General features: G+C 57.3%; 64 protein-coding genes, 1 tRNA gene and 3 pseudogenes (2 of these 68 running past the window's edge). 19 read left to right on the top strand and 49 right to left on the bottom strand.

Features of this window, described 5'->3' with window-relative positions; all coding sequences use genetic code 11:
• Window positions 1–2256: pseudogene (locus AB4O25_RS24480) on the bottom strand (TipJ family phage tail tip protein); it reaches 1393 nt to the left of the window's first position.
• A gap of 119 nt (window positions 2257–2375) precedes the next feature.
• Between AB4O25_RS24480 and AB4O25_RS24475 the strand changes: the two are divergent.
• Window positions 2376–2789: a hypothetical protein gene (locus AB4O25_RS24475; protein ID WP_460150080.1), complete on the top strand. Its 414-nt coding sequence runs from the start codon at window positions 2376–2378 to the stop codon at window positions 2787–2789.
• 18 nt (window positions 2790–2807) lie between these two features.
• Here AB4O25_RS24475 and AB4O25_RS24470 read toward each other — a convergent pair whose 3' ends face one another.
• The 21 genes from AB4O25_RS24470 to AB4O25_RS24370 all read right to left on the bottom strand — a co-directional run bounded on the left by AB4O25_RS24470 (window position 2808) and on the right by AB4O25_RS24370 (window position 18686).
• The gene (locus tag AB4O25_RS24470; RefSeq protein WP_460150079.1) at window positions 2808–3395 is read right to left on the bottom strand and encodes a tail assembly protein; all 588 of its coding nucleotides are present in this window, start codon (window positions 3393–3395) and stop codon (window positions 2808–2810) included.
• Complete coding sequence (locus AB4O25_RS24465) at window positions 3392–4174, bottom strand: C40 family peptidase (protein ID WP_460150078.1); 783 nt, start codon at window positions 4172–4174, stop codon at window positions 3392–3394. The genes AB4O25_RS24470 and AB4O25_RS24465 overlap by 4 nt, the downstream gene beginning before the upstream one ends.
• Window positions 4175–4176: 2 nt before the next feature.
• Window positions 4177–4881: a phage minor tail protein L gene (locus AB4O25_RS24460; RefSeq protein ID WP_278934075.1), complete on the bottom strand. Its 705-nt coding sequence runs from the start codon at window positions 4879–4881 to the stop codon at window positions 4177–4179.
• 54 nt (window positions 4882–4935) lie between these two features.
• Complete coding sequence (locus AB4O25_RS24455; protein ID WP_169872261.1) at window positions 4936–5280, bottom strand: phage tail protein; 345 nt, start codon at window positions 5278–5280, stop codon at window positions 4936–4938.
• Window positions 5280–8927, bottom strand: a complete 3648-nt coding sequence (locus AB4O25_RS24450) for a phage tail tape measure protein (RefSeq protein ID WP_460150077.1) — start codon at window positions 8925–8927, stop codon at window positions 5280–5282. Before AB4O25_RS24450 ends, AB4O25_RS24455 begins: the two co-directional genes overlap by 1 nt.
• A gap of 199 nt (window positions 8928–9126) precedes the next feature.
• Window positions 9127–9309, bottom strand: coding sequence for a hypothetical protein (locus tag AB4O25_RS24445; protein ID WP_460150076.1), 183 nt, complete (start codon window positions 9307–9309; stop codon window positions 9127–9129).
• A gap of 51 nt (window positions 9310–9360) precedes the next feature.
• Window positions 9361–9627, bottom strand: coding sequence for a phage tail assembly protein T (locus tag AB4O25_RS24440; protein WP_460150075.1), 267 nt, complete (start codon window positions 9625–9627; stop codon window positions 9361–9363).
• Between the two features lie 17 nt (window positions 9628–9644).
• Window positions 9645–9980 (bottom strand): phage tail assembly chaperone family protein, TAC, encoded by a 336-nt coding sequence (locus AB4O25_RS24435; RefSeq protein ID WP_460150074.1) that lies wholly within the window; start codon window positions 9978–9980, stop codon window positions 9645–9647.
• Between the two features lie 9 nt (window positions 9981–9989).
• Window positions 9990–10484, bottom strand: coding sequence for a phage tail tube protein (locus AB4O25_RS24430; RefSeq protein ID WP_460150073.1), 495 nt, complete (start codon window positions 10482–10484; stop codon window positions 9990–9992).
• A 62-nt stretch (window positions 10485–10546) separates the two neighbouring features.
• Entirely contained in the window at window positions 10547–10915 is a 369-nt protein-coding gene (locus tag AB4O25_RS24425; RefSeq protein ID WP_460150072.1) for a DUF3168 domain-containing protein, read from the bottom strand.
• Window positions 10915–11388, bottom strand: a complete 474-nt coding sequence (locus AB4O25_RS24420) for an HK97-gp10 family putative phage morphogenesis protein (RefSeq protein WP_460150071.1) — start codon at window positions 11386–11388, stop codon at window positions 10915–10917. The genes AB4O25_RS24425 and AB4O25_RS24420 overlap by 1 nt, the downstream gene beginning before the upstream one ends.
• Window positions 11381–11719 carry a phage head closure protein gene (locus AB4O25_RS24415; protein WP_460150070.1) on the bottom strand — a complete coding sequence of 113 codons (339 nt, stop codon included), beginning with the start codon at window positions 11717–11719 and terminating at the stop codon, window positions 11381–11383. The genes AB4O25_RS24420 and AB4O25_RS24415 overlap by 8 nt, the downstream gene beginning before the upstream one ends.
• Window positions 11719–12060 carry a head-tail connector protein gene (locus AB4O25_RS24410; protein WP_460150069.1) on the bottom strand — a complete coding sequence of 114 codons (342 nt, stop codon included), beginning with the start codon at window positions 12058–12060 and terminating at the stop codon, window positions 11719–11721. Before AB4O25_RS24410 ends, AB4O25_RS24415 begins: the two co-directional genes overlap by 1 nt.
• A 1-nt stretch (window position 12061) precedes the next feature.
• Window positions 12062–12295: a hypothetical protein gene (locus tag AB4O25_RS24405; protein WP_460150068.1), complete on the bottom strand. Its 234-nt coding sequence runs from the start codon at window positions 12293–12295 to the stop codon at window positions 12062–12064.
• Window positions 12296–12335: 40 nt separating this feature from the next.
• Window positions 12336–13547, bottom strand: coding sequence for a phage major capsid protein (locus AB4O25_RS24400; RefSeq protein ID WP_460150067.1), 1212 nt, complete (start codon window positions 13545–13547; stop codon window positions 12336–12338).
• Window positions 13544–14431, bottom strand: coding sequence for a head maturation protease, ClpP-related (locus tag AB4O25_RS24395; RefSeq protein WP_460150066.1), 888 nt, complete (start codon window positions 14429–14431; stop codon window positions 13544–13546). The genes AB4O25_RS24400 and AB4O25_RS24395 overlap by 4 nt, the downstream gene beginning before the upstream one ends.
• Before the next feature lie 14 nt (window positions 14432–14445).
• Window positions 14446–15846, bottom strand: a complete 1401-nt coding sequence (locus AB4O25_RS24390; protein ID WP_460150065.1) for a phage portal protein — start codon at window positions 15844–15846, stop codon at window positions 14446–14448.
• Entirely contained in the window at window positions 15846–17537 is a 1692-nt protein-coding gene (locus AB4O25_RS24385) for a terminase large subunit (protein WP_460150064.1), read from the bottom strand. The genes AB4O25_RS24390 and AB4O25_RS24385 overlap by 1 nt, the downstream gene beginning before the upstream one ends.
• 2 nt (window positions 17538–17539) lie before the next feature.
• A complete protein-coding gene (locus AB4O25_RS24380) occupies window positions 17540–18037 on the bottom strand; it encodes a terminase small subunit (protein ID WP_460150063.1) in 498 nt (165 codons plus the stop codon).
• Window positions 18038–18186: 149 nt separating this feature from the next.
• Window positions 18187–18504 carry an HNH endonuclease gene (locus AB4O25_RS24375; protein ID WP_460150062.1) on the bottom strand — a complete coding sequence of 106 codons (318 nt, stop codon included), beginning with the start codon at window positions 18502–18504 and terminating at the stop codon, window positions 18187–18189.
• On the bottom strand, window positions 18504–18686 hold the full coding sequence (locus AB4O25_RS24370; RefSeq protein WP_278934148.1) for a hypothetical protein: 183 nt from the start codon (window positions 18684–18686) through the stop codon (window positions 18504–18506). The genes AB4O25_RS24375 and AB4O25_RS24370 overlap by 1 nt, the downstream gene beginning before the upstream one ends.
• Before the next feature lie 100 nt (window positions 18687–18786).
• On the opposite strand from AB4O25_RS24370, the gene AB4O25_RS24365 reads away from it, so the two are divergent.
• Entirely contained in the window at window positions 18787–19224 is a 438-nt protein-coding gene (locus tag AB4O25_RS24365) for a hypothetical protein (RefSeq protein ID WP_460150061.1), read from the top strand.
• 34 nt (window positions 19225–19258) lie between these two features.
• Here the strand turns inward: AB4O25_RS24365 and AB4O25_RS24360 are convergent, their stop codons facing one another.
• The 17 genes from AB4O25_RS24360 to AB4O25_RS24280 all read right to left on the bottom strand — a co-directional run bounded on the left by AB4O25_RS24360 (window position 19259) and on the right by AB4O25_RS24280 (window position 28129).
• A complete protein-coding gene (locus AB4O25_RS24360; RefSeq protein ID WP_460150060.1) occupies window positions 19259–19591 on the bottom strand; it encodes a phage holin, lambda family in 333 nt (110 codons plus the stop codon).
• Window positions 19592–19708: 117 nt separating this feature from the next.
• A complete protein-coding gene (locus AB4O25_RS24355) occupies window positions 19709–20551 on the bottom strand; it encodes a phage tail tip fiber protein (protein ID WP_460150059.1) in 843 nt (280 codons plus the stop codon).
• Window positions 20552–20604: 53 nt separating this feature from the next.
• Window positions 20605–20674 (bottom strand) — tRNA-OTHER (locus tag AB4O25_RS24350).
• Between the two features lie 208 nt (window positions 20675–20882).
• Window positions 20883–21140 (bottom strand): hypothetical protein, encoded by a 258-nt coding sequence (locus AB4O25_RS24345; RefSeq protein ID WP_460150058.1) that lies wholly within the window; start codon window positions 21138–21140, stop codon window positions 20883–20885.
• Window positions 21141–21315: 175 nt separating this feature from the next.
• Window positions 21316–21705: an antiterminator Q family protein gene (locus AB4O25_RS24340; RefSeq protein ID WP_460150057.1), complete on the bottom strand. Its 390-nt coding sequence runs from the start codon at window positions 21703–21705 to the stop codon at window positions 21316–21318.
• Entirely contained in the window at window positions 21702–21989 is a 288-nt protein-coding gene (locus AB4O25_RS24335; RefSeq protein ID WP_460150056.1) for a hypothetical protein, read from the bottom strand. Before AB4O25_RS24335 ends, AB4O25_RS24340 begins: the two co-directional genes overlap by 4 nt.
• Window positions 21982–23358 carry a replicative DNA helicase gene (locus tag AB4O25_RS24330; protein ID WP_460150055.1) on the bottom strand — a complete coding sequence of 459 codons (1377 nt, stop codon included), beginning with the start codon at window positions 23356–23358 and terminating at the stop codon, window positions 21982–21984. The genes AB4O25_RS24335 and AB4O25_RS24330 overlap by 8 nt, the downstream gene beginning before the upstream one ends.
• Window positions 23355–24140 carry an ATP-binding protein gene (locus AB4O25_RS24325; protein ID WP_460150054.1) on the bottom strand — a complete coding sequence of 262 codons (786 nt, stop codon included), beginning with the start codon at window positions 24138–24140 and terminating at the stop codon, window positions 23355–23357. The genes AB4O25_RS24330 and AB4O25_RS24325 overlap by 4 nt, the downstream gene beginning before the upstream one ends.
• Window positions 24137–24892 carry a helix-turn-helix domain-containing protein gene (locus AB4O25_RS24320; RefSeq protein WP_460150053.1) on the bottom strand — a complete coding sequence of 252 codons (756 nt, stop codon included), beginning with the start codon at window positions 24890–24892 and terminating at the stop codon, window positions 24137–24139. Before AB4O25_RS24320 ends, AB4O25_RS24325 begins: the two co-directional genes overlap by 4 nt.
• Window positions 24889–25113, bottom strand: a complete 225-nt coding sequence (locus AB4O25_RS24315) for a hypothetical protein (protein ID WP_460150052.1) — start codon at window positions 25111–25113, stop codon at window positions 24889–24891. Before AB4O25_RS24315 ends, AB4O25_RS24320 begins: the two co-directional genes overlap by 4 nt.
• 8 nt (window positions 25114–25121) lie before the next feature.
• The gene (locus tag AB4O25_RS24310) at window positions 25122–25412 is read right to left on the bottom strand and encodes a hypothetical protein (protein ID WP_460150051.1); all 291 of its coding nucleotides are present in this window, start codon (window positions 25410–25412) and stop codon (window positions 25122–25124) included.
• On the bottom strand, window positions 25409–25741 hold the full coding sequence (locus AB4O25_RS24305; RefSeq protein WP_460150050.1) for a hypothetical protein: 333 nt from the start codon (window positions 25739–25741) through the stop codon (window positions 25409–25411). The genes AB4O25_RS24310 and AB4O25_RS24305 overlap by 4 nt, the downstream gene beginning before the upstream one ends.
• Window positions 25738–26481: a Rha family transcriptional regulator gene (locus AB4O25_RS24300; RefSeq protein ID WP_460150049.1), complete on the bottom strand. Its 744-nt coding sequence runs from the start codon at window positions 26479–26481 to the stop codon at window positions 25738–25740. Before AB4O25_RS24300 ends, AB4O25_RS24305 begins: the two co-directional genes overlap by 4 nt.
• Window positions 26478–26702, bottom strand: coding sequence for a hypothetical protein (locus AB4O25_RS24295; protein ID WP_278934212.1), 225 nt, complete (start codon window positions 26700–26702; stop codon window positions 26478–26480). The genes AB4O25_RS24300 and AB4O25_RS24295 overlap by 4 nt, the downstream gene beginning before the upstream one ends.
• On the bottom strand, window positions 26692–27000 hold the full coding sequence (locus AB4O25_RS24290) for a hypothetical protein (protein ID WP_460150048.1): 309 nt from the start codon (window positions 26998–27000) through the stop codon (window positions 26692–26694). The genes AB4O25_RS24295 and AB4O25_RS24290 overlap by 11 nt, the downstream gene beginning before the upstream one ends.
• Window positions 26997–27353 carry a hypothetical protein gene (locus tag AB4O25_RS24285; protein WP_460150047.1) on the bottom strand — a complete coding sequence of 119 codons (357 nt, stop codon included), beginning with the start codon at window positions 27351–27353 and terminating at the stop codon, window positions 26997–26999. The genes AB4O25_RS24290 and AB4O25_RS24285 overlap by 4 nt, the downstream gene beginning before the upstream one ends.
• 449 nt (window positions 27354–27802) lie before the next feature.
• Complete coding sequence (locus AB4O25_RS24280; protein ID WP_460150046.1) at window positions 27803–28129, bottom strand: Cro/CI family transcriptional regulator; 327 nt, start codon at window positions 28127–28129, stop codon at window positions 27803–27805.
• 86 nt (window positions 28130–28215) lie between these two features.
• Here AB4O25_RS24280 and AB4O25_RS24275 point away from each other — a divergent pair, with 86 nt between their 5' ends.
• The 6 genes from AB4O25_RS24275 (at window position 28216) to AB4O25_RS24250 (ending at window position 31292) form a co-directional block, all read left to right on the top strand.
• Entirely contained in the window at window positions 28216–28995 is a 780-nt protein-coding gene (locus AB4O25_RS24275) for an XRE family transcriptional regulator (protein ID WP_460150045.1), read from the top strand.
• Window positions 28996–29159: 164 nt separating this feature from the next.
• Window positions 29160–29477: a response regulator transcription factor gene (locus AB4O25_RS24270; RefSeq protein ID WP_460150044.1), complete on the top strand. Its 318-nt coding sequence runs from the start codon at window positions 29160–29162 to the stop codon at window positions 29475–29477.
• Between the two features lie 130 nt (window positions 29478–29607).
• Window positions 29608–29904, top strand: a complete 297-nt coding sequence (locus AB4O25_RS24265; protein WP_460150043.1) for a hypothetical protein — start codon at window positions 29608–29610, stop codon at window positions 29902–29904.
• Entirely contained in the window at window positions 29901–30068 is a 168-nt protein-coding gene (locus tag AB4O25_RS24260) for a hypothetical protein (protein ID WP_460150042.1), read from the top strand. The genes AB4O25_RS24265 and AB4O25_RS24260 overlap by 4 nt, the downstream gene beginning before the upstream one ends.
• A gap of 31 nt (window positions 30069–30099) precedes the next feature.
• Window positions 30100–30294 carry a DUF4224 domain-containing protein gene (locus AB4O25_RS24255; RefSeq protein WP_179606526.1) on the top strand — a complete coding sequence of 65 codons (195 nt, stop codon included), beginning with the start codon at window positions 30100–30102 and terminating at the stop codon, window positions 30292–30294.
• 11 nt (window positions 30295–30305) lie between these two features.
• On the top strand, window positions 30306–31292 hold the full coding sequence (locus AB4O25_RS24250) for a tyrosine-type recombinase/integrase (protein ID WP_217855851.1): 987 nt from the start codon (window positions 30306–30308) through the stop codon (window positions 31290–31292).
• Window positions 31293–31297: 5 nt separating this feature from the next.
• On the opposite strand, the gene AB4O25_RS24245 is transcribed toward AB4O25_RS24250, so the two are convergent.
• From AB4O25_RS24245 to AB4O25_RS24235, 3 genes are read right to left on the bottom strand one after another with little or no spacing between them, the layout of a single operon-like run.
• Window positions 31298–31963: a hypothetical protein gene (locus tag AB4O25_RS24245; RefSeq protein WP_217855849.1), complete on the bottom strand. Its 666-nt coding sequence runs from the start codon at window positions 31961–31963 to the stop codon at window positions 31298–31300.
• 30 nt (window positions 31964–31993) lie between these two features.
• A complete protein-coding gene (locus AB4O25_RS24240; RefSeq protein WP_217855848.1) occupies window positions 31994–32551 on the bottom strand; it encodes a hypothetical protein in 558 nt (185 codons plus the stop codon).
• Between the two features lie 2 nt (window positions 32552–32553).
• Complete coding sequence (locus AB4O25_RS24235) at window positions 32554–33282, bottom strand: hypothetical protein (RefSeq protein ID WP_460150041.1); 729 nt, start codon at window positions 33280–33282, stop codon at window positions 32554–32556.
• Window positions 33283–33497: 215 nt separating this feature from the next.
• Here AB4O25_RS24235 and mutS point away from each other — a divergent pair, with 215 nt between their 5' ends.
• The gene (gene mutS, locus AB4O25_RS24230; protein WP_217855829.1) at window positions 33498–36077 is read left to right on the top strand and encodes a DNA mismatch repair protein MutS; all 2580 of its coding nucleotides are present in this window, start codon (window positions 33498–33500) and stop codon (window positions 36075–36077) included.
• A gap of 142 nt (window positions 36078–36219) precedes the next feature.
• Complete coding sequence (fdxA, locus tag AB4O25_RS24225) at window positions 36220–36543, top strand: ferredoxin FdxA (RefSeq protein WP_003172109.1); 324 nt, start codon at window positions 36220–36222, stop codon at window positions 36541–36543.
• Window positions 36544–37039: 496 nt separating this feature from the next.
• Here the strand turns inward: fdxA and apbC are convergent.
• Window positions 37040–38133: pseudogene (gene apbC, locus AB4O25_RS24220) on the bottom strand (iron-sulfur cluster carrier protein ApbC).
• Window positions 38134–38304: 171 nt separating this feature from the next.
• Between apbC and metG the strand changes: the two are divergent.
• The 4 genes from metG to AB4O25_RS24200 all read left to right on the top strand — a co-directional run bounded on the left by metG (window position 38305) and on the right by AB4O25_RS24200 (window position 42448).
• Window positions 38305–40356 (top strand): methionine--tRNA ligase, encoded by a 2052-nt coding sequence (gene metG, locus AB4O25_RS24215; protein ID WP_017526362.1) that lies wholly within the window; start codon window positions 38305–38307, stop codon window positions 40354–40356.
• A 158-nt stretch (window positions 40357–40514) separates the two neighbouring features.
• Window positions 40515–41474 (top strand): electron transport complex subunit RsxB, encoded by a 960-nt coding sequence (gene rsxB / locus AB4O25_RS24210; RefSeq protein ID WP_116078356.1) that lies wholly within the window; start codon window positions 40515–40517, stop codon window positions 41472–41474.
• Window positions 41475–41522: 48 nt separating this feature from the next.
• Window positions 41523–42161, top strand: coding sequence for an endonuclease III (nth, locus tag AB4O25_RS24205; protein WP_460150040.1), 639 nt, complete (start codon window positions 41523–41525; stop codon window positions 42159–42161).
• A gap of 107 nt (window positions 42162–42268) precedes the next feature.
• Window positions 42269–42448, top strand: a complete 180-nt coding sequence (locus AB4O25_RS24200) for a PA3496 family putative envelope integrity protein (RefSeq protein ID WP_017526359.1) — start codon at window positions 42269–42271, stop codon at window positions 42446–42448.
• Between the two features lie 82 nt (window positions 42449–42530).
• Here the strand turns inward: AB4O25_RS24200 and AB4O25_RS24195 are convergent, their stop codons facing one another.
• The 3 genes from AB4O25_RS24195 to AB4O25_RS24185 all read right to left on the bottom strand — a co-directional run bounded on the left by AB4O25_RS24195 (window position 42531) and on the right by AB4O25_RS24185 (window position 46048).
• On the bottom strand, window positions 42531–43163 hold the full coding sequence (locus AB4O25_RS24195; protein ID WP_017526358.1) for a response regulator transcription factor: 633 nt from the start codon (window positions 43161–43163) through the stop codon (window positions 42531–42533).
• Between the two features lie 605 nt (window positions 43164–43768).
• Entirely contained in the window at window positions 43769–44986 is a 1218-nt protein-coding gene (locus AB4O25_RS24190; protein WP_460150039.1) for an argininosuccinate synthase, read from the bottom strand.
• A gap of 153 nt (window positions 44987–45139) precedes the next feature.
• The gene (locus AB4O25_RS24185) at window positions 45140–46048 is read right to left on the bottom strand and encodes a flagellar protein MotY (RefSeq protein WP_017526357.1); all 909 of its coding nucleotides are present in this window, start codon (window positions 46046–46048) and stop codon (window positions 45140–45142) included.
• 156 nt (window positions 46049–46204) lie between these two features.
• On the opposite strand from AB4O25_RS24185, the gene pyrC reads away from it, so the two are divergent.
• Both pyrC and rnt read left to right on the top strand, forming a co-directional pair.
• Window positions 46205–47251 (top strand): dihydroorotase, encoded by a 1047-nt coding sequence (pyrC, locus tag AB4O25_RS24180; RefSeq protein WP_017526356.1) that lies wholly within the window; start codon window positions 46205–46207, stop codon window positions 47249–47251.
• Window positions 47248–47922, top strand: a complete 675-nt coding sequence (rnt, locus tag AB4O25_RS24175; protein WP_017526355.1) for a ribonuclease T — start codon at window positions 47248–47250, stop codon at window positions 47920–47922. Before pyrC ends, rnt begins: the two co-directional genes overlap by 4 nt.
• Window positions 47923–48083: 161 nt before the next feature.
• Here the strand turns inward: rnt and AB4O25_RS24170 are convergent, their stop codons facing one another.
• The gene (locus AB4O25_RS24170; protein WP_003172097.1) at window positions 48084–48686 is read right to left on the bottom strand and encodes a peroxiredoxin; all 603 of its coding nucleotides are present in this window, start codon (window positions 48684–48686) and stop codon (window positions 48084–48086) included.
• Window positions 48687–48930: 244 nt separating this feature from the next.
• Here AB4O25_RS24170 and AB4O25_RS24165 point away from each other — a divergent pair, with 244 nt between their 5' ends.
• Window positions 48931–49149, top strand: a complete 219-nt coding sequence (locus tag AB4O25_RS24165; protein ID WP_017526354.1) for a bacterioferritin-associated ferredoxin — start codon at window positions 48931–48933, stop codon at window positions 49147–49149.
• Window positions 49150–49350: 201 nt separating this feature from the next.
• Window positions 49351–49821: a bacterioferritin gene (gene bfr / locus AB4O25_RS24160; protein WP_017526353.1), complete on the top strand. Its 471-nt coding sequence runs from the start codon at window positions 49351–49353 to the stop codon at window positions 49819–49821.
• Window positions 49822–49902: 81 nt separating this feature from the next.
• Here the strand turns inward: bfr and grxD are convergent, their stop codons facing one another.
• A complete protein-coding gene (gene grxD, locus AB4O25_RS24155; RefSeq protein WP_065877199.1) occupies window positions 49903–50241 on the bottom strand; it encodes a Grx4 family monothiol glutaredoxin in 339 nt (112 codons plus the stop codon).
• Window positions 50242–50327: 86 nt separating this feature from the next.
• Window positions 50328–52435, bottom strand: a pseudogene (locus tag AB4O25_RS24150) (molybdopterin oxidoreductase family protein).
• A gap of 433 nt (window positions 52436–52868) precedes the next feature.
• On the opposite strand from AB4O25_RS24150, the gene argF reads away from it, so the two are divergent.
• Window positions 52869–53681, top strand: partial view of an ornithine carbamoyltransferase gene (argF, locus tag AB4O25_RS24145; RefSeq protein ID WP_017526350.1) — the 5' portion only. Its footprint extends 108 nt past the window's final position; only the first 813 of its 921 coding nucleotides appear in the window; its start codon is at window positions 52869–52871; its stop codon lies off the right edge, out of view.

The raw sequence follows: 53681 nt of genomic DNA, 5'->3' as shown, positions 1-53681 counted from the left end.
GCTGGTGGTGGACAGGAATGCTACGGCCGGCGGCAAGCCGACCTTCCCTTCCAGGTTGATCAGTGCCGACGTGGTTGGAATCGAGGAAACGTTGAGCGCACTTACCGCCCGCACCCGGGCCATGTACTGGCCGGAGTAAATCCCGCGCACGTCGACCATCAGTTCAGCGGTCCGAGGGACAGTGATCCACTCGCGCGCGCCCCACTTCCATTCCACGTCATAAGCCACGGCGTTGGGAGCAGCGTCCCATGCGATAGACATGACCGTCACAGCAATGCCCTGCTCGATAACAACATTTTGGCTGAGCATTACTCGGGCCGGTGCATCCTGACTGCCTACCGGGATACCGGTGATCGGGCGAGGATCGACCACGGCCCCACTGTCAACAGCGTCAAACTTGCTGGGATCGTGCTGAATTACTTCGAGCTGAAACTGGTGCCACTCCGGACGCGTGACGTTGCGGACGTAGAACTGCATGAGCTTCAGGTCTTCGTAGTCGAGAATCCAGCCGCACTCGGCCTGTGGCTGTTCGCTAAAATCTGCCATGACAGTAACGTTACGGCCCGCAACTGACTTCACGACGCGGCCTTCGGACTTCCCACTGGGCAGGTTGACCATCAATCGAGCGCCAACAGGCACGGTCGTATCGCGATCAAGCGTGACAACGCGACCGGCAGCCTCAGCTATACGACCGCCGTTGTTCCGGCCAACCAGCATAGGGTCAGCCACGGCGATGACCTGGCCAGGCTTTGGAATATCACCGTCGAGCCCGACCCGAAACACACCACCTTGGGTCTGTAGCTTTTCTGTCAGCGCCGCCCACTGCCCGGCGCGCTGCGCCTGGCCAAGAGAGGTGCAACCAATCGCGCCAATGGTGGTATCGCGGACAATACCGCCCAGTTCGACCATGGCCTCATCATCGAATACCGGCTCCTTGTCGGTTTCGAAGCCCTGATCTGGATTATCCCAGGACACCATGTAGAGCGTGTGCCGATCGCGCGCGCGGGTGCCTTCGTACTTGATGGCGCCGTTGTTCAGTATCTGTGTTTGGTTGTACGTGTACACCGGGTCGCCGGGCATATCAGCATTGACCACGATCTGGCTGCCGTCCCAGTAGGCCAGGCCGTGAAAGATAGAGGCCAGGTCCTGAAGCACGGCATATGCCTCGGCCTGCTTCTGGAAATACAGATTGCAGGTGAATCGCGGCTCCATGCCCCCTTTCCCGTCCGGCACCATCTGATCGCAGTACTGCGCGATGCGATAGAGCGACCAGCGATCAACCATTGTCGCGTCGATCCGGTCGCCAAGTCCGTAATACGGGTGCAGCACTAGGTCGTAGAAGATCCACGCCGGGTTGTTGGTGTAGGCCTCCTTGAAAGTGCCGTCCCAAATACCGTTGCTTGTACCAGTTCCCGACGTTGCGTAGGTGCGCGTCGACGGGTCGTAGTTGGTAGGCACGCGGATGATTCGTCCACGCATCAGCACAGCGATCTTGGCGATATCACCGCCGAACGTTTGGGCGTCATACTCCAGGCAGCTAACAGCTGTGAGCGGGTATTCCTGATCGCTGTCGACAACTTCGGCGATAGCCTTGACGATCATCTGATCAACGACCAGATCAGAGTTAGCGTTTGGGGTCAGGCGGCGCACACGCATAGTCCAGCGGTTGCCGGTCGGTAATTCCAGTCGGTGAGCGCGCTCGTACTCCGTGATGTTCTTACGATCTACAGCCGACACCAGTACCTCAAGGTACGGGCCGTTGTCGGTGGAAATATCTACGGCGTAATCAATCCGCACGCCGTTGATGTTGCCGGAGGCGTCCTGGCTGCGAAGGGTTGGCCAGCTCAGACGAATGCGTACGGCATCAATCATCGAGTTGGTGATGGTGTGCAGCCAAGGCGTGCCGAATATCAGTTCTTTCTTGACATCGATCTCGTTACTAGATTCTTGTATCCCCTCCAAACGCTCTTGATTCAACTCTCCGGAACGGAACTGCCACTTCACGCTTGGGTAGTTGATCGAGCCATCAGGCGCCATGACTTGGGTACCATTCAGATCGACTGAACGCAAACCATCGACCGGCCCGATGATAGGACCCCAACTCCACAAATAAGTGACTCGTGCTGTAGAGATCGAGGGCACACTGTTGGAGGCGATGCTGGGCTGCTTCTGCTTGCCTTGGCCGCCCTTGCTGCCAGCAACGGTACGTCGCATGCGCAACGTTAAACCGCGTATTTTCTTTTCTGATGCGCTCATGCACCCTCCAAAATACAAAAACCCGGAAGATCAGGGCAAATTAGAACCAGGCTCGATATTTGGTTATAGTGTTCAGTCATACGTACATTTAATTTCTAAAAAGATAGGGAAGCCTCAGCATGAAAAATTTCCGAGTCACCCCAACAGACAGCAACGGACAAGCTTCAAGGGCCGAAATTGTTAAAGTTTGGTACGTAATAGATGACTACCTAGTTCACTTTTCCGTAAACTCTCCAGAGGAGGCAGAAAGTTTAAAAGCAGGCCTCGAACTCGCAAAAATCAATCTTGACATAGAAAAAGAACAACAACCCCTCAAAAGGTACGAGCTAGGTAAGTATGTCGCTTTCACATCAAGCAAGGCGGCCGAGATTGTAATTGGAACAATGTCTAACTGGATACTCAAAGCTGAAGATCTAAAAAACGAACAAGAGTCAGAACCGGATGACAGCAGGCCTGAACTAAAACCTCAAGTACCAGACAACTTAACCAATAACAAAACCAAAAAAAATACTAAAGGCAACGACAAAATTTAGCTCAACTCCCTTATAAATCTAAATATTATCTTGAGTGTATATTCCTCCTGACTCGACAGCACCGCCGATCTTTCTTTCCCCATAGAGCAGAGGATATGGATTGCCCTGCGCGATGGTCGTAACCGCCCCGCCGAAGCCGTAGCTCGGGTTGTTGCCATCATTGTTCTTTCCCTCGGCGCTGGCCTTGGTGGTCGGTGACAGCATTTGCACCACACCGCCCAGGCCAACGGCTGCACCTGCAGCGAGCAGCCCCATACCCAGGGTTGAAGTGGTGCCACCGGTGAACAAGCCAGCCACGATCAGAACCACGCCGAGAAGCGTCTGGAACATGCCGGCCTGCTTGCTACCCTGAATTACCGGCTGAATGCGAATATCGCCTTCAGTCCGGCCCACCAATTCAAGCTCCTGCTCACCGACGTTACGCTCGTCAACAAACACCGCGAAGACCATGCCGCGCTCGTGAGCCGTACGCATGAATTTCTCGAATCCCGGCTTCATCGCGCACAGGGCGGCCGTGGCGTCGTGAATGCCATTCAGATCGAGGCGGTATTCTTTGCCGAACTTCTTGCCCAGCACACCGCCGAGCTTGATGGTGCGCATAGTCATGGGCGGTAGTCCTTGTGCCTGAGGATCAGCTTGACCCGGTTGGCCATCGACCAGCCGTAGATTTCACGGACAGCCAGGCGGCCGGGCATGTGGTGGTAAATGAATGGGCCGGAGCCGCCGAGTTTTGGCGCGGGCTCGCTGATCAACGCGGGTTCGTTGCCCAGGTAGATAACTGCGTGGTTAGGGAAATAGCACTCCCGCCCGGGCGTCGGAATCTGCAGCACCACCATATCGCCGCGCTGCGCCTCGTTTACCTGATAGAAACCGGCCGCCGCGAAGTTGTCCTCGTACAGACTTGGGCCGCCCTTTTGCTCCCACCAAAGATCGGAGCGCTCAAAGTTCGGCAGCTGCAAGCCAGCCTCACGTGCGTACCAGTCGCGGCAGGCTGCCCAGCAGTCCAGTAGGCCATGAGAAAAGTCGCGACCTAACAGAGGCGCCTGGAATCCCGTCGGCTTGAACCATTCGAAGTCACCACCGGGCCAGCCGACAATCCCCCATGGCAATTCATGCAGTTCGCAGCTAACGCGATCCGCCATGCTTGGCGCCGGCGCCTTGTCCGGATGGCTATGGATGATCGCCAGCACCTCGCCGCGATCCTCCGCCTTGGCCAAGTCCTTGTGATCAATCTGGAAGTGATCGCGGGGCATGGTGGCCAGGTTCCCGCAGGGCACGTACTCGCGCCCTGCGGCCGACCTGATAACCACCCCACAGGCTTCCGCCGGATAGGCTCGCTCAGCGTGAGCGCGGATCTTGTCCTGCAGTTTTTGATTGATGCGCATCGCTACCTCGAACTTGCGATAAGGCTCGCGCCCATGGATCCACCGAACCGGCGGGTGTTACCCCGAAGCTTGCAGCTGCTCCACCAGCCCCCGCAGCGATCCAGTGCAGGGTTGTCGGTGGGCTGGTTCTTTTTGTCGAACATCGCGGTTCCGGTGTAGGCGCAGGCCTCCTGCCGGTACCCGCCACGGCACGCCCACCGGCAGAGCTTGGTGATCTGCTGGGAAGGCAACATCTGCCCTTCCATATCAGTGGGGCTAGACAGCGAGAACGTGACCGAGATGCTCGGCAGTGCCTCGGTCTTCTGTTCGATAAACCAGAGGTTCGTTTTCGACTGGTCGCTGGCTTCCGGGTTGCCGTCGGGGAAGTTCGCGGCATCCAGGAAGTGGCGGAACGTTTCGATCACCTTCACCCGGGCGCCAGCCAAGTCGCGAAACTGGAAGCACAGCGCGGTGATCGCCCCGCGCACGCCACCGAGTTCGTCGTCCACCTGCAACGTTGGAGTGGCGGGCCGGCCGTCTCCGCGGATGTCGAAGCCCTTGGCATCAATCTGAAGCGGCGAATAAAGCTGTCCCTGCCAGATGATGTCGCCTTCCTGGGCGTGGCCGTGGAAGCGCCAGATCGTGGCGCCAAGGCGCGTAGCGTCCAGCTCGTAGAGCCTGATTTGGTTACCCGGCTCGAGCTTTTGAATGTCTGTGTTGTAATTCATACGACCTCAGAAACAATAAACCCCGCACTTGGCGGGGTTTGGTTAGGGTTTCGATTAAGGTGTGTAGGTCTGCTTGAACGTGAACGAGAGCGTCCAAAGGCCTGCGCCGAGAGGCTTCGGCTTGTAGCCCTTACATCGGTACCGGCCTTGGATACCCGCTGGCGGAGTCCAAAGGAATGACTTATAGCCCTCATGCCTGTCGATAAAATCACGAACTTGGTACAGCTCTTCACCAGGAACCAAAAGTCCAGAGTGCGTCAGGTTCCAAACCTCGCTCTTGGTATTAATGCCAATGCCACCGGCTTGTGTGTAGCCATCACCGAAGTCGTTTTCCCAGGTGCGCTGGTCGACATCCCCATCGCTGCCCAATTGAACGCAATAGCTGAATACTTCCACCATCAGACTCGCCTCCAGAGCAAACCGCCCTGCCCCATTTCACCCTGAAGCACACGGCGAATCTCAGCCACCAGCCCCTGGCCTGCAGCCTCCCCTTGTTTCCGAGCATCATCGCCACTCATTCCTGGCTGAGCCTGGACCGTGACGGGAGCGCTGATGTGAATCCCGCCCCCACCACCAGCACGTTCGCTGCCGACGCTTTCAGTTGCCGCGGTTTGCCGGGCCAGGAAGTTGGTAAGGTCCTTGTTCTGAGCCGGCGCCACGACCCGCTCACCGCCGTCGAGAAGCCAAGTGCCTTCCTTCGGAATGTTACCCATACCGTCATGCGCCATACCGGCCAACGCAGCACTTGCTACCCCGGCAACCATCGGCGCTGTGGCAGCAGCAGCGGCCGCGGCGGCAGCCGGCGCAGCAGCTGGCCCCACGATAGGGATTGCAGCTGTAGAGGCGAACGCTGCTAGGCTGGCCTGGAATGCTGTTGCCTGGGCATTGGCCACCAGCGTCGGCACCGCACTTGCCTGGGTGGTCTTGCCCACCAGCATCTGCACCGCCTGGTAGACCAGCCACTGCGCAGCCATATCGGAAAGAGCCTGCAAGGTTGACTTGGCGAAGTTAGCTACCAAGTCACCCAGAGCATCACCAGCGTCTTCTGCTCCACTTGCAACATCAGAGAGGAAAGTGCTGAGGCTGCTCTTTGCTCCACCCAGGACGGAAGAAGTCGCATCGGCCGCCATCGCTGAATAGTCCGTTGCCGCGTCGACGTAGTTCTGCCATGCGCTGCTGACACCATCCATCCAGTTCGATTGAGCTTCGTCGAGTTGGTTGTAGTAGTCCTGTTGAATGACGATTCTCTCGGCCAGGGCCTCTTCCAAGAGAGCGGTTTCCTTGTCGTAGTTCTCCTGTGCATCAGGATCGCCAGCCAGCGTTGCGTCCTTGTACTCCTTGTACATTTCCCGGCGCTGTTTGTTGAAGTCCTGGTCAATCGACAGAAACTCTTTCAGACGTGCCTTGTACTTGTCACCCTCCCCAGCACCAGCCAGCTCCTGGTCGAAACCATCCTTGGCCGACTGATTGCTTTCTTTGAGGTTGTAGCCCAGAGCGGCGAGCTTCGCGGCGTCCTGATTGGCCTTTACGAGCGCTTTCTTCGCATCGAGATCAGCGGCCAGCCCTTGCAGTTCTTTCTGCCTGGCCTCACTGAGCTTGGCGTAGTTGCCGCTGGCGATTTCAAACGCCAGCTTCTCAACCTCGGTCGCTTTCTGCTTTTTCCCGGATGTTTCGTCGATCAGGGCTATCTGGCGCTTGTAGTTTTCCTCGGCGTCCTCAAAGGTTTTGAGGTTCGCCTTGAGCGCGGAGGTATGGCTCTGGGTTTCTTTCGTCGCAGCTTTATTCGCGTCGGCCTGGGCCTTGGACGCGTAGGCGGCGGACATGATTGCAGTCTTGTCGGCCTCGGAGAGCTCTTTGTGCTCAGCGATATAACGGTTTGCCTCCTTTACGTCATCGTTATTGTCTTGGAGTTTTCCAAGTTGAGTTTGCAGGGTTTTGAGGTATTTCTCCCCGGCGGCGGTCATTCCTGTTGTTGCCTGGGTGGACGCGGCCGTAGGGGACGCCCCCTTGTTCATCTCCCCATTGAGTGCATTGAGGCGCTCTCGCGCCTCGGTGGCGCTGGACTTCACAACAGATAAAGCACCAGCTTGCTTGACCAGAGAATCAACTACCTTGGGGTCCACCAGGCTGTTCGATCTCAGCTCATCAAGGATCGGTGAAAGGTCTTTGCCGGCGGCTGAAGCCTCCGAGATCCTCTTCGAGTACTCCTGAAAAATAGCAGTACCACTTGCGCTTGAACGGGGGCCAACCAAACCCGTCTTGAGAATTTTCTGGAGCTTGTCATATTCCTCGCTCGCGGCCTTAATCCCTTCAGCCTCAGCTTCTCCCCAGCGGATGAGGGCTGCAGCTTTTTGGTCGCGGGTCAGCTGCTGGAATTTCGCAATAACATCGTCGAGTGGCCCCTTCAGCCCTTCCAGGCCTTGTGCCGCCTTCTCGGTGCTGGAGCGGAAGTCGGCGAACGAGAGTGCTACGGCGCCAGCAACGAAAAGCAGGCCAACCGGGCCGCCCATCAAGGCCAGTAATCCACGGCCTGCTGTGGCCATCACACCAAATGCACGACCGGCGATACTGGCGGCAGCGGCAGCTCTGTCGGATGCAACCGCAGCAGCATTAACGACCGCAGTGGTTTCTCCGTACGCTAATGCAGCCGCTGTTCTTTTCGCATATGCCGCCTGTATCTCCACCGAGGTGGCCACGGTAGTAGAGGCAAGAGAGCGCTCTGCCTGCTCAACTTTCTTTGTGACTGCAGCTTCAGCGAGTCGAAGTTCCGCAATTCGCGAGATCGACGCGGCCCGGCCGGTATCATTTATTTGTGCCGCCAGCCGCTGCTGCTCCAGCAAGCGCTCTGCTGCCAGGGACGCCTGAACCGTAGTGATGTTTGCGAGTTCAGATCCCTGCCTGACACGGTCTGAAGCTACCTTTCCTTGTGCGGAGGTGATTTCAAGATTGGCACGTTGGAGCAAAGCCTTCGCATCAATTTGCTTGGCCTGGGCAGCGTACAAGTCGCCCTTTGCTGTAGCGGCAGTGGCGGTCAACAGCGTTTGATTTGAGGCAGCAGCGTAGAGAGCTTGAGCCCCTTGCTGAGCGAATCCACCGGCGACTCGACCAAGCGCCACGTATAGACCAGTTGCCATAGCTTGCGCGAGCGCGTCGGAATTGTTTCGCAACGAGGTCAGCGCACCCGGCAAACTTCCGTCGATCGCTTTTGACAATCCGACGAACTCAGCGGCTACCTTCGCACTTGCACCGGTTGCCTGATCCAACTCACCAATGAACCGCGTCATTGAGTTGCTGATGGCGGTAAAGCTGTTGCCGATTGTCGTGGCAGTCTTGGAGAACAGGGTGTCCACCGCGCCCGCTTGGCTTTGTAGCGCCTTGACCACTGCCTGCGCAGTAAGCTCCCCGGCAGCTCCCATCGTGCGCAGTTGCCCAACGGTTTTGCCCATCCCTGCCGCAATTGCCTGGGACAAAGCCGGGGCCTGCTCCATCACGGAGTTCAGTTCTTCACCGCGCAGCACGCCGGACGCAAAAGCCTGCCCCAGCTGGATAAGCGCCGCGTTAGCACTCTCCGCTGAAGCGCCCGAGATTGCCAGGGTCTTGCTGATCGTCCCAACGACCCCGGCAACACCCTCTCCAGACAACTTGAGAGCAGTCTGATTTGTGGCAATTCGCTGATAAAGCTCAGCAGTTGCTGACAATGGCTGCCGAGAGTTTTGGGCGATATCGAAGACCGCTTTCTGAGCGGCAACCAGTTCGTCCGACCCGTTCGTTACTAGCTTGAGACGATTGGTTAAGGAGCTGTAGGCCTCAGTGGCCTGATAGACGCTGTTCAGGCTGAATGCCGCAGCCAAAGGGCCAGCAATCTTTGATGCAACGCTTGATAGCGATAGGAATTGACCCTGTAGTGCGTTGATTCGCACTGATGCGGCATCAGCCGCCGCCCCAGTGCTGGCAACAGACCGTGAGGCCCGATCCATACCCTGCTGGAAACCGCCAATTCGCGCGATCAGGTCCAGGGTGAGCGTACCAAGCGAGCGCGATGCCATTTACTTTTCTCCAGGCATAAAAAAACTCACCGGAGTGAGTTTGGTTTTTGCATTACAACAATAAGGATTTACCGATACGGGTTGGCCGTCTCAGTGATCGTGAAGCTGACCACTTTTCCAGAAGAATCCAGAACCACACTAAGCGCTTGATTGCTGTAGCTAGATCCAACAAAGCCAACTTTCGCGTACCCCCAGGACATTACTTGCGTTCCGTCTGAGTTCCGGGATTTTGCCAGCGGTCTACCGAACTGTTGGCCAAGTCATTTTCGGTAGTAACGCTTTGTTTTATTTGATCAAGTTGGCCATGAGTTACCGGTTTTCCATATTGCGTTGCGCACGCCGCCAGAGAGAACGCTGCCACCAGGGTGATAATCTTCCGCATCACGTATCTCCTTTTTAATTTGGAACAAACTACCACCATCCCTAGCGGCGATTACACCCACTCAGCCATTGCTTTCTCAAGCGCCAAGGCTTGGGCGTCAGCATGCGGCATAAAATCAACTAGCTCAGCCTTGCCCCCAGCCCCTCGGTTCACCTGCAGAGCAATGATCGCCGTCGACAACTCCATGCGTCGGCCTACGTTCAACGTCCCGTATTTATCCCGATAAGCAGACCAGGCCAAAACCTCCGCATATGAGAGGTTGGCCTTTGCCTCAGCGATGGTGCACCCGCCGACTCCGTTGAGCACCAGTTCGTGCAACAACTCATCGGCGGGGGTCAGTTTTTTACCGGGTTATTGACCTCGTTCACCGCCTGCAGAAGCACCACGCCGAGGCCCGAATCGAGGTTTACCGCATCCTCGAACGGCAACTCCTCATTACCGGTGTCGCCCAGCATGACGCTCGCCGAGAGGTATCTGGCGTTTTTAAAACGCTCGGCCTCGCCACCGGCGAACATGGCCTCCATCACGCCGAAAGCATGGCGACGGATGTGAATCTTGAACTTGTCGGTCACCTCCTTGCCTTTAGCGTCGAAGTGCTTCCATTCCACTTCGCGCTGCACCAGGGCGTCAGCAATGACGCCCCCTTTCTTTTTCAACTGAGCCAGGTTCATGCGATCCCCTTACGCTGTTTTGCGAATCCAGGCGGAACCGCCCGAGCGCTGAATGGTGGCGGCGGTGCTTACCACGGCGTTGGCTGCGAAGTCGAACGGGAAGTCCGAGACGTAGCCGTCGAAGACGAACCAGGTCCGCGAAGGCGGAAGCACAAAGTCATCGCCGCCGGCGTTGAGTGTTGGCGGAATATCGGTACCGTCTGACCAGCCCACAGCCCACGCTACGCTCTCGATGCTGTCATCTTCCGAAAGCTGATGAAGGCGGACGTGGGACGCGTTACGCGGGTCTGCGTTGAGCGTCAAAGACGCTTGCCCTGGAGTGCGCAGTCCGCGCAGATAACGACGAACCTTGTCGCTCAGGCAAGTGACCTCGATCTGATCAGCTGGGTTACCGCCTGGACTGAAAGCGGTTGCGCACTCAATCTCAAGCACCACAAAAACTGCGGGGTCAGCCGCACTCGGCACCAACGCGTAAACCTGGGTGCCTTGGGTAAGAATCGACATGGCTTTCTCCAAATGTCGGGCATAAAAAAACCCGCACTCGGCGGGTTGATTGGGGTGATGCTCTATCGAAGGGTGATCCAGTCGATATCAAAACTGCGGTGATAGTCCTTTGTTGTCGGGTCTCGTCCCGAGCCGCCCCAGCGGGTGATGTTGGCGTTCAGCTCCAGTGCATCCCGCAACGCCTCGGTGACCCGTGTCGCTGCGCCAGTACTGGCCGCGTACACGTCGACCTGCAACGTGTAGCCGTCGGCGTCCGGTCGGCCCGCGAGGTAGTTTTCTGGATTCCCGTCAATCAGGTTCCATACCACGTAGGGCTTCGCCACACCCTCTGGCGCTTCGCCAAACGAATAAAGGCGGCAGTCGATGCCAGAACCGATAAGCGCGGTTACCGTCGGCTCGGTTGAGCAGATTCGAAAAATAGGCGGATCCATCAATTGCCCCTGAGCGCAGCGTCAATCTCACGGCCAAGGCTCGTGACAAACTGTTCTGTGACCGCATTGACGTTTTGAGAGAAAGCCGGACGCATGAAAGGTGCCGGCGGCGTGAACTGGGTACCGAACTCGATATAGCGCCAGTGCCTAGTGTCGCCGCCCGGGTTTCCGGCCGCATCCTTGCTGTGCTGGTTTGACCCGGCGCCGCCTCTTATGCCGACGCGCATTACCACGCCGCCCTCGCGCCTGGATTGCTTGGTGGCCTCCTGGGTAATGACGTTGCGCCAGATTTTTTCCTTGGTGTCGGGATCATCCAGCGCCTTGGCCCGGGCTTTAACGTCATCGCGAATGATGTTCATGGCTTCGCGCGCCGCGCGGCGCAGGCCTTTTTTCTGGAGGCGCGGAGCAAGGTTTCGCATCCTTTCGATGGTGGCCGCGACACCCTGAAGCTGCGCGGAAATAGAACTAGCCATCCTTCATCCCCTTCGACACAAGAAGCGTCAGGTACTCAAGCCCTGATTTTCTGTCGGCGAGCGGCGGCCCTTGGATGCTGTATATCTCGCCTCGGTGGACAATACGCATCGTCGGGAGAACGCCCGCGCGGTAACGAATCAGCATCCTGCCAGTTACTTGGGACTGACCAGCCTTGGCCGCGACCATGTCCCGCGCCGACAAATCTTCAACAGCCGCCCAGGCCTTGGCAAACTCCACCCAGGACGGGTCAAGAAAGTCACCAGTTACAGGATCACGCGGCGTGATTTTGTGCTGAATTTCGACGCGGTGACGCAGTTTCCCGGCTTGCATCAAACACCCCACTCGACGCGATACGGCGTCAAAAGAGACTTGGAGCCGGATGGCATTTCGCTGAAGGACCCGCCAGCAACTGCGTCTTCACGATTTTCGTAGAGGTTGCCAGCAATCAACAGGCAAGCAGCACGGATCGAGGGGTTGACCAGGATCGGATCAGTCCCCGCGTCTCCAGCCAGCACGGCAGAAGCAAGTGCGTCAGCATCGGCATAGAAGCGACGATTGAGGTACTGCGCCGCACTATCCTCCGCAGCCTCCAGCACCAGCGCGACATAGGCCTGATCCTCGACCTCGGCCCGCAAGTGCTGCATTGCTACTTCAATCGGGATGACTGTCATATCAGGCGCCTTTCTTCTTGCCGCCCGGTTTGCCTGCTGCCTTTTCGCTGTTCAGCGGATCGGGTGAGTCATTCTGCTCAGTCAGGTCCACCAGTGGCTCGCCGTCGTCATCGCACTCGACTGCGTAGTTTTTTTGCAGAAGCTGGCGGCCGTGCTGCTCATCTGTGATGAACAGCGATCCCTCCGTCAACGTCTTGCCACCCAAGTAAAGCGGTTTGAGGGTCTTCAGTTTCATTTGGACCTCCGGGGGCCGCCTATTTGGCGGCCCCGCTATATCAAGGGGTTGGAGTGGCGAAGGTGCCGTAGATGAACGCTTCCGGACGCTTAACAGCCAGCGCCAGACGCTCTTCGCAACGGATCGAGATCATGTTCTTCTCGAAGTCGTCGGCGTTCTCGGTGGAGATCACCACGTTGGCGTCCTCGCGATCGAAGATCTGAGCGCCAGTCTGGAATGCACCGGTCAGGAACTTGCCCAGGAACGCCGCCAGTTCGGTTGCAACAACTGGCAGGCCCCACAGAGTGGGACCAGCGAGGCTCAGCGGGTTGCCGATGATGTAGCGACCCAGGGTGTCCTTGGTGAGCTCGATCTTCGCCCAATCGGTGAAGTGGAGCACGTGACCGCTGGCCGGCAAGCGCGCCAGTTGCGACTGGAGCATGGCCAGGCGCAGCTGGTCGATCTGGGTCATAGCGTCAGGCTCGAACGCTGCCGAATAAGCTTCTGCTTGCGGCACGATGCCGTGCAGGTGCACACCAGTGCCGTCGCCGAACAAGATCTCCGACTCTTCGGCGTATTTCAGGCCGTAGCGCATTTCTGCGTCGATGGTCGATTGCAGTTGGGCGAAGTCGTCCAAGATCTGCTTCGAGGCCTTGAACATATGCGCGATGGTGGTAACCGGCGTGATCTTAGTGTTGAACTGGATGTCGCTGTACGGTTTCTGGGTGTTTTCAGCGACAACGCGTGCGGCGTTGGTGAAGCCGGTCTGTTGCACCCAGAAGATTGCCGTGGAAGTGGTGCGGCCCGGCGCGATCAGATCACGGATGAACAGTCGCTGCTTCGGCATCACATCGATACCTGGCAGGCGCTGTGGCTCCAATACGCCTTCGGCAACGCCGGTGCTAAGCAACGCGGCGTGAACTGGCACGCTTACGCGGCGGTTGCCTTGAATGCTCTTTGCGAACTCGGCCAGAGCTTCGCTTTTGATGACAGTGCCGCCGAGGGTTTCGCTCTGAGCGGCGGCGGCCTGGGTAGGAATTCGGGCGAACTCCTGTTCCAGTTCGCCGAGCTGGGCCTTCAGCTGCTTCTCGGCTTCGGTCAGGCTGTTGAACTTCAGGGCCATCTCATCGACAGCGGCCTTGGTTTCGGTAGAAAGCGAGCCAGCTTTCTTGGCTTCCGACAGCGCGTTTTCAGCCTGCTTGCTGAATTCGTCAGTGGCCTTCTTAAGCTCGTTGGAGACGTTCTTCAACAGCTCGGCAGTAGTGTCGCTCATGGTTTTTCTCCGGTTTGAATAGCTGCTGCCGAGAACCGCGAAAGCGCGGCCTGTAGTTCGGCAATGGGATTGGCCAGGTTGGCCGGGGTTGCGGCAGCGTTCTGCTTGCCGGAGGTGGTAGCGCCAGGCGTACCAGCCTTGAGTTCTTGAATAAGGGCGCGGCGCTCGGAGCGCGGCATGCCCTGTTTGGCAAGGATCAGATCCATGCGGCGGGCAGCGACCTGGTGAGGCGCCGATGCACTGGCATCTTCGACTGCTGCGTCAGATGCCAGAAGGCTGTCTGCAAACCCCGCATCGATTGCAGCAGCGCCGCCCATCCAGGTCTCGACGTCCATGAGCTTGCGCATGGCCTCAATGGGGTCACCGGTGCGTACGGCGTAGATATCAGCGAGTGTTCCGTCAATCTGCTCGAGGAAGTCGGCGACCTCTCGAATGTCGTTGCGGTCACCGGCGGCCATGGTCCAGCTGTTGTGAATCATCAGGAAGCCGGCGCGCGCGATCTGGATTTCATCAGCCGCCATAGCGATGAATGACGCGGCCGAGGCGGCGAGGCCGAGGATTTGCACCGTCACCTTGCCCTTGTGCTCGCGCAGCAGGTTGTAGATGGCCAGCCCTTCAAACACGTCGCCACCTGGGCTGTTGATCTTCACGGTCACATCGCTGTCACCGATAGAGCGAAGCGCGGCGCTGATCCGCTTTGCAGTTACGCCCTCGCCCGTCCACCAATCAAACCCAATCGGGTCGTAAATCGTGATGGAGTTGTCATCCGTGCTTGCCGCCTTGATCGATGGATTCCACCGCTCCAAGGCCTTCGGCGTCAGGTCGCAGTGAACCTGCGCGCGCGGCCGAGCCTCCGGCGCCGCCGGAATGGTCTTTAGGGTCATTGGTTACTCCAGGATCAAGCGGCGAGAAGCCGCGGCAGAGATATCAGTGCGTGGGCCATCATTGGCCCATCGGGGTTTCCGGCATCAAGCGCCTTGGTCGCCAGATCGAAGGCTTCCTTGATTGCCTCCTTGTCCCCGCTCTGATTTGCGGCCGTGATGCGCAACATGAAGGCTGTTGCCGCCGGCGACATGCCTGCAGACTGTTTGCCGAGCTGATCAAGCGGCACGAGCGCCGACTGAACAGTGAACGTATCGCCACCCGGGATTGGAGCCATATTTTCCAGGCGACGTACCTCGTTACGGCACATCCAGCCGTTTTGCAGAGCTGTGTTGTACCAGGCGCCACGACCGGCGCTGTCGGCGCGCAGAAGGCCCTCAACAGCGAACTCAGCGAAGAACTCGTCAGCGTCAGCTTCACCGATCAGGCATCGGGTGATTTCCTGCTCAATGTTCACCAGTAGCGGGCGCAAACTGTTGGTCAGGAAATGCAGGTTCTGCGCTTCCACCGAACTGGCCCAGCTGGACTGCTTATCCATGTGACCGACCATGAAGGGCGGCACCCGGAACCACCGGCACATCTCTTCAATGCTAAACGAGCGTGACTCCAGCATTTGCGAGGCTTCGGGGTTCATGGTGATCCCCTGGTACTTGAGGCCCGCCTCAGCAACCATGATCTTGCCGGCGTTCTTGGAGCCCATGAACGAACCGAGGCTGCTCCGGAGCTGCTCGCGCTGCGCCGGGGTGAGCGTCTTGTCGCTGGAGAGTATCCCGGAGGCCTGCATGCCCTGGGCAAAGACCTTGGCGGCTGCCTCTTCTACCGCCATGGCTGATCCGAAGATCTCCTTACCGGTCGTTACAGGGAGCATCCCGCACACCCCGTCCAGGCCAAAGCCACGGATATGCATAAGTGTCTTTTCAGGGACGTCGCGCTCCACGCCGTTCTCGGTGTAGGTGTACTTGAGCCGGCCATTGTCCTGGCGCTTAACTCGCATGCACTGCGGCAGAAGCGGTACCAGCGCGATGATCCGGCCCGCCAGCATCCTCTTCTCGACGAAGGCGTTGCCGCGAAGGCAGATGCTGGCCACCACCAGAAGCATGAAACGCTGCGGGGTCATTTCCGAGTTCGGCACCCGACACAGCAGCCGGTAAAGTGGGTGGTCAGTTGCCGGAGCCCTTGAGCCATCAGGCAGGCGCCGGTACAGCTTCAGCGGCAACGTCGATACCGACTCCGAAAGCAAGCGAACGCAGGCCCATACCGTGGACAGCTGCATGGCTTTATCAACCGATACGTGCTGGCCACTGACCGAGCTGCCGAACCACTCCTGCCAGAACGAACCATCCTTTAAGCCGATGGGCACACCAAGCCAATTTTGAAGAGTGGCCTTGATTCGCCCGGGTTTCTTTTCGCGCGCCATCAAAGCCCCACCATAATTGGATTGTCGAAAAAGCCCTGTAGATCACCGCAACCCACCGGGTTCAGCGCTATGAGCGTAGTTGCGTCGAAGGTAGCCATGAGCGGGTCAATCTTTGCCGACCCGCTCACTTGCTTGTTGATTGCAATCGCGTTGCCTACCGCCACCGTCCTGGCATTACCGACAGACCAGGCCATCAGCCGTGTACCACCGTGAACGAACTCACCGCCGGCAACCTTTCGCTCAGTGGTCTTGATTGCACCATTGAGCCGCCAGCCCTGGGAGATCGAAACGATTTGCTCCATCGTGATACCGCGATCTTCCGTGGTCAGCTCATCAACGATATCGCCGATACCGGCCGCATCGACGCCTATTGCCTGCTTGTCCGGCAGTAGGCCCGCATCCCTAACTTCGCAGATGATGTCTGCGACCTGCAGGACATCATCACCAGGCCGCTCAACAATCGTTAGATCGCCATCAGCCTCGAAGTCGCGCAGGTTTGAAACGATATCCTTGCGCCGGTCGAGTGCGATCTGGTGGGCCCAAGCGTGCGCCCAGTGCAACCAGCGCCGAGTTTCACGCTCGCGGCCGATCAAACTCAGGCCCAACAAGTCATCAAGGCCGCCGCCGTCGATGCCTACCACAATCACCTCGGAGCGCCGCAGCAGCTCATCAAAGGTGAGCGACTTGTCGCCGGCGGCTTCCCAGTGATCAGCCCCCGCCCAGCGGTCGGTCCTTAAGTTCAGACCAATTTCGATATTCAGATGCTTGGCCAGGAACTTCTGCAGGGATCCATCTGAAGTACCCAGCCTCTTCTTGAGCTGGTCTTCTAGCCACTCCGCACTTACAGAGCGCCCGATGTTCGGGTTGGTGATGTAGAAGTTTTCCGGGTTTAGATAACCCTTGCTCACCACCATTTGAGCCGGGAACTCATAGAGAACGCCCAGCGTTTTTCGGTCGATAACCTTCCCGTCGCGCACATCGCGCCAGTACTTCAGGCGCTCCTTGAATACGCCCGCCGGCGGCTCGTCGCTCTGGGTCGTCAAGTAAATAACCCACCCCTCTTCGCGAGAGATCTGACCGCCCAGGGCTTCCATGAACATGGATTCCGCATTAGCACGCTTGCCGAACACCCAAAGCTCATCAACCAGCACCTTGCCGGCCTTCTTGCCTGAGACGGTATCGGTGTCAGCTGCAACAACCTTCAGTGAGTTCCGCGTGGTGCGGTCGGTGATCGTCCTGATGTGATCCTGCACATGGAACATTGCCGAAAGCTCTTCGTCGGCACGGACCATCGCGGCCGCTGGCTTGAAGGCGTTGTCAGCGACCTCCCGGGTCGGCGCCAGGATCAGATGCTCCTCTTCCTCGCGCCAGCACAGAATCAATGCGGTGAGCATGATCCCTGCGGCGATGGTGCTCTTCGTGTTCTTCTTGCTGATCAGCAGGCCGAACTCCCGGATCAGCTGCTTTCCGGTTTCGGAGTCGTAGGCTCCGAAAATGCAGCGGACGTAGTCGAACACCCACTCATCGCAGCAGTCGGCCATCCGTGGCTTACCAGGCAAGTCTGGTACGCGCAGTTCATTGAATATCTGAAGCGCACGCTCGGCTTCGTCTACAAAAATCGGTGGCGGGATAATCGACTCGTGGTCGATCAGGCGTTGCTCCCAGTCAGGGCATGCGGTCGACCATTCCATAGTTAGACCTGCTTACCGTTTGCCGCTACCAATTTGGGCGGGGCCTGCCTGGAGAATTTGCCAGCGGCCTTTTCCGCGGCTTCCTTCGCTGCATCCTTCTTTCCGCCCTCGCCCTTGCGGGAGTGAACGAAAGGCATCAGCGCCTTGGCGGCGTCGACACGCAGCTTCGCTTCGCTTTCGAGATCGTTCATGACCGCCAAAAGGAAATCCTTCGGGTCGGAGTGTCTCAGGGCTCTAGCCAAATCGAATCCGCCCTCAAGCGGCTCTTCAGGCTGCTGCTCGGCGCCGACTGGTGAAACTGTCTTACCGGATGGAGCATTAACATTTTTGTTAACGCCGGCCTTGACGAGTGCAGCCATAACGTTTGGGTGTTTAACCAGTCTCGAGCCGGCGACTGAAGCGCTAGAGACCGCGTAACCAGCAGCTATCGCTGCCTCCTTATTCGAGGCGCCACCTTGCACGGCGACGACAAAGGCGCGCTGTTTAGGTGTTAACGCCATTAACAAAAACCTCAAAAGGGGAAATAATCTGCGCGTGAGAGGGGGAGTGGTGTCCGAGAAAAAAGGTCGTGAACTTTCGACCCACCCTCCCCCTCGTGTAGCACGTCACTTGCACCGTGCAGCACGCCTGTGACGTGCAGATTCGCCTATCAGCCTCGATGTGCAGCCGACTCGCGCGCCGTCTTGGCCTTGTGGCATGGGATGCAGATCGCCTGTAGGTTGCCGTCTTCATCGGTGCCGCCCTGGGCAACGTTGACGATGTGGTCAACCTCAAGGTCTTTGGTGGTTAGCCCGCATACTCGGCAGGTGTAGTTGTCACGGATCAGGATCGCTTCACGCTTGCGGCGCCATGGCCGGCCGCCTCGGCCAGATCCCCAGCTATCAGCACCGGAGGCCTCAGCAACTGACGATACCTGGCGGATAGCGACGGGCGTGAGCCTGGACTTGAGGCTGGGTATCTTGGCCATCAGGTCACCTTGCTCCCATCCATGTAGGTCAGCGGCATCGCGTCCGGGTCTTGCTCACCCTGCTCGTCCGCCAGAACCTCGATCATCAGGATCTGTTGCTTGGCTATCTGCTCGAGCAGGGCTGTCTGCTTCTTCTGCTCGGCCAGTAGCTCGACCAGTAAACAACTCACTTGCTCGCTCATATGCCAGCCTCCTCATCTTGTTTAGCCACTCGCGCCGGGCGGCGCAGCCTTTACACATGCTTTAAACTCCTTGGCCAAATTACTTCCATGGCAGGAACCCATGACTCAAACAGCTCAGACCCAGACTCCAGCCCCGTCTTGGTTAACCGTTACTTTTTTCTCACTGCTTTTCTCCGTGATCAGCGGCATTGCCGTTGCTTCGGTTAGTTATGGCAAGCAAGAGGCTGCGAACGGGACTCTTGTGCAGCGTGTCGCGGACTACAAAGAGGCAAATGATCGATTGGTCGCAAATATTGAAAAATGGAGTAAGGCCTACGACGCCAGAGGCGAGCTACTCACGTCTGCTCAATCACGTGTTGCGGAACTGGAGAACGACCGTTGCATGCCTCTAAAGCGAGATATTGATACCATTCGGAACGACATTAACTACTTAGAAAACAACAACCACTCCGCTCAACAAATCGAGCGAAACATCCGCCAGATGAACGATTACCAACAATCTCTACGAGCTTGCTATGGCTCGACGGGACGCCGCTGAATGTGGATTGCCACGGCGCCCACCTGAACTTGACTCACTCAGCCTTGCGGGTGGGCAACTTGAAGTCGGTGACCCGATCCGCGATGTTTCGGATCTTCTCGACACCCAGGAAGCCAACCCAGCCACCTGCGAAGGTGGCCATGCTCTGGGGCAACCCGAAGAAGTCCAGGCCACTGATGATGGTTAGAGTCAGGCCGCCGCAGATCGCGCCCTCCACCAACATCTGGCGCCGTGTACCGCCGCCGTAGGTGATACGCAGGACAGCCATGGCGCAGGACAGCAGAGCCGCATAGATGATTGGCGAATGCTGGCTCAGCCACGCAAGCATCAATGCCCAGGTGTCTGGCTTGTCTGGCATGTTCGGCATCTCAGGTTCCTCCCTTTCGGGGAGTGAATAGATCCGGCTCCAGCAGCACTCCCAGCTCGGAGCAATGGGCGTGGTGGAGCCGAAAACGAAAAGGCCCGCACAGTGGCGAGCCGGAAGTTATCGCGAGCGGTGCAGCAGACCGCCAGGCATGAGCTCCTTGCGGATCACTGCCTTGACTTGTTCGTCTAGATTAGAGCCCAGCGGGTCAATCTGCCCTTTTAGGTCCTGGCCAAGCTCAGTCTTGCTGATCTTGTCGGCGAGCATTTCCAGGATATCCGAGGCGCTGCGCCCGTTGATGGCGAAGCGATCAGCTGAAACCACGAACTGCGATGGCAATCCAACGTCCATGCCCGCGACGTACAACTTGCCGTTCTCGCCGAGCTGCATCCGCACGCCCCAGGCAGCGGGCCATGGCGACTTTATGATGCCGTCATGAATCGTGGCCTCGCTGATGTAGACCTGGTCGCCATCAACCTTGAATGGCTCAGGTTGTTCAGCCTCTGGCTGGTCCAGCTTGCCGATCTTGTACCGTACAACGCCATCGTGAATGACAGTCATCAAGCCGTTCTTGATGCTGACCCGTGTACCGGCAACCTTAGCCTTCTCCAGGCGATCGGCCAGCTCTTCCTCGGTTTCGAGTCGGGCGTAGCTCAGGAACAGGCGGGAATTTAACGACTCATCGCCGTAGCTCGCATCGAACTCTTCGAACTCGGCGGCGTGGCGATACTGCTCGGGGACCTTCTGCAGCTCGGCCTGCATGAACTGGAGCAGGTTGGCGGCATTCTTGGGCAAGTCGTACTTGCTCCAGCTGGTCACTTCGACCGACACCATCTGGCGCTCTGGTGCATTCGCCGCTCTACCCATGGCGCAAGAGTTGATCTCGAACTCACCGGTGAGGGTATTGAGTTTCCAGCCGGAAACGCCCGGCACGTAGTCGCTGGATTGGATAGAGCCGGACATTTGCTGTGCCTCATAACGAGAAAAGGCCCGCCGATATGGCGAGCCTTGGAATTTGGAGCGGATACAGGGAATCGAACCCTGGTCGAAAGCTTGGAAGGCTGTCTAGCGACCTACGCTACCCGCAAATGCGTGTCTTCCCACGCTGCCCGCCTGAGCCAGCCCGTGAAGCACAGGTATGGACTGCTCATGCTGCCGGTGTTCTTTCGTAACGCGTGACTGCCGGCGATACCGCGTCCAGGCCCGCCCGAAGGCCCACCCTGGCTATGGCTTCACGCAACAAAATCGCAAAAAAAAGGCCTGCCAAAGGCAAGCCCAAGTAAATTTGGAAAATCTATTTCATCAAATACTCAATTTGGTCGTGACCAGACCAGGTCAACTGAATAGACGCTGATTCAGTATCTGTGGCGCTCTTCTTTGTTAGGTATCCGGCATCGACAAGAAGATTTAAGTGGTAAACCATCTCAACAGTCCACGCCTGGTGGCGCCCAGGGAGAGCGGACCGTAAGTGCACGAGATCCATACCGGCAGTGTCAGCATTCTCCTGAACCAACTGGAGCATTCTTAGGGCAAGTTCTTTGTCGCGCTTCATGCGGGTAGCTCCGGTGATTATCGAACCTTCGCTATACCGCACTATTGCTAACCCTGAATAGGCACCGCGCATAAAAAAGCCCGACTCAATGGCCGGGCTTTCGATGTGGTGTCGCGCTTGAAAAGCTGAACACGGTGCCATGAAAACAGGAGTTTATCCGCGTGGAAAGGTATTTCTACGCTGCTTCGCGGAAAGCCTCGATAGCGCAGTCAACCCAAGCCACTCCGGCCTTGATTAACTCCCGCGCCTTAGCCTCCCCCATGTCGTTATCCTTGGCAATCCGAAGCGCTGGCCACTTCGCGCCGAAGTACAGCCAAATAAAGTTGCCCATCTGCGCGTCCCGTGTAGCTAGCTTGGCAACCGCCCGATCCACCACGAGAGCCACGTCATCAGTGACACAGTAATTCTTGATCCCACCTTCGGTGACGTTGTTGTCCCGGATTAGAGCGTACAGCGGAGATACGTACCGAGGCACGCCCATCCCATCCATCCGCCACCAGCCCCATTGTTCCAATAGGTATTCGGTATCACCCAGGGGTTTGTCGGTGTAGGTGCGCTTCTTCATGCGGCTTTCCTCGGGTCTGGATCACTCAGGCCAAACAGGTCACGCAGCAACCGGTCAGCGGGTTTGTTCTTTGCATTGCCCTCGATAAGCCAGCGTTGCCCGAAGTCATGGAAACCGATCTGGGCCCGGCTGCCGTGCCAACTGGCCACCATGTCCAGCAGGTAAGCCAGCGCGCTCGGCCCGCCAACTTTGACCTCGGCCAGCTCCTCACCAGCGATCTTAAGAAAGCGCCGCTCTAGGTCGCTCATGCTTTTGCGCGGCAATGCCGCTGTGACGTTACTCATGATCTTTTCTCCCCTTTGCGCGGCCGGTGAATTTCAATACGCGTCCCATCTCCACCTCTTCGGTGCTTGGCGCTTTACCTCCGAAATCAACAAACCTGACGTACTTACCCTGCTGCTGAACAAGGCACGAACCGACCTTGGCGTGCCTGACCTTACCGACGATGAGTTCGGTTACTCCGTTCTGGCCCTCTTCGCTTTCCATGTCCCGATGCACCAGAATCACAACGTCAGCGTCCTGCTCGATCTGTCCGGAGTCACGGATATCGCTCGGGCGAGGACGCTTGTCTGGACGGTTAGTTGAACCGCGGTTGAGCTGGGCCAGCACGATCACCGGGATCTTGAGTTCCTTGGCCAGGTTCTTGAGGGCTGTGGAAATCTTCCCAACCTCGATAGAGCGATTGGCACTACCCTCGGCGCCGATCAACTGGACGTAATCGACCAGCAACACGCTGAGCCCCTCCCTGCGCTGGCACTGGCGGGCAATTGAGCGGATGCGTGGCATCGTCATGCCGGCCTGGTCATTGACGAACAGCTTGGCTTTGTTGAGGACGCTGACCGCGTTGGAAAGCTTTGGCCAGTCATGGTCCTCAAGTTCGCCACTGTCCAACTTGCTGAGATTGACGCTACCTAGCGAAGCCAGGCCGCGCGTGATCAATTCCTCCTTGGTCATTTCCATGGAGAAAGCCAAGCCAACGCCATCAAGTTTGCAAGTGACGTGCTGAGCGATCTGCAGGCCTAGGATGGTCTTGCCCGACCCTGTGAGGCCGGCGACGACGATCATGTTTCCTGGGCGCAGGCCACGCACCAGTTCGTCAAGTTTCGCGAGCCCGGTCGAAAGACCGGTGGGCATCGTCTTGTTGAACTTTGAATCAATGGTATCCACCACGCCCGGCAGGATCTCGCTGGCCCTGTAGTAATCACGTTGGCCATCATCATCCAAATCGCGAAGGTCGGCGGTGGCCTGCTGGGCAAGTGCAATGATCTCCGCAAGCGGAAGGTCTTCGGTGGCTTGCTCGCGAATCACGTCGCCAGCCTCAATCACCCGACGAAGTATTGCCCGCTCTCGGACGTGTCTGGCATAGGCCTTCCAATTGGCGGTGCTTGGCACTTTCGTGGCGATCTCTACGGCGAAGGCCAACATGCTGGCACCGCTTGGCAGGGTTGGGCGCCATAGCCCTACAGTGACCGGATCAATCGGGTCGCCAGTTGCCTGGCAGTCGATGATTGCCTTGAACAGCGCCGCATTCTCCAGATCATAGAAGTCGGAAACACTGACCTTGCTGGTTACCTCATCGAAAAGTTCGGGCTTCAGCATGATTGCACCCAGGACGCCATGCTCGGCTTCGATGCTAAACAGTTCGCGACTCATACGGCCCCCCGCGCAGATGCCCAGCGAAACACCACCACTACGCCGCTCTTGTCGCGCAGGCGATCTACAGCTCGGTCACCCAGGCACTGGCGCAGCTCTGTCACTCCCAGGTTGCTCACCACGATGGTGGGCTTGATCCTCTCGTACCGGCCATTGATCACCTCGAACAACACCTGACGCTCGAAGTCGGTGCCGTGCTGGACACCGACTTCATCGATGACCAGCAGATCAGGACGAATCAGGTCGGCGTAGACATCAGCCTCAGTACGTCCGCGATTGCCGAAGGTGGCCTTCACGTCGCGGATGATTGAGCCGGCGGTAGCATAGAGCCCGACAAGCCCAGCGAGTGCGTGCTCACGAATAACTGCCTGCAGCATCGCGTTACCCAGGTGCGTTTTGCCCGTGCCCACTGTGCCCAGCAGCATCGCGGACCGGCCTACAGCAAAGTTTTCTTCGAACGCCTCAACGAAGCCGCTGCACGCTGCCAGCGCCTGAACCTGTGCTGGTGCGACTGCACTCCAGTTTTCCAGCGTGCAGCCCATGAATCGATCGGGAATGCCTGCGTCGAGCAGGCGCTCATTCAGCAGTCTTTCACGGTGGATCCCCGTCGCCTTCGAGCGCAGATCAAGATCTTGCGAATGTCGTCCATCGAACTGGCAGCGCGGGCAACCGAACCAAACCGGGTCGGTGCCGAATTGTTTCACCAGATTGTTGGGAAAAGTGCCATGTTCGGGGCATTCGCCCGCCCGGGTCTCCAGGGTGTACTTGGGTTTTGTCGTCATGGGGTCACACTCGCAATTCGATAGGAGCCGTCGACCTGCTGATCGAGGCCGTCTTCATGGTTGATCTGATCGAGGTTGGTATGGCGAGATTTGGTGCTGCTGGCCGGCTTGAGCACATCAGTCCAGCGCTCGCCGTTGAGCCAGGTCGACGCCATCGGCACGTATTGCCCGTCGTCCTTGGTCCAGTCGCGAGAAACGCGGTGGCTGGCCAGGGAGGTCATCAAGGTCTGGCGAAGCTCGATGGATGGCTTGAGCTTCTCCCATGCCTTGCGAGCGTCCTTCTTCGATTTCTTGTTGGGGTACAGCTTCCAGAACACCTCGAAGGCTTCAGCCAATTCCACTTCCGATGCACACAAGGTTTTAGGTTCCTTGACTGGTTCAGAAGAGTGACTGGTTCTGGGGGCAGCTCCTGCCCCACCCCCTGGGTTATCTCCTGCCCCAGGTGGGTTATCTGGTGCCCCACCCACTAGGGCAGCTGCCGCCCCACCTTCGAGAGTCAAGTGGAAGACGTTCGACTGATTCAACTCACCTTTACGGCGGTACTCACGACGGAGAAAACCGGCCTTTTCTAGCTCGCGAACGTGCAGCTTTACCGTCGAGCGACCGATCTCACATTGATCGGCAATGTGCTGGTACGACGGCCAGCACTCGCCCTGATCACTGGCGTTGTCGGCCAACTTGACCAGCACCAATTTACGAAGCGGGTTACCGACCTTCGTTTTCATGGCCTTGACCATCAGATCCATGCTCATAGATCCATCTCCCGCGTAATACGGGCAATGAACGCGTCATAGCTCTCAGTCATGACCACGCCGCGATCCTTCAGGGCGCCACGACCAGCCTTGGCCAAGCCGTAGATCTCCCAGCGCTCGCGCTCGGGCAGATGGCGGCAGTTGGAGTAGCAGGGCCAGGGGCCGGCCACCACTTCGGCGACGGCGGGCAAACTACCCGGGTTTCGGGCAGTTGATTCCATGGTAGCGGTCATTGCAGAGTCTCCCCTGCCATCGGATACACGCCCGCCCGCTGCGCTTCCTCGGGAGTGCTGCTAAGCCGCAACACCAGAACACGAAGAGCCAGTTGCGCGTTGGCGATGGACGCTGCCAAATTCCACGCAGTGTCAGCGTCAAGCCGGAGATCCTGTGTGTGGGTCAGCTCGTCGTAAGCGTCGTCGGTCAGGTTGAATGCCATGGCCGCCAGCGTGAGGTTGTCGAACTGCTCGAAATAAGGCTGATCGTGGTGAACTTGCCGCTCGGCAATAACTTGCTGTTTCATGCTTCACCCCCATCGTTTGGAATTCCGTATTTCTCCCGCAGGTGCCGGGTTTGCTCGGTTTGAACCTCACGTGGATCTATCCCGAGGATTCGGCGTGCCAGCACCCGAGCGCATATCTGTGCCTCAAGCGCGCTGCCAAAAGCCTCCTGTTGGTTGAAGTGCCAATTGTCACGTGACTCCTTATCGTCCGGGCAGCCAATCATCTCTACCGCGCTGTCGATCTGATCCCAAATGCGATATGCCAGCTGCTCGTTGGTGAGAAGGCTCATGGTTTCGTCGTTGATGTGCACAGTGGCTTGTGGCTGCGGAAATTTGAGCACTTTGCTCATTGGGACACCTTCTGGACCAGGCGGAACCGGCCCTCAAAATATGGGTGGGTCGCCTGGGTGGCGGTGACCATCGTGGATTCGGATACGAAGCGGTGGAATGCGGCCGTGACGTGGCTCTTTGACCAGACCAGGTACTGCGAGCCCAATGCTTCCTCGTGGCCGTTGCGGACCATGCCGGCGGGGTTCGGCTGGTTTGGCCAGACCTTCAGCACGTAGTCGACGACAGCGCCGGACAGGCCGTGGCGCGCCAGCATCGTTTCCTTGATGCGGGTAAGCGACTGGCAGTTCTGTGGGCAATGATCCCAGACCATTGTCTGGCTCAAGTCCTCAACGCGCCGCTCGATCCCGGACACCGCTTGGTCGATCCGGTCCTGGCGCCGCTCCATATCCACCATCACCTGGGCGTTGGCGAGCAACTGTTCGGCGGGCGTCATAGGGCGGTTGCGCTGCTGGACCATCTCCCAAAACTCGCGCACCAATTTCTTCTTGAAAGCCCGGACGATTTCCGTATTGCGCATGTAGGTCAACAGCAGGGTTGATTGAGGCTCGTTGAGGAAGGCGTACTCGGTTGGGCGCCCTCCCGTACTTTCGGATTTGAAATCCAGAAGTCCGAATTCCTCCATGTCCGCCTGATAGGTGCGGACAAGCTTGATGACACTTGCATGATCGGCGAGCGTTCCCTCGGCAATTGCCAAGGTCGTAGTGACGGCATCGCCGTCTTTGATGATGACGATAGTCATGGCCGAGCCTCCGCGGAGTTCATGATTTCGCAGAAGTCGTCGTGCGCCTGGGCGGAGATCAGCAGCACTGCCCGCATGACCGCGTCGACATCCAGGTGGTCAAGCTGAGGTTCCGGCTCACTGCCACGCAACGCCTCGTTGTTGATCAGGATCTTGCTCAGTTGGCTGATCGTGAGTAGCGCGCTTTCCAAGCGATCGGGAAGGACGGTTTTACGACTCATGGCCAGCCACCCCGCTTTCCTGCGACACGTTTTCGGATTTCACGTTCTGTGGCGAGGGACAGATCTGGGCGATCTTTTTGAACTGTTCAAACGCCGCCTCCAAGCTGGAGGCGCCTATGTCGTCGAAATACTTCGCAAGGTCGGTCAGCACGGTTACATCTGCCCCCGCGCCAGATTCAACATCACGAGCGATGGCGCGAGCGATGGCTGCAACCCAATTACAAACATCAATGGTCGCTAAGACCTGGAACTCTACTTCTTCGGCAAACTCTGTGATCGACTGGAAGTGGGTGCTCATTGAATAGCCCCCTCTTCATAGGCTGCTTTGAGCCCGCGCTCTGCCGACCGAGTAAGCGCAGAAACGACATCTCCAATGAATCCCAGAGTGCGAACCTCAGACAGGTAAGCGATCTCTCCGTCGTTGATTGCATAGGCCAAACGGCTGCACAACTGGCTGATACCGTCCGACAGATCGGATGCCACAGAGAGTGCGCCGATCAAATTTGCGTCCGGATTGATGCAAAAAAGGTCGGTGTATTCCATCCCGAACGCACAAGGTTTTAGCTTCGGGAGTTGCGCTGTTTGATGGGTGGTGCTATTTTTTGGGTGCATGAAATCGTTCTCCGAGAACGAAGATTCAAAAAAGTCCATTGGCGTGGACTGGTTAAGAAGGCTCGCGAATGCGGGCCTTTTTGTTGCCTGCGATTTAGCCCGACAACAAAAATAGAGGCGGAGTGTGCTGGCTCATGCCGGATTCCTTTTCATTTGGCAGGCAAAAGCCAACCAATGGAAGTCGCTGAACAGGCCCTGGCGAGGGCCTTCCTTTTTCGCCGGGAACATGCATATCCGTAAGATCACATTAAGTGCGGGCCTCAGAAGGGGCGTATTCCTAGGAGTGCATGCCTGCGACATCACGTGATTTCTCCAAAATTTGCTGTCTTTACCTAAGTAGTGCTGGGCGAATGCCCCCGATAACGAGTAAAAATTCGGCCTTAAGAGGTTTTGGCGTGAAAGGCATACAATTTGGCCTAAACGACATACAAAAACTTCAAAAATCAGCGCATGCGCGGAATATTTAAAGTTTTCGCATGCGGAAGTTTTCATCCCTCTCGTCCTGCATTGGATGAATAGCTGACATTGGAACTGGACGCACATACAGAGCCATTAGGCCCAGATGCAGGATTCGTAAATTCAGGTGATGATTCACTTACCTTGTGGCGAGCCTCTACCTGAGCAATCAGGTCGCATAGCGCGGAAGCCCTAATGGCGCCATGAGTGACAGCCTCAGCGAGAAGCGCTTTTTTAGGGCTCACTTTTTGAAAGCCGGACAGCCAATAAGAAACCGTTGCCTGAGAAACTCCCAGAGCCTTGGCCGTAGAGGACTGGCTTCCGAAGTGATTAATTAGTGCGCTGATATTTTCAGCCATGAATAGGGCCTCCGATAAGTCTTTTTATAGACTGCACAGAAGCAAACTTCTTTGCAACCCCATAAGCATCTTTATAGGATCAGCGGATGAACCTATCCGACCGAATCAAAAAGGCTCGCAAGAAGGCAGGACTTACGCAGTCCCAGCTTGCTGAGTCCGTTGGAATTGCGCAGACAGCCATCAGTCAGCTTGAGTCTGGGAAAACGCTACGCTCCTCCTATCTGGTTCAGATAGCGCGAGCGTGCGGAGTGAACAGCACTTGGCTGGCGTCCGGAGAAGGCGAAATGCTCTCTCCTGAAGACGTTGCGACTTACTTCAGTAGTGAGCTTGACGAGATCCTGCTAGGCGAGCATGAAGATGATGCAGCGCTCAACGCCGCACTGCGGGATAGAATCGAAGAGCTGAGGAGTGCAAGCAGATATGCCCCCTCAAATTCTCTTCTGACCGAGGAAATACCGTACTTAATCGAGCTCGACGACCCCCAGGATCCGTCGAAGACGGTCGTTGAAATTAGCGTAAAAGTTCACCTCGACCTCAACATTGAAATACTCTCAAAGCAGGGAGTTTTGCCTCAGTACGTTGTGGCGGTAGCCATATCTGGCAACTCAATGGCACCCGTCCTGCAAGACGGTGGCACCGTGGTTGCTCATCTACGGGAGACTCAAGTAGTCGACGGTCGCATGTATGTGATAGACCACGGAGGACAGATTAGGGTTAAGGCGCTCTATCGACTGCCTGGTGGCGGCATCCGCATGAAAAGCTACAACACTTATGAGCATCCTGACGAGACGTACACGGTGCGAGAGATGGAAGATGCCAAAATCCGCATCATGGGCCGAGTTTTCTGGGGTGCATCCTTTTACTAGTGCTGGACAAGCACAGCTCTTAAAGCCCGGTCCGCCGGGCTTTTTTTCGCCTGCAGATTAGAAAAACCAGCATCCTGGTAAAAATAATCAAAATACTGCTTGAAGACTTATATAAATTTACTTATATTTTCATCCATCAGCATTGCACAGTGACGGGTAAATAGATGAGCACCATTATCAATTTCGGCAAGCTGCAGGGGACAATCGGCGTCCTTGCTGAGCAAGAGCTGCGTGCCGCCCTTGCCATATGTGCAGGGCTCAGCACAAAGGAAATAGCTAAAGCTATTGGTTGCGCCCCAGGCACAGTCAAAAAAACGATAGAGCGAATTTTCTTTAAGTTTCGCGTCTCTAGTCGAACAGCAATGATCGCGGAAGCTTTCCGCAGAGGGCTGATCAGCTTCGCGGGTTCAGCCCCAGTCACTCCAGATCCGCAAGACGAGCACCATCAGGAGGACGGAAAACAAGGTGTATTCATCGCCTGATCCAGCGGCGTGCGCCTTCTGTCGGGCGTAGTCCAGTGGATCAGCGGATGCCGATCACCTAACCCAACCTGATTTTCGCGAAAGCCGACAACGCGGCCGGGACTCGTTCGGCCTGGAGAAAGTGAAGCCAATGAATCGACACCAGTTGAATCGTGCAGTGCTGCAAGCGGTAGCCCTACTTTTGATCGCCGGTCATGCCACCGCCGGCGAGCAGTTGATCGACGTCCAGCACGACAGCGCCCGCGGCGTCACCTGCTGGATATTGAACAACACCGGTATCAGTTGTCTGCCGGATAACTCGTTCCAGCACCAGAAGGCCGCCAGCCCCTCACACGAGGAAAACCGGGCCTCTCCGGCCAGTTCGGTGCAGAAAAACGCACTCTTGCCCGCCACCCCAGCACCAAGTGAAGAGAGGCTACAGCTATGACCCGCCGCAACGGTACCAAGGCCCAGCGCCTGATCGAGCTGTTCAACGCCCTGCAGCGCCGAGAAACCACATTCGGGCAGATCTACGCGATGTCGGCATCGTGCGGCATCGACGCGCGCCGAGTGCTGGCTGAACACTTTCAGCAAAACGCGAGCACTGCATGAACCCGGACGCCACCACGCGATAGAGGTAGGAATGTTTCTGACAGCAGAGGAAGTTGCCGACCTGACCGGCTACAAGAAGCCAGGGGCACAGATAAAGTGGCTGACCGCAGAACGATACGGGTTCGCGATAGGTGGCGATGGGCACCCGAAGGTGTTGCGCCAAGTTGTCATCGGGCGACTTGGCGGTATTCAATCAAGGAAAGGGCCAGAGCTTCGGCTGGGTTGAGGTGAAGATTGATGCGTCCGCGCAAGAAGGACCGGCACCTGCCGGCGTGCATGTACCAGAAGCATGGCGCTTACTACCTAGTCCGCAAAGGCAAATGGAAGCGCCTGGGCACTGACTTCCAGGCATCCCTGGCCGAATACGCCAAGCTGCTGGATAAGGGAAGCCAGGGCGGAATGCCGAAGCTGATCGACGATGCGCTCGAATACATGCGCACCAGGACAAAGCCCGCGCTGAAGCCGAACACACTGAAGCAGTACGAAGCAGCCTGCGAGCGGCTGAAGGAAAACTTCGCCGACTTTGAGCCGCGCGAGGTTCTCCAGCGACACGTCGTAGCGCTCAAAATGCACATGGCGGACACGCCAAACATGTCAAATCGGGTGATCTCGGTGCTTCGGGCGGTGTTCACCTACGCCTTGGAGCAACAGATCGTTGACTCAAATCCGTGCACCGGCATTCGGCGCCATCTTGAACACAGGCGCGACCGCTACATTACCCACGGTGAATTCCAGGCGATTTGCGAAAACTCCAGCGACAACATGCGGGTCATTTACGAGATGTGCTATCTGACCGGCCAGCGGATCGGCGACGTGCTGGCCATCCGGCTGGTCGACATCAGCCCCGAAGGAATCGCGTTCAAGCAGGAGAAGACGAATGCGAGGCTGCTGGTGCAGATGACACCCGACCTAGAAGACCTGATCGCCAGGGCCAGAGCGCTCCCTCGGAAGATCCGCGGGCTCACCCTTTTCTGCTCGCCGCGCGGCGGAAAGCCAGTGCACTACAGCTCGGTGAAGGACGCCTTCGCGATCAGTTGCAAGAAGGCTGGGGTCGAGGACGCGAGCCTGCACGACCTGCGCGCCAAGTCACTTTCCGATACCGACGACCAGGGCAACGACGCACAGAAGCTCGGTGGCCACACCGATGCCAGGATGACACAGCGATATCTACGCCTGCGAAAAACTAATGTAGGACTACCACCAATGATGCCAAAAAACACTTGAGGTGTTTATGCGCGGAGCCGCGCCATCTCGTAAATCACTTCCAAACCTGCTGGATGCACTACGTTATAGGAGAGCTTCTTACCCTCGTAATAGTGAGCAGCCCCAAGAGCCTGCTCGGGACGGAATCGAGGATATTCTCCGATATTTTCAATCTGAGCAAGGAATTCCTCAAGATTAAGACCGACTCGGCCGATTATATTCCTTTGCCATTCTGCGTCCTTCTCGTTAATCGGCCATGTCGAACGATCAACTAAGTCCATCCCATACTTTCGCATAGTCTCCAAAACAAAGGTAGCACAAGTAAAGCCATCACTCGGCTTAACTAAAACAAGCTTACCATCGCCATCGAAATAATCTCGATCCTGGTACTCTGTAGAATAAGAAATTCTACCTTGAGTGTCATGATGCAGTAAAAAAAGAAACGCCACGATTGGTACTTCTACGGCAGGCTCGAGGTAGGGAATCAACAAGTAATTATAGCTTAAGCTAACTTGACCCTTTCTGAAATCATTATGCGTGGCGAGATGAAACAGGTAAGTTTCACCCATCATATTGCGCACAACAAAACCAGTATGACGCTGCTCTTCAACGCCAAGATCCCCACAGATAACGAGAGCCAAGCTTACATCTTCAGGCAATTCAACGTCAAACTTATGCAACTCCAAACCCATGGTAAGCCCCAGCATCCTTTGAAATTAAAATCAGTCATCCAGACCCGCCAGAAGCCTACTAATGCGCGGATTGTCTTTTAATTGCAGCTTGACTTGTTTATAAAACACCTCCCAAGCCGGAAGAGATTGTTTAGCTGAAAATGAAGCTCGCAACATTGCAACCATGGACCACTCAGTAAGCCTCTTTACCGATGTTGTAAGCATCAGTGAGTTAATGGCTTCTAGGTTCATAGCGGCGTAATTTCTTTCAATAAAAAAGACCGCAAATACTGAAGCAATGCGCCCGTGCTGGTTCCCTTCCCAGTGATACAGGAGTTCCTGGGCTTTTTTGTGGTTCCCAAGAGTGAGATCAACAGAGCTGAGCAACGCCGAATACTTTGTTGTTAAGGACATATGATATGTGGCGCTTGAATATTTAGTGCATAACTCTTCGCGCACATTAGTAATATTTGGAGACCTCCCACCTTCACTTAAGCAGTGCTTTTCAGCCAAACTACGATTCTCAATATAAACCGCGCCGCCCAAATCGGGAGTTGCTTGCTCTTCTATCCAACCAAGAGAAAACGTCTCATACACTGAATTATTCACAACTAAATACTCTTAGTTAAGATAACTTCAACATCCCCAATCATTTCCTCAACAATATCTATAGCTGACCGAACGCCAAATAAATTAATCCATTGAGGAGATGTATTTATATCAAGATCACACCTCAGCACAGTATCCGCCTCTACAACCGGCACTCCTGACGCCGCCATATTTACAACCTGCCGCGTAGCTGTATTAAGCCTTACAAGCCTATTAATCGACAAGCCAGGGAGCCTTAACGAAGGAGTTGGAGAGTTGACTTGAATAGCGATATCAATCAAATTTTTACTTGTAAAATCAACAAAAGGAAAAAAACTTTCTATAACAGAGTTGGAAAATTTTTCACTAGCTACAGGAACAATCATCGCAACGCCCAGCGCTATTCTCTGAGGCGTGAAACCTTCGTTATTCATCCATCGACTAATAGCCATTAACCATTCCGCAAGAAGCACTTTAAGCTCTAAGTGCGAGGGTGAATGGGGAAGTCCTGCAAATGGGAATGATACAGCCCAGTCAACCCTATTGAATAAAATCTTTAACTCACATTGCCCATCTAAAAAGCTGCCAGTTTCAGTATATTCACCAAGATGTGGTTTATTTACCTTGGCTTCGGCCTCTCGCCCCGCAAAACTTTCCCACCATTTCTGATGTTGTGCGTTAACAGGCACAGCAAAGAAAAGTGAAAATCTCAGTGCCTCAACCTGCCAAGACTCAAGCTTAGGCAAACCCATTATCAGCTCCCTCTCAACCAATTTCATCCGTGCCATCAGTGATGGCACATTTACACCATCAGTTTATGCGCTGCAAGACTTAAAAGAAATGGGCTACAAAATTCCTTCATACTGATGAGCGTTTATCATTCGTAGCCTTTTTCATAGCGCGTCGATACACGGTAGTATTAGACGATCTTGAGTCATCTATTAGACAAATCTTCGTAAGGTATTGAATGTCTGACCTTTCCTCACACACCCCGATGATGCAGCAGTACTGGCGCCTGAAAAACCAGCACCCTGATCAGTTGATGTTCTATCGCATGGGCGATTTCTACGAGATCTTCTACGAAGATGCGAAGAAGGCCGCCAAGCTGCTGGACATCACCCTGACCGCGCGCGGGCAGTCGGCGGGGCAGGCGATTCCGATGTGTGGGATTCCTTACCACTCACTGGAAGGTTACCTGGCCAAGTTGGTGAAACTGGGTGAGTCGGTGGTGATCTGTGAGCAGATCGGTGACCCCGCCACCAGCAAGGGGCCGGTGGAGCGTCAGGTGGTGCGCATCATTACGCCGGGTACGGTGAGTGACGAAGCGCTGCTGGATGAGCGTCGCGATAACCTGATCGCCGCGGTACTGGGCGATGAACGCTTGTTCGGACTGGCGGTGCTGGATATCACCAGCGGTAATTTCACGGTGCTGGAGATCAAGGGCTGGGAGAACCTGCTGGCGGAGTTGGAGCGGATCAATCCGGTGGAGTTGATGATCCCGGATGATTGGCCAAAAGACCTGCCGGCGGAAAAACGTCGTGGGACCAAGCGGCGCGCGCCGTGGGATTTTGAGCGCGATTCGGCGTTAAAGAGCCTGTGCCAGCAATTTTCCGTACAGGACCTCAAGGGTTTCGGTTGCGAAACCCTGACCCTCGCCATCGGCGCCGCCGGTTGCCTGCTCAGCTATGCCAAGGAAACCCAGCGCACCGCCCTGCCGCACTTGCGTAGCCTGCGCCACGAACGCCTGGATGACACCGTCGTGCTGGATGGCGCCAGCCGTCGCAATCTGGAGCTGGACACCAACCTGTCCGGCGGACGCGACAATACCCTGCAATCGGTGGTCGATCGCTGCCAAACGGCCATGGGCAGCCGCTTGCTGACCCGTTGGCTGAACCGTCCGCTGCGGGACTTGAAGGTGCTGCAAGCGCGTCAGTCCTCTATCACGTGCCTGCTGGACGGCTATCGCTTTGAAAAGCTGCAACCCCAACTGAAAGAAATCGGCGATATCGAGCGCATCCTGGCGCGTATCGGCCTGCGTAACGCGCGCCCCCGTGACCTGGCGCGCCTGCGCGACGCACTCGGCGCGCTGCCGCAACTGCAAGCAGCGATGACCGACCTGGACGCACCGCACCTGCAACAGTTGGCCGTCACCAGCAGCACTTACCCAGAACTCGCGGCGCTGCTGGACAAAGCGATCATCGACAACCCGCCGGCGATCATCCGCGACGGCGGAGTGCTCAAGACCGGTTACGACAGTGAGTTGGACGAGCTGCAAGCCCTGAGCGAAAACGCCGGGCAATTCCTGATCGACCTGGAAGCCCGCGAAAAAGCCCGTACCGGCCTGGCCAACCTGAAGGTCGGCTACAACCGCGTGCATGGCTACTTTATTGAGCTGCCGAGCAAACAGGCCGAGCAGGCGCCGATTGATTATCAGCGCCGCCAGACCCTCAAGGGAGCCGAGCGTTTTATCACCCCGGAGCTGAAAGAGTTCGAAGACAAGGCGCTGTCGGCCAAGAGCCGTGCGCTCGCCCGCGAAAAGATGCTCTACGAGGCGCTGCTGGAGGACTTGATCGGCCAACTGGCGCCGCTGCAAGACACTGCGGCAGCCCTGTCGGAACTGGACGTACTGAGCAACTTCGCGGAACGTGCGCTGAACCTGGACCTGAACTGCCCGCGCTTTGTCGGCGAACCGTGCATGCGCATCGTGCAGGGACGCCACCCCGTGGTGGAGCAGGTGTTGACCACGCCGTTCGTCGCCAACGACCTGTCGCTGGACGACGACACCCGCATGCTGGTGATCACTGGCCCGAACATGGGCGGTAAATCCACCTACATGCGCCAGACCGCGTTGATCGTGTTGCTGGCGCACATCGGCAGCTTTGTGCCGGCGGCCAGTTGCGAGCTGTCCCTGGTCGACCGTATTTTCACGCGGATCGGCTCCAGCGATGACTTGGCCGGTGGTCGTTCGACTTTCATGGTCGAAATGAGTGAAACCGCAAACATCCTGCACAATGCCACCGAACGCAGCCTGGTGCTGATGGACGAGGTGGGTCGCGGCACTAGTACCTTTGACGGCCTGTCCCTGGCATGGGCGGCGGCCGAGCGCTTGGCCCATCTGCGCGCCTATACGCTGTTCGCCACCCACTATTTCGAACTGACCGTGTTGCCTGAAAGCGAGCCGCTGGTGGCCAACGTGCACCTCAATGCCACCGAGCACAACGAGCGCATTGTATTCCTGCACCATGTGCTGCCAGGGCCGGCCAGCCAGAGTTACGGCCTGGCCGTGGCGCAACTGGCGGGTGTGCCGAACGACGTTATCCTGCGCGCCCGCGAGCACCTCAGCCGCCTGGAAACCACGGCCATGCCGCACGAAACCGTGGTCGCCAGCCCTGCCAAGAGCAACCGCAAGCCCTCGGCGCCACACCAGAGCGACCTGTTCGCCAGCCTGCCCCATCCGGTGCTGGATGAGTTGGCAAAGCTTGATCTGGATGACTTGACTCCGCGTAAAGCGCTCGAAATGTTATATGCACTGAAGACTCGGATATAACGCAGACGCTTGCAAGCTGGTAGACTCTCGCGCGGTTTGGGATGCTGCAGGCTTTTAGCCTGGCCTGCAGACTATCGCTCCCGAACCTCGCGAGCCCTGCCATAAAGGGTTTCGCTGCCGCCGCCTGAGGAGAAAATTAGAAATGACCTTCGTCGTCACCGACAACTGCATCAAGTGCAAGTACACCGACTGCGTAGAAGTGTGTCCGGTGGACTGCTTCTACGAAGGCCCGAACTTCCTGGTTATCCACCCGGACGAGTGCATTGACTGCGCCCTGTGTGAGCCAGAATGCCCGGCCGTTGCGATTTTCTCCGAGGACGAAGTGCCTGCGGGTATGGAACAGTTCATCCAGTTGAACGTCGAGCTGGCAGAAGTGTGGCCGAACATCACCGAGCGCAAAGATCCGATGCCGGATGCCGCTGAGTGGGATGGCAAACCCAATAAGATTGAGCAACTAGAGCGCTAAAACGCCGACATGCCCAACAAAAAAAGGCCCTCAAGGGCCTTTTTTGCATTCTGGTGCCTGCGTTCACTTTCCTACAGGCGAAAAAAGGGGCGGTATGACCCGCCCACATTTTTTCCCTAGTCCCTGTATTCCTTTTCATCATCCTGATGAATCGCATCCCGCGATATTCCTTGAACCATCGTTCCGTGATGGCCGTGCCAATCCGTGGACACAGGGCTGATGTTAGAGAGTTCCAAGGGAAGTTCAACGAGATGCTACCAGCGCACTGATGGGCTTACCCGCTTAGACACCAGAAAATAATTCTTATATTTCAATAAGATAGAAAACACGTTCGCAATTTCGAGACGGATACGGCGAATAAAAACCCCAAACGCTTACGAAAAAGTAAGCCATTGCTTACACGAACAATTGCGTAAAGGGGTAATCAGCGCACATTGCCCCTCTGCCAGGCGTAAAAAAGCCCCGACACTGTCGAGGCCTTTTACCTTAAACAATCTCAGTCGTCGCTGACGGTAATCGTCGGCATCGCCGGGGCAGCGGCTTCCTGCAACACGATCCGCGCGCCCACATGACGAGCCAGTTCCTGATAAATCAGGGCGATCTGGCTATCCGGCTCTGCCATCACCGTTGGCTTACCGCCGTCAGCCTGTTCGCGAATCTGCATCGACAACGGTAGCGAGGCCAACAGTTCCACCCCGTACTGGGTCGCCAGCTTTTCGCCACCACCTTCACCGAACAGATGCTCGGCGTGACCGCAGTTGGAGCAGATGTGCACGGCCATGTTCTCCACCACACCCAACACCGGAATGTTGACCTTGCGGAACATCTCAACGCCCTTTTTCGCGTCCAATAGCGCCAGGTCTTGAGGGTGGTCACGATCACGGAGCCGGCCACCGGGACTTTCTGCGCCAGGGTCAGTTGGATATCACCGGTGCCTGGCGGCATGTCGATCACCAGGTAATCCAAGTCGCCCCAGGCGGTCTGGGTGACCAATTGCAGCAACGCCCCGGACACCATCGGCCCACGCCACACCATCGGCGTGTTGTCGTCGGTGAGGAAGGCCATGGACATCACTTCCACGCCCAGGGACTCGATCGGCACGAACCACTTCTGGTCCTTGACCTTGGGCCGCGTGCCTTCGGCAATGCCAAACATCACGCCCTGGCTGGGCCCGTAAATGTCCGCGTCGAGGATGCCCACGCGCGCACCCTCACGGGCCAGGGCCAGCGCCAGGTTGGCCGCTGTGGTGGATTTACCCACGCCGCCCTTGCCGGACGCCACCGCGACAACGTTTTTAACGTTGGCCAGGCCCGGGATCTGCGCCTGGGCCTTGTGCGGCGCGATCACGCATTGAATGTCAACCTTGGCCGAGCGCACGCCGTCGAGGTTTTCGATGGCCATTTGCAGCATCTGCGCCCAGCCGCTCTTGAACAAGCCGGCGGCGTAGCCCAGTTCCATTTGCACTGACACCTGATCGCCCTGGACCTCGATGCCACGCACACAGCCGGCACTGACCGGGTCCTGGTTCAAATAGGGGTCGGTGTACTGGCGAAGAACGGCTTCCACCGCTGCGCGATTCACGGCGCTCATGAGCTACTCCCGAAAAAGACTGACTGAAACAGGCGGCTATCCTAACCGTTCCGGCGAATTAACGGCATGCTTTCGAAGGTTCGGAAGATTCGGAAACAGCGCCACGGGGTGAAATATATCCGCCGGCGCTTTATAGTGGCCGACCTCCGTTTCATCAAGTAGCCGAGCCCCATGTCCGAGCCACGCAAGATCCTCGTCACCAGCGCCCTGCCCTATGCCAATGGTTCCATCCATCTTGGCCATATGCTTGAGTACATCCAGACCGATATGTGGGTGCGTTTCCAGAAACATCGCGGCAACCAATGCATCTATGTCTGCGCGGACGACGCCCACGGTTCGGCCATCATGTTGCGCGCCGAAAAGGAAGGCATCACCCCGGAACAACTGATCGCCAACGTGCAGGCTGAACACAGCGCCGACTTTGCCGAGTTCCTGGTGGACTTCGACAACTTCCATTCGACCCACTGCGAAGAAAACCGCGAGCTGTCGAGCCAGATCTACCTGCGATTGAAGGAAGCGGGGCACATCGACCAGCGTTCGGTGACCCAGTATTTCGACCCGGAAAAGAAAATGTTCCTGGCCGACCGCTTCATCAAGGGCACCTGCCCGAAATGCGGCACCGAAGACCAGTACGGCGACAACTGCGAAAAATGCGGCGCCACCTACGCACCGACCGACCTGAAGGATCCGAAGTCGGCGATTTCCGGCGCCACGCCGGTGCTCAAGGACTCCCAGCACTTCTTCTTCAAGCTCCCGGATTTCCAGCAAATGCTGCAAACCTGGACCCGCAGCGGCACCTTGCAGGACGCCGTGGCCAACAAACTCTCCGAATGGCTCGACAGTGGTCTGCAGCAGTGGGACATCTCCCGCGATGCGCCGTATTTCGGCTTCGAGATCCCGGGTGAGCCGGGCAAGTACTTCTATGTGTGGCTGGACGCGCCGATCGGTTACATGGCCAGTTTCAAGAACCTGTGCGAGCGTACGCCGCAGCTGGACTTCGATGCGTTCTGGGGCAAAGACTCCACCGCCGAGCTGTACCACTTCATCGGCAAGGACATCGTCAATTTCCACGCGCTGTTCTGGCCGGCGATGCTCGAAGGCTCGGGCTACCGCAAGCCGACCGGCATCAACGTGCATGGCTACCTGACGGTCAACGGTCAGAAAATGTCCAAGTCGCGCGGCACCTTTATCAAGGCGCGCACCTACCTGGACCACCTGTCGCCTGAATACCTGCGCTACTACTACGCCTCCAAGCTGGGCCGTGGCGTCGATGACCTGGACCTGAACCTGGAAGACTTCATACAGAAGGTCAACTCGGACCTCGTGGGCAAAGTCGTCAACATCGCCAGCCGATGCGCTGGTTTTATCCACAAGGGTAACGCCGGTGTACTGGTCGCCGAAAACGCTGCGCCGGAACTGACCGACGCGTTCCTGGCCGCCGCGCCAAGCATCGCCGACGCCTATGAAGCACGCGACTTCGCCCGCGCCATGCGCGAAATCATGGGCCTGGCTGACCGCGCCAACGCCTGGATCGCCGACAAGGCACCGTGGTCGTTGAACAAGCAGGAAGGCAAGCAGGCTGAAGTCCAGGCGATCTGCGCCACCGGCGTCAACCTATTCCGCCAACTGGTGATCTTCCTCAAGCCGGTGTTGCCGTTGCTGGCCGCCGACGCCGAAGCGTTCCTGAATGTGGCGCCGTTGACCTGGAACGACCACGCCACCTTGCTCAGCAATCACACGTTGAACGAGTTCAAGCCGCTGATGACCCGTATCGACCCGGTAAAAGTCCAGGCCATGACCGACGCCTCGAAAGAAGACCTGGTTGCCAGCCAGACCGATACCGGCTCGACGGCACCGGCAGGTAATGGTGAATTGGCCAAGGACCCGATTTCTCCAGAAATCGAGTTCGACGCCTTCGCCGCCGTGGACCTGCGCGTCGCGCTGATCGTCAAGGCCGAAGCGGTGGAAGGTGCCGACAAGCTGCTGCGTCTGACATTGGATATCGGTGACGAGCAACGCAACGTATTTTCCGGAATCAAAAGCGCTTATCCGGACCCGTCCAAACTCGATGGTCGCCTGACCATGATGATCGCCAACCTCAAGCCTCGGAAAATGAAGTTCGGTATTTCCGAAGGCATGGTGATGGCGGCCGGCCCCGGCGGTGAAGAGATCTACCTGCTGAGCCCTGACAGCGGCGCCAAGCCGGGCCAGCGCATCAAGTAAGCCCTGCCCAACAGCCCTGTCGTCTCGGCGACAGGGCTTTTCAGCTAGTGCCCCTCTCTTGGTTGCCGGATAATCAGGTTCTGTTTGTTTAACCGGCATGCCCAGGGGATTGTCATCACTCGGGTGACGCTCCTGGGTTTCAACGCAATGACCAACGCATGAACCTCATTCAACGTATCGACGCGCTCCTGCCACAGACCCAATGCGGCAAATGCGGGCATCCGGGCTGCAGGCCTTACGCCGAGGGTATTGCCCAGGGTGAGGCGATCAACAAGTGCCCGCCGGGCGGCCAGGAAACCATTATCGGGTTGTCGCAGTTGCTGAGCGTGCCGGTACTGAAGCTGGATACAACCCGGGGCGAGGCGCCTGCACAGGTGGCGTATATCCGTGAAGCTGAATGCATCGGCTGTACCAAGTGCATCCAGGCGTGCCCGGTGGACGCAATCGTCGGCGCGGCCAAGTTGATGCACACAGTGATCATCGACGAGTGCACGGGCTGCGACCTGTGCGTAGCGCCCTGCCCAGTAGACTGCATCGAAATGCGCCCACCAACGACAGTCCTGGCGATTGTGGGCGGCCTGGCGAAGAGCGACGAGGAGCGCCGCCAACGCGATTTCAAGCGCAACCGCGCACGGCAGCGCTTCGAACAACGTAACGCGCGCCTACACCAGGAAGAAGAACACAAATTGGCCGAGCGCCTTGCCAGGCTCAAGCGATCGCCGGCGATAGAGCCCGTTCAACTTGACGAAGCACAGGCTGCCCGGGACGCGGCGGTAAAGAAAGCCAAGATCAATGTCGCGATGAGCCGCGCCCAGTTGCACAAGTCCTTGAAGGCGTTTGGGCATCCACCGACCTTTGAGCAACAATCGCAATTGATTACGCTACAGCAACAGTTCGAAACGTCGGAGCAGACACTGGCCGCCCTAGAGGCGAGCCATACAATCACGCCGACGCCGCCCTCCAGTAATGCCGATCTAAAACGCGCCAAGATTCAGCTGGCTATGCGCCGCGCCGAGCTGAAAAAAGCCCAGGATCAGCATGCCGACCCGCAACAGTTGGCCCAAGCGCAACACCGATTGGATGAAGCACAGCGCCAGGTAGATACCCATGGTGCTTGACCCACTACTCGATACAACGCTGATCGAGCGTAAGGAGCCCTGCGCCCCATGAATGCCGCAAAACGTCTGGAAATTTTCCGCCGGTTTCACGAAGACAATCCGGAACCCAAGACCGAACTCGCCTACTCGTCACCGTTCGAGTTGCTGATTGCGATAATTCTGTCGGCGCAGTCCACGGATGTTGGCGTCAACAAGGCCACCGCAAAGCTGTATCCCGTCGCCAATACGCCAGAGGCGATCTATGCCTTGGGTGTGGAGGGTTTGTCGCAATACATCAAGACCATCGGCCTGTACAACAGCAAGGCCAAGAATGTCATCGAGACCTGCCGCCTATTGATAGAACAGCATGGCAGTGAAGTACCGCAAACGCGCGAAGCGCTGGAAGCGTTGCCGGGTGTGGGGCGAAAGACCGCCAATGTGGTACTCAATACCGCGTTTCGGCAACTGACCATGGCCGTGGACACGCACATTTTCCGGGTGAGCAACCGTACCGGTATCGCTCGCGGCAACAACGTGGTGGAAGTAGAAAAGCAGCTCATGAAGTTCGTGCCCAAACCCTATCTGCTGGACTCCCACCATTGGCTGATTCTTCATGGGCGCTACGTTTGCCAAGCCCGCAAGCCACGTTGCGGGAGTTGCCGCATCGAAGACCTGTGCGAATACAAGGACAAGACGTCCGACGATTGAGCGATCATTAACTTTGTCGATGAGTCGATTGAAAAAATCTTTTTTACCGCTTCATCAATTCTCGTTATAAGGAGCGCCAACGGCAGTCTTAGCCTGGAGTTAACCTTATGAGCACTGGCAAGGAACAACTGGAAGTAGAAGACGACCTCGTTGAGTCGGATGACGATGTGGCAGAAGCCCCTGTAGAGGTGGCAAAAACCAATCTAAGCAAACGCCGCACCATCGACAATCTTCTGGAAGAGCGACGCTTGCAAAAACAATTGGCCGATTACGACTTCGACCTCTGAACAAGCGACCAACGACCGGAAGCCTCCCTGACGGAGGCTTTTTTCTGCCGGTTGCCCTGGTTATTCGGGAGTTGCGTCCCCCCTATACCAGTCCGTTACGCTGCGCCAACTCGATCAAGTCAACCAGCGACCGAGCATTGAGCTTGAGCAACAGGCGAGTCTTGTAGGTGCTGACGGTCTTGTTGCTGAGGAACATACCGTCGGCGATCTCCTTGTTGGTCTTGCCCCGTGCCAATTGTTGCAACACCATCATCTCTCTGCCCGAAAGGCGCTCGACCATATCGGCTTCGCTGGCGTTGCCCATGGTGGAGCGCACGGAATTGAGCGCCTGGTTTGGAAAGTAGCTGTAGCCTGACAGAACAGCCTTGATCGCACTCAGCAACTCGGTCAGGTCCTGTTGTTTGCACACGTAGCCGGCAGCGCCTGCCTGCATGCACCGCATGGAAAAATGGCCAGGAGCCTGAGAGGTCAGCACCAGCACCTTGAACGGCACAGATTGTTTGGTTGAAGACAGCCGGCAAATAACCTCCAGGCCATCGAGTTTGGGAATCCCAATATCCAATATAACAATGTCCGGCATATGCTCCCGTGCAAGTTGCAACGCGTCGACACCGTTGTCGGTCTCGGCAACGACCTCATAACCATGACGTTCCATTAGCATACGCACAGCAAGACGAATGACGGGATGATCATCCACGATCAGCACTTTATTCATGAGAAAGTCAATTTCGCTGTTCGAATTATTTAGAGCAAACACAATAGCCTAGTCGTTTCCTAGTTGGCATAGCGTTCCCCCCGAGCAACAGCAAGCAGAGACGTAACCCACAGAGATAAAAGAAATACCCTACAAAAAAACGCCGACTCAGATGTGTCTTGCTTTACAGAGCCTTTCAGACCTTTCCGGGGGCTTACATATTTTGAGGGAAATGACCCGACGATTAAGGGGCGGCGGTAAACGCGCCGCGCATGGCGTTCAGGCAAACCCTGCTGCACGGGGCATTCAGGAGCGGGACCGCGTGAAAACAAATAGTGTGTTTCAGTTCCCTTTAACATATTTATTAGATCCTTGTTTCCTACAGAACTTTCAGCGGCAAATAGACTCACCACAGTTTCATAAGTGAACTTTCTGTAAGACCAGTTCCTACACAGGTGTAAAAATTCATTCCCCTTTAAAACAACCCGCTTTAGGGCCGATACAAAATCGGTCCCACACGAACTTGAGCAATCATTAAATGGATAAACAACGCGTATTTATCCAAGGCTTTCGGCCAAAAAAAATGGCCCCTTTTAAGGGGCCATCCTTCACTGCGGATACAACAATCAGAACAACGAGCGGCCTTTGTTGGCAGCGATGCGCATGCGCAAGGCATTCAACTTGATAAAACCAGCTGCGTCCGCCTGGTTGTAAGCACCGCCATCCTCTTCGAAAGTGGCGATGTTGGCATCGAACAGCGAATCATCGGACTTACGCCCGGTGACAATCACATTGCCCTTGTACAGCTTCAGGCGCACAACGCCATTCACGGGGGCCTGGGAGGCATCGATCATCTGTTGCAACATCAGACGCTCAGGGCTCCACCAGTAGCCGGTGTAGATCAGGCTGGCGTACTTGGGCATCAGCTCGTCTTTGAGGTGAGCCACTTCACGATCCAGGGTAATGGACTCGATGGCGCGGTGAGCGCGCAGCATGATGGTGCCGCCCGGGGTTTCGTAGCAACCACGGGACTTCATGCCCACGTAACGGTTCTCGACGATGTCGAGGCGGCCGATGCCGTGTTCGCCGCCGATACGGTTCAGGGTCGCAAGCACGGTGGCCGGGGTCATTTCGACGCCGTCCAGTGCCACGATGTCGCCGTTGCGGTAGGTCAGTTCCAGGTACTGCGGTTTGTCTGGAGCGTTCTCCGGAGAGACGGTCCATTTCCACATGTCTTCTTCGTGCTCGGTCCAGGTGTCTTCCAGCACGCCGCCTTCATAGGAGATGTGCAGCAGGTTGGCGTCCATCGAGTACGGGGACTTCTTCTTGCCGTGGCGCTCGATCGGGATCGCATGCTTTTCAGCGTAATCCATCAATTTTTCACGGGACAGCAGGTCCCATTCACGCCAAGGTGCAATTACTTTCACGCCTGGTTTGAGAGCATAGGCGCCCAGTTCGAAACGCACCTGGTCGTTACCCTTACCGGTAGCGCCATGGGAAATAGCGTCAGCACCGGTTTCATTGGCGATTTCGATCAGGCGCTTGGCGATCAGCGGACGTGCGATGGAGGTACCCAGCAGGTACTCGCCTTCGTAGACGGTGTTGGCGCGAAACATCGGGAAAACGAAATCGCGGACGAACTCTTCGCGCAGGTCGTCAATGTAGATCTCTTTCACGCCCATGGCTTGCGCCTTGGCACGTGCTGGCTCGACCTCTTCGCCCTGACCCAGGTCAGCGGTGAAGGTCACCACTTCACAGTTATAAGTATCCTGCAGCCACTTGAGGATCACCGAAGTGTCCAGGCCGCCGGAATACGCGAGAACGACCTTGTTTACGTCGGCCATGCCATCACTCCACGGGGTTGTACGGAAAGGCGTCGATTCTACCGACCAAAACCGTGGATTTACAGGGGCGCGACAGCAAATGAAGATAAAGCGACAGATTATGTCGAGCGGGCGACCGATGGTCGCACGCTACGAGCACACTTATGACTGCCGTTATGAAGTGTGCGCAGGATTGCTCGGGCCACTGGCCTGGGGAGCCGGTTTCTCCGGAGCCGCTACCCGCTCAAGCTGAATATTCACACGGCGGTTGCGGGCCCGGTTGGCGGCATTGGTGTTGGGCACCAAGGGGTAGCTTTCGCCATGGAAACGCAGGGTGACCTGGGATTCCTGAATGCCGTTGGCCTTGAAGTAATCCATCACCGCCAATGCGCGACGACGCGACACATCGCGATTGCTCAGGCGGTTGCCACTGTTGTCCGAATGACCGTTCAACTCGATATGGTTGACGGTTGGATCCGCCTTCATGAATTCGAGAATCACCGACAATTTCTGTTTGGCCGCTGCATCCAATTCGATACCGCCGCCGGGGAAGCCGACTTCGGTCTGCTTGACCTGATCGTAATTCATCGGCAACAGCTTGGCGGTGCACAGCTGATAATCGCTGTAGGCCTTGTTGAACTTGACCGGCAACAGGCGAATTTCCGAGTAGCCGCCCTCACGCGCATAATGCCGAACAGTCGGCGAGCGCCCTTCGAGCAAGCCATTGAACAGGCGACCAGCCTGAGCCTGGGAGCTGTTAAAAAGCACATCGCCACTGCCGGCGCGCACGGCACCGAGGTTGATGTCGCCACGCCCCGGCTGCCAGGGAGCAGCAGCGGCCAGTAGGGTGGCCGACCCGGCGCCCAGCGAGCCGCCATAGGCTTTCAGACGGAAAGTCGCTTGCTCACCGGCCCGGCGTACGAACTCACCCGAACCGAAGTCGGTGATCGGCTGGGTCAGTCGGCACTCGAACTTGTCGCCTTCCACCTTCCACTCAATGTTCTCCAGACGTGTCTGGAACGTGAGGGCCATCGCAGGCAGGCTGGCGAACACACTGAGCAGGGCTAGATAATGCTGGCGCACGGGAGGCTCCACTGGTTTCTACAACACTTCAAAGCGTCATACATCGATAAGGCATACGAAAGGCTATCGGATGCATCCTGCAAAACTTGATAGCGAGTGCCTGCAAGAGTCTTTTCCGGTAGCATTCCCACCAGATTGACCCGCCTGGAATCCCCAATGTCCGACCGCCTGACCCTGCTGCGTCCCGACGACTGGCATATTCATCTTCGCGATGGTGCTGCGTTACCTCAAACCGTGGCCGATGTTGCGCGTACGTTTGGCCGCGCCATCATCATGCCTAACCTGGTACCACCGGTACGCAATGCCGCTGAAGCCGACGCCTATCGCCAGCGAATCCTCGCTGCACGACCGGCCGGCAGCCGCTTTGAGCCGTTGATGGTGCTCTACCTGACCGATCGCACCCAGCCCGAAGAAATTCGCCAGGCCAAGGCCAGCGGTTTTGTGCACGCCGCCAAGCTGTACCCGGCCGGCGCGACCACCAACTCCGACTCCGGCGTAACCAGCATCGATAAAATCCTGCCGGCCATCGAAGCCATGGCTGAAGTGGGCATGCCGCTGCTGATCCACGGTGAAGTTACCCGTGGCGACGTGGACGTGTTCGACCGCGAGAAGGTCTTCATCGACGAGCATATGCGCCGTGTGGTCGAGCTGTTCCCGACCTTGAAGGTGGTGTTCGAGCACATCACCACCGCCGATGCCGTGCAATTCGTCACCGAGGCTTCGGCCAACGTCGGCGCGACCATCACCGCGCACCACCTGCTCTACAACCGCAACCACATGCTGGTGGGCGGGATTCGGCCGCATTTCTATTGCCTGCCGATCCTCAAGCGCAACACCCACCAAGTGGCCTTGCTGGATGCCGCGACCAGCGGCAATCCGAAGTTCTTCCTCGGCACCGACTCCGCGCCCCACGCTCAACACGCCAAGGAAGCCGCGTGCGGCTGTGCCGGTTGCTACACCGCGTACGCCGCCATCGAGCTGTACGCCGAAGCGTTCGAACAACGCAATGCACTGGACAAACTCGAAGGTTTCGCCAGCCTCAACGGCCCGAAGTTCTATGGCCTGCCGGCGAATACCGACCGCATTACCCTGGTCCGTGAAGACTGGACCGCCCCTGCCAGCCTGCCCTTTGGCGAGCTGACCGTTATCCCGCTGCGCGCCGGTGAAACACTGCGCTGGCGCCTGCTGGAGGAAACCAAGTGAGTGAAGACCATTACGACGACGACCAGGAACACGGCGGCGGCGGCGGCTCGCGCCACCCGATGGCCGAACGTTTTCGCGGCTACCTGCCGGTCGTTATTGACGTAGAAACCGGTGGGTTCAATTGCGCCACCGACGCCCTGCTGGAAATTGCCGCCACCACTATCGGCATGGATGAACAGGGCTTTGTGTACCCAGAACACACCCACTTCTTCCGCGTCGAGCCGTTCGAAGGCGCGAACATCGAAGCCGCAGCCCTGGAATTCACCGGCATCAAGCTCGATCACCCACTGCGCATGGCGGTAAGTGAAGAAACGGCCCTGGCCGATATCTTCCGTGGCGTGCGCAAGGCGCTGAAGGCCAACGGCTGCAAGCGCGCGATCCTGGTCGGGCATAACAGCAGCTTCGACCTGGGTTTCCTGAATGCCGCCGTGGCGCGCCTGGACATGAAGCGTAACCCGTTCCACCCATTCTCCAGCTTCGACACCGCGACCCTCGCCGGTCTGGCGTACGGCCAGACTGTACTGGCCAAAGCCTGCCAGGCAGCCGGTATCGACTTCGACGGGCGCGAGGCCCATTCGGCCCGCTACGACACCGAGAAGACTGCGGAGCTGTTCTGCGGCATCGTCAACCGCTGGAAACAGATGGGCGGCTGGGAAGACTTCAACGACTGAGAGTCTCCTGAACGCGCCGCGTACCCAATGTGGGAGGGAGCTTGCTCCCGATGGCGGCGTGTCGGTGATGTATCCATGGGTTGATGCACTGCAATCGGGAGCAAACCCCCTCCCACAAAAAACCGGCCTTCACAGGCCGGTTTTTTTACCTTGAATCCGGCTTACAGCTTGCCGGCGTTCTCGGTCAGGTAGGCTGCAACACCTTCCGGCGAAGCGTTCATGCCCTTGTCGCCTTTCTTCCAGTTGGCCGGGCAGACTTCGCCGTGCTCTTCGTGGAATTGCAGGGCGTCGACCAGGCGGATCAGCTCTTCCATGTTACGGCCCAGCGGCAGGTCGTTGATGATCTGCGAGCGCACAACGCCCTTGTCGTCGATCAGGAACGCGCCACGGAATGCCACGCCGCCTTCGGACTCAACGTCGTAGGCCTTGGCGATGTCGTGCTTCATATCGGCAGCCATGGTGTATTTGACTTTGCCGATGCCGCCATCGTTGATGGCCGTGTTACGCCAGGCGTTGTGAGTGAAATGGGAGTCGATGGAAACGGCAACCACTTCAACATTACGCGCTTTGAAATCGTCCATGCGGTGGTCCAGAGCGATCAGCTCCGAAGGGCAGACGAAGGTAAAGTCCAGTGGGTAGAAGAACACCAGGCCGTATTTGCCTTTGATGGCTTCGGACAGTTTAAAGCTGTCGACGATTTCGCCATTGCCGAGAACGGCCGGTACGTCGAAATCCGGGGCTTGTTTGCCGACGAGTACGCTCATTGGGTATCTCCTGATGCAGGGGTGACGATTGAAGTAAAAGGACCGGTCATGAGTCTGCCGCGTTTAAGCGACAGGCCTGTGACGCAGTCACGCTTCGTGAAGACCGACCATCATACACGGAAAAAACCGTTCGTCAGCGCGAGGGCGATGGCGGTAAATAGCCTACGAATCTACTTTGACAATCATTCTCGTTAACATTAAGATCCATCGCACTTAAGCCTTAAACCCGCGACGGTTCTCCCTTATGTATGTGTGCCTGTGTACCGGCGTCACCGACGGACAAATCCGCGAAGCAATCTACGAAGGTTGCTGCAGCTACAAGGAAGTGCGTGAAACCACCGGCGTTGCCAGCCAGTGTGGTAAATGTGCTTGCCTCGCCAAGCAAGTGGTACGGGAAACCCTGACGCAGCTGCAGACAGCCCAGGCCGCGCTCCCCTATTCAACTGAATTTACACACGCCTGATAACGCGTGTTTTAAAGAACCGGACTTAGTGTCCGGTTTTTTTATGCCTGTAATTCAATTAGTTAGCGCCAAGACGCGGAACACAAACATTCTTATTCCGATTAATTTTCATTTATTATTCAATAACTTAGGTTTGACACTAAGGTTTTCGCCGCTCAAACTCCGCCCTATACACAGCTATTACAGGGCAGGACCCCAGTCATGAAAGGCGACATCTCAGTCATCCAGCAACTCAACAAAATCCTTGCCAATGAACTGGTCGCGATCAATCAGTACTTTCTGCATGCACGCATGTATGACGATTGGGGCCTGGAAAAGCTCGGCAAGCGCGAATACAAAGAATCGATCAAGGCCATGAAAGACGCGGACGCGCTGATCAAACGCATCCTGTTCCTGGAAGGCCTGCCGAACGTGCAGGACCTGGGCAAACTGAATATCGGCGAGCACACCCAGGAAATGATCGGCAGCGACCTGGGCTTTGAACGCAAGAGCCACAGCGACCTCAAGGCCGCCATCGCGCATTGCGAAGCCCAAGGCGACTTCGGCAGCCGCGAACTGCTGGAAGATATCCTGGAAGACCAGGAAGAACATATCGACTGGCTGGAGACCCAACTGGGCCTGATCGACAAGGTCACCCTGGAAAATTACCTGCAATCGCAGATGGGTGAATAACCCTTCGCCCACAGGTACAAAAAAGCCCCGCTCTCGTATGAGAAGCGGGGCTTTTTTATTGCGTGGCCTTTTACAACAGCATCAAGCTTCAGTCTTGCCTGCCGCTTTTGTCGCTGCGTCTTTGATCAACGCTTGCAACGAACCATCAGCCGCCATTTCGGTAATGATGTCGCTGCCGCCGACCAGCTCACCCGCCACCCACAGTTGCGGGAAAGTCGGCCAGTTGGCGTACTTGGGCAGGTTGGCGCGGATTTCAGGGTTTTGCAGGATATCCACGTAAGCGAACTTCTCGCCGCACTGCATAACAGCCTGGGACGCCTTCGCGGAGAAACCGCACTGAGGAGCGTTAGGAGCGCCCTTCATGTAAAGCAGAATGGTGTTATTGGCAATCTGCTCTTTGATCGTTTCGATGATATCCATGTAACACCTCTGCAGGAACTTTGCGACTCACGGGTCGGCACGGTGGCGCATTGTAACGCAAAATTCCAGCAGGGTGCTCAGCCACCTCAAGCCGCCGCCACTTGCACTGGCACACCATTCAGGGCCGCGTTGCCCGAAAGCTCATCCAACTGCCGTTCATCGGTCAGGTCATTGGCGCTTGCTCCCGGCTGCCCGCTGGCAATGCTCATCTGCACCCCCGGGCGGCCGTGCCCCCAACCATGGGGCAAGCTGACCACGCCGGGCATCATATCCAGGCTCGCCATCACCTCTACCTCGACCATGCCGATGCGCGAACTGACGCGCACCCGCTGGCCATCGCTCAATTGGCGGCGGGCAAGGTCGTCGGGGTGCATCAGCAATTGATGCCGAGGCTTGCCCTTCACCAGCCGATGGTAGTTATGCATCCAGGAGTTATTGCTGCGCACGTGACGACGGCCAATCAGCAGCAACTCGTCGGCCACCGGCACCGGCTGCGTGGCAAAACGTGCCAGGTCGGCGAGAATCACAGACGGTGCCGCCTGTACCTTGCCGTCCGCCGTTTTCAAACGCGCACAGAGGTTGGGACGCAGCGCGCCCAAATCCACACCATGAGGATGGTCGGCCAGCATCGCCACCGACAATTTATGGCTGGACGCATCCCCGTACACACCGGCGCGCAGTCCGAAATCGATCATCTGTGCCGGAGGCATGGTGGGTTTGAGCGCCACGCCGGTCTGCGCCGCGAACGCCTTGGCCAGACCGACAAAGATCTCCCAATCATGCAAAGCGCCATCAGGTTTAGGCAGGATCGCCCTATTGAAGCGCGTGACATTGCGCACCGCAAACATGTTGAACGTGGTGTCGTAGTGATCGTTTTCCAGCGCCGATGTGGACGGCAAAATCAGGTCGGCATAGCGCGTCGTCTCATTGATGTACAGGTCGACGCTGACCATGAACTCCAACCCATCCAGGGCCTGCTCCAATTGGCGACCATTGGGCGTCGACAACACCGGATTGCCTGCCACCGTGACCAAGGCGCGGATTTGCCCTTCGCCTTCGGTGAGCATTTCTTCGGCCAGGGCCGACACCGGCAATTCGCCACCATATTCCGGACGCCCGGACACGCGGCTCTGCCAGCGATTGAAATGCCCGCCGCCGGTGGAAGCCACCAGGTCCACCGCCGGAGAGGTGCACAGCGCGCCGCCGACCCGGTCCAGGTTGCCGGTGACCAGGTTGATCAGTTGCACCAGCCAATGACACAAGGTGCCAAATGCCTGCGTCGAGACGCCCATGCGCCCATAGCAAACGGCCTTGTCCGCAGCGGCGAAATCCCGTGCCAACTGGCGGATCTGCTCGGCGGGCACGGCACACTGGTGGCTCATGGCTTGGGCCGTGAACCCGGCGATCGCACGGCGCACATCATCCAGCCCCTCAACCGACAAATGAGTGTCGCGCGTCAGGTTCTCGCTGAACAAGGTGTTGAGCAGCCCGAACAACAGCGCCGCGTCGCCCCCGGTCGCACAAACAGATGCTGGTCGGCAATCGCCGCCGTCTCGCTGCGCCGTGGGTCGACCACGACCACTTTGCCGCCCCTGGCCTGGATCGCCTTGAGCCGTTTCTCCACATCCGGCACGGTCATGATGCTGCCGTTGGACGCCAACGGGTTGCCGCCCAGGATCAGCATAAAGTCGGTGTGATCGATATCCGGGATCGGCAATAACAGGCCATGGCCGTACATCAGATGACTGGTGAGGTGATGAGGCAATTGGTCTACGGAGGTTGCGGAAAACCGGTTGCGCGTCTTGAGCAGGCCGAGGAAGTAATTGCTGTGGGTCATCAGCCCATAGTTGTGCACGCTGGGGTTGCCCTGGTACACCGCCACCGCATTCTGCCCGTGCCGAGCCTGGATGCCCGCAAGGCGCTCGGCCACGAGGGCAAACGCCTCGTCCCAGGCGATCGGCCGCCATTCACTGCCCACCCGCAGCATGGGTTGGTGCAGCCGGTCCGGGTCATTCTGGATATCCTGCAAGGCCACGGCCTTGGGGCAGATGTGGCCACGGCTGAATGTGTCTTGAGGGTCGCCCTTGATCGAAGTAATCGCCAGGCTGCCATCTTCGGCGCGGGTGGTTTCCAGGGTCAGGCCACAGATGGCTTCACACAGATGGCATGCACGGTGATGGAGAGTCTTGGTCATGGCCAGTCTCTTTATAGGGGCTTTGGCCTCACTATGGGCCGCGCCCCTGAGACGCACCAGCATCGTTCGCCGTGTGAATCCACAGGCATCAGGCCAGGCCATGGGCAAGCGTGAGCAAATGTTACAGAACCGCGCGCACAGCCCCCGAAACCGACGCAGCCTGGCCCAGGCCCGCCGCCGCGCATTGCAAAAGGTTGCGAGGCCAGTGTACAAATGGCTCGCTGCTGTCAGGAAATCGTCTTCAAAAGCGCTCTCGCGCCCTTCTTGAACACCCCTAAAAACGTAGCCCTATTGGTAAGACGCGACATTTAATGTCAATATCGCGCCTTCCCCTATTTCGTCGCCCCGTGCGGCTTTCGCCGCAGGTCTCGCCCGTTGTCACAATAAACAAGGCTTTGAGTATCTGCGGTCTGTTGCAAAAAGGTAGTTAATGATGAGCGCAAGGCACTTTCTCTCCCTGATGGATTGCACGCCCGAAGAGCTGGTCGGCGTGATTCGTCGAGGCATTGAGCTTAAAGACCTGCGTAACCGCGGCGTACTGTTCGAGCCCTTGAAAAACCGCGTTCTCGGGATGATTTTCGAGAAATCGTCCACCCGCACCCGCCTGTCTTTCGAAGCCGGCATGATCCAACTCGGTGGCCAGGCCATCTTCCTGTCACCGCGCGACACCCAGCTGGGTCGTGGCGAGCCGATCAGCGACTGCGCCATCGTCATGTCGCGCATGCTCGATGCGGTAATGATCCGTACCTTTGCTCACAGCAACCTGACCGAATTTGCCGCCAACTCGCGCGTACCGGTGATCAACGGCCTGTCCGATGACCTGCATCCCTGCCAACTGCTGGCCGACATGCAAACCTTCCTCGAACACCGTGGCTCCATTCAGGGCAAGACCGTGGCCTGGATCGGCGACGGCAACAATATGTGCAACAGCTATATAGAAGCGGCGATCCAGTTCGACTTCCACCTGCGCATCGCCTGCCCTGAGGGTTACGAGCCCAATGCCGAGTTCATGGCCAAGGCCGATGGGCGCGTGCAGTTGTTGCGCGATCCGAAAGATGCCGTAGTGGGTGCCCATCTGGTCAGCACCGACGTCTGGACCTCCATGGGTCAGGAGGACGAAACCGCCAAGCGCCTGGCACTTTTTGCGCCGTACCAGGTAACGCGCGCCCTGCTCGACACGGCCGCGCCGGACGTGTTGTTCATGCACTGCCTGCCTGCCCACCGTGGCGAAGAAATCAGCCTCGAC

Source organism: Pseudomonas sp. S3_A03 (assembly GCF_054668275.1).
The sequence above is the reverse complement of the archived record's forward strand: the minus strand, read 5'-3'. Positions and strand labels throughout refer to the sequence as shown.

Excerpts from the sequence above, each read along its gene's own strand:
- AB4O25_RS24475 (WP_460150080.1), top strand. The coding sequence starts at position 2,376 with ATGAAAAATTTCCGAGTCACCCCAACAGACAGCAACGGACAAGCTTCA.
- AB4O25_RS24470 (WP_460150079.1), bottom strand. The coding sequence starts at position 3,395 with ATGACTATGCGCACCATCAAGCTCGGCGGTGTGCTGGGCAAGAAGTTC.
- AB4O25_RS24465 (WP_460150078.1), bottom strand. The coding sequence starts at position 4,174 with ATGCGCATCAATCAAAAACTGCAGGACAAGATCCGCGCTCACGCTGAG.
- AB4O25_RS24460 (WP_278934075.1), bottom strand. The coding sequence starts at position 4,881 with ATGAATTACAACACAGACATTCAAAAGCTCGAGCCGGGTAACCAAATC.
- AB4O25_RS24455 (WP_169872261.1), bottom strand. The coding sequence starts at position 5,280 with ATGGTGGAAGTATTCAGCTATTGCGTTCAATTGGGCAGCGATGGGGAT.
- AB4O25_RS24450 (WP_460150077.1), bottom strand. The coding sequence starts at position 8,927 with ATGGCATCGCGCTCGCTTGGTACGCTCACCCTGGACCTGATCGCGCGA.
- AB4O25_RS24445 (WP_460150076.1), bottom strand. The coding sequence starts at position 9,309 with ATGCGGAAGATTATCACCCTGGTGGCAGCGTTCTCTCTGGCGGCGTGC.
- AB4O25_RS24435 (WP_460150074.1), bottom strand. The coding sequence starts at position 9,980 with ATGAACCTGGCTCAGTTGAAAAAGAAAGGGGGCGTCATTGCTGACGCC.
- AB4O25_RS24430 (WP_460150073.1), bottom strand. The coding sequence starts at position 10,484 with ATGTCGATTCTTACCCAAGGCACCCAGGTTTACGCGTTGGTGCCGAGT.
- AB4O25_RS24425 (WP_460150072.1), bottom strand. The coding sequence starts at position 10,915 with ATGGATCCGCCTATTTTTCGAATCTGCTCAACCGAGCCGACGGTAACC.
- AB4O25_RS24420 (WP_460150071.1), bottom strand. The coding sequence starts at position 11,388 with ATGGCTAGTTCTATTTCCGCGCAGCTTCAGGGTGTCGCGGCCACCATC.
- AB4O25_RS24415 (WP_460150070.1), bottom strand. The coding sequence starts at position 11,719 with ATGCAAGCCGGGAAACTGCGTCACCGCGTCGAAATTCAGCACAAAATC.
- AB4O25_RS24410 (WP_460150069.1), bottom strand. The coding sequence starts at position 12,060 with ATGACAGTCATCCCGATTGAAGTAGCAATGCAGCACTTGCGGGCCGAG.
- AB4O25_RS24405 (WP_460150068.1), bottom strand. The coding sequence starts at position 12,295 with ATGAAACTGAAGACCCTCAAACCGCTTTACTTGGGTGGCAAGACGTTG.
- AB4O25_RS24400 (WP_460150067.1), bottom strand. The coding sequence starts at position 13,547 with ATGAGCGACACTACTGCCGAGCTGTTGAAGAACGTCTCCAACGAGCTT.
- AB4O25_RS24395 (WP_460150066.1), bottom strand. The coding sequence starts at position 14,431 with ATGACCCTAAAGACCATTCCGGCGGCGCCGGAGGCTCGGCCGCGCGCG.
- AB4O25_RS24390 (WP_460150065.1), bottom strand. The coding sequence starts at position 15,846 with ATGGCGCGCGAAAAGAAACCCGGGCGAATCAAGGCCACTCTTCAAAAT.
- AB4O25_RS24385 (WP_460150064.1), bottom strand. The coding sequence starts at position 17,537 with ATGGAATGGTCGACCGCATGCCCTGACTGGGAGCAACGCCTGATCGAC.
- AB4O25_RS24380 (WP_460150063.1), bottom strand. The coding sequence starts at position 18,037 with ATGGCGTTAACACCTAAACAGCGCGCCTTTGTCGTCGCCGTGCAAGGT.
- AB4O25_RS24375 (WP_460150062.1), bottom strand. The coding sequence starts at position 18,504 with ATGGCCAAGATACCCAGCCTCAAGTCCAGGCTCACGCCCGTCGCTATC.
- AB4O25_RS24370 (WP_278934148.1), bottom strand. The coding sequence starts at position 18,686 with ATGAGCGAGCAAGTGAGTTGTTTACTGGTCGAGCTACTGGCCGAGCAG.
- AB4O25_RS24365 (WP_460150061.1), top strand. The coding sequence starts at position 18,787 with ATGACTCAAACAGCTCAGACCCAGACTCCAGCCCCGTCTTGGTTAACC.
- AB4O25_RS24360 (WP_460150060.1), bottom strand. The coding sequence starts at position 19,591 with ATGCCGAACATGCCAGACAAGCCAGACACCTGGGCATTGATGCTTGCG.
- AB4O25_RS24355 (WP_460150059.1), bottom strand. The coding sequence starts at position 20,551 with ATGTCCGGCTCTATCCAATCCAGCGACTACGTGCCGGGCGTTTCCGGC.
- AB4O25_RS24345 (WP_460150058.1), bottom strand. The coding sequence starts at position 21,140 with ATGAAGCGCGACAAAGAACTTGCCCTAAGAATGCTCCAGTTGGTTCAG.
- AB4O25_RS24340 (WP_460150057.1), bottom strand. The coding sequence starts at position 21,705 with ATGAAGAAGCGCACCTACACCGACAAACCCCTGGGTGATACCGAATAC.
- AB4O25_RS24335 (WP_460150056.1), bottom strand. The coding sequence starts at position 21,989 with ATGAGTAACGTCACAGCGGCATTGCCGCGCAAAAGCATGAGCGACCTA.
- AB4O25_RS24330 (WP_460150055.1), bottom strand. The coding sequence starts at position 23,358 with ATGAGTCGCGAACTGTTTAGCATCGAAGCCGAGCATGGCGTCCTGGGT.
- AB4O25_RS24325 (WP_460150054.1), bottom strand. The coding sequence starts at position 24,140 with ATGACGACAAAACCCAAGTACACCCTGGAGACCCGGGCGGGCGAATGC.
- AB4O25_RS24320 (WP_460150053.1), bottom strand. The coding sequence starts at position 24,892 with ATGAGCATGGATCTGATGGTCAAGGCCATGAAAACGAAGGTCGGTAAC.
- AB4O25_RS24315 (WP_460150052.1), bottom strand. The coding sequence starts at position 25,113 with ATGGAATCAACTGCCCGAAACCCGGGTAGTTTGCCCGCCGTCGCCGAA.
- AB4O25_RS24310 (WP_460150051.1), bottom strand. The coding sequence starts at position 25,412 with ATGAAACAGCAAGTTATTGCCGAGCGGCAAGTTCACCACGATCAGCCT.
- AB4O25_RS24305 (WP_460150050.1), bottom strand. The coding sequence starts at position 25,741 with ATGAGCAAAGTGCTCAAATTTCCGCAGCCACAAGCCACTGTGCACATC.
- AB4O25_RS24300 (WP_460150049.1), bottom strand. The coding sequence starts at position 26,481 with ATGACTATCGTCATCATCAAAGACGGCGATGCCGTCACTACGACCTTG.
- AB4O25_RS24295 (WP_278934212.1), bottom strand. The coding sequence starts at position 26,702 with ATGAGTCGTAAAACCGTCCTTCCCGATCGCTTGGAAAGCGCGCTACTC.
- AB4O25_RS24290 (WP_460150048.1), bottom strand. The coding sequence starts at position 27,000 with ATGAGCACCCACTTCCAGTCGATCACAGAGTTTGCCGAAGAAGTAGAG.
- AB4O25_RS24285 (WP_460150047.1), bottom strand. The coding sequence starts at position 27,353 with ATGGACTTTTTTGAATCTTCGTTCTCGGAGAACGATTTCATGCACCCA.
- AB4O25_RS24280 (WP_460150046.1), bottom strand. The coding sequence starts at position 28,129 with ATGGCTGAAAATATCAGCGCACTAATTAATCACTTCGGAAGCCAGTCC.
- AB4O25_RS24275 (WP_460150045.1), top strand. The coding sequence starts at position 28,216 with ATGAACCTATCCGACCGAATCAAAAAGGCTCGCAAGAAGGCAGGACTT.
- AB4O25_RS24270 (WP_460150044.1), top strand. The coding sequence starts at position 29,160 with ATGAGCACCATTATCAATTTCGGCAAGCTGCAGGGGACAATCGGCGTC.
- AB4O25_RS24265 (WP_460150043.1), top strand. The coding sequence starts at position 29,608 with ATGAATCGACACCAGTTGAATCGTGCAGTGCTGCAAGCGGTAGCCCTA.
- AB4O25_RS24260 (WP_460150042.1), top strand. The coding sequence starts at position 29,901 with ATGACCCGCCGCAACGGTACCAAGGCCCAGCGCCTGATCGAGCTGTTC.
- AB4O25_RS24255 (WP_179606526.1), top strand. The coding sequence starts at position 30,100 with ATGTTTCTGACAGCAGAGGAAGTTGCCGACCTGACCGGCTACAAGAAG.
- AB4O25_RS24250 (WP_217855851.1), top strand. The coding sequence starts at position 30,306 with ATGCGTCCGCGCAAGAAGGACCGGCACCTGCCGGCGTGCATGTACCAG.
- AB4O25_RS24245 (WP_217855849.1), bottom strand. The coding sequence starts at position 31,963 with ATGGGTTTGGAGTTGCATAAGTTTGACGTTGAATTGCCTGAAGATGTA.
- AB4O25_RS24235 (WP_460150041.1), bottom strand. The coding sequence starts at position 33,282 with ATGGGTTTGCCTAAGCTTGAGTCTTGGCAGGTTGAGGCACTGAGATTT.
- mutS (WP_217855829.1), top strand. The coding sequence starts at position 33,498 with ATGTCTGACCTTTCCTCACACACCCCGATGATGCAGCAGTACTGGCGC.
- fdxA (WP_003172109.1), top strand. The coding sequence starts at position 36,220 with ATGACCTTCGTCGTCACCGACAACTGCATCAAGTGCAAGTACACCGAC.
- metG (WP_017526362.1), top strand. The coding sequence starts at position 38,305 with ATGTCCGAGCCACGCAAGATCCTCGTCACCAGCGCCCTGCCCTATGCC.
- rsxB (WP_116078356.1), top strand. The coding sequence starts at position 40,515 with ATGAACCTCATTCAACGTATCGACGCGCTCCTGCCACAGACCCAATGC.
- nth (WP_460150040.1), top strand. The coding sequence starts at position 41,523 with ATGAATGCCGCAAAACGTCTGGAAATTTTCCGCCGGTTTCACGAAGAC.
- AB4O25_RS24200 (WP_017526359.1), top strand. The coding sequence starts at position 42,269 with ATGAGCACTGGCAAGGAACAACTGGAAGTAGAAGACGACCTCGTTGAG.
- AB4O25_RS24195 (WP_017526358.1), bottom strand. The coding sequence starts at position 43,163 with ATGAATAAAGTGCTGATCGTGGATGATCATCCCGTCATTCGTCTTGCT.
- AB4O25_RS24190 (WP_460150039.1), bottom strand. The coding sequence starts at position 44,986 with ATGGCCGACGTAAACAAGGTCGTTCTCGCGTATTCCGGCGGCCTGGAC.
- pyrC (WP_017526356.1), top strand. The coding sequence starts at position 46,205 with ATGTCCGACCGCCTGACCCTGCTGCGTCCCGACGACTGGCATATTCAT.
- AB4O25_RS24170 (WP_003172097.1), bottom strand. The coding sequence starts at position 48,686 with ATGAGCGTACTCGTCGGCAAACAAGCCCCGGATTTCGACGTACCGGCC.
- AB4O25_RS24165 (WP_017526354.1), top strand. The coding sequence starts at position 48,931 with ATGTATGTGTGCCTGTGTACCGGCGTCACCGACGGACAAATCCGCGAA.
- bfr (WP_017526353.1), top strand. The coding sequence starts at position 49,351 with ATGAAAGGCGACATCTCAGTCATCCAGCAACTCAACAAAATCCTTGCC.
- grxD (WP_065877199.1), bottom strand. The coding sequence starts at position 50,241 with ATGGATATCATCGAAACGATCAAAGAGCAGATTGCCAATAACACCATT.